The sequence below is a fragment of the Stenotrophomonas sp. AS012628 genome (genome assembly GCF_010608305.1).
Classification (GTDB): domain Bacteria; phylum Pseudomonadota; class Gammaproteobacteria; order Xanthomonadales; family Xanthomonadaceae; genus Stenotrophomonas; species Stenotrophomonas geniculata.
The window spans coordinates 1-45,595 of record NZ_VMBJ01000041.1; the positions used below are offsets into that span (position 1 = coordinate 1).

Annotated in this window: 37 protein-coding genes; 18 read left to right on the forward strand and 19 right to left on the reverse strand. The window is 66.7% G+C overall.

What is annotated here, in order from left to right; genetic code table 11:
* Window positions 1-156 precede the first annotated feature (156 nt).
* The 9 genes from G5A07_RS16415 to G5A07_RS16455 are packed head-to-tail and all read left to right on the forward strand — an operon-like array spanning window position 157 to window position 12,520.
* Entirely contained in the window at window positions 157-1,788 is a 1,632-nt protein-coding gene (locus G5A07_RS16415) for a TldD/PmbA family protein (RefSeq protein WP_053442341.1), read from the forward strand.
* Window positions 1,789-1,818: 30 nt separating this feature from the next.
* The gene (locus tag G5A07_RS16420) at window positions 1,819-3,453 is read left to right on the forward strand and encodes a TldD/PmbA family protein (RefSeq protein ID WP_010487267.1); all 1,635 of its coding nucleotides are present in this window, start codon (window positions 1,819-1,821) and stop codon (window positions 3,451-3,453) included.
* 21 nt (window positions 3,454-3,474) lie between these two features.
* The gene (locus tag G5A07_RS16425) at window positions 3,475-4,809 is read left to right on the forward strand and encodes a TldD/PmbA family protein (protein ID WP_019336350.1); all 1,335 of its coding nucleotides are present in this window, start codon (window positions 3,475-3,477) and stop codon (window positions 4,807-4,809) included.
* On the forward strand, window positions 4,809-5,516 hold the full coding sequence (locus G5A07_RS16430; protein ID WP_012509667.1) for a DUF4159 domain-containing protein: 708 nt from the start codon (window positions 4,809-4,811) through the stop codon (window positions 5,514-5,516). The genes G5A07_RS16425 and G5A07_RS16430 overlap by 1 nt, the downstream gene beginning before the upstream one ends.
* A gap of 16 nt (window positions 5,517-5,532) precedes the next feature.
* Window positions 5,533-6,516, forward strand: coding sequence for a MoxR family ATPase (locus G5A07_RS16435; protein WP_191863623.1), 984 nt, complete (start codon window positions 5,533-5,535; stop codon window positions 6,514-6,516).
* A 7-nt stretch (window positions 6,517-6,523) separates the two neighbouring features.
* Window positions 6,524-7,420 carry a DUF58 domain-containing protein gene (locus G5A07_RS16440; protein WP_191863624.1) on the forward strand — a complete coding sequence of 299 codons (897 nt, stop codon included), beginning with the start codon at window positions 6,524-6,526 and terminating at the stop codon, window positions 7,418-7,420.
* A complete protein-coding gene (locus tag G5A07_RS16445) occupies window positions 7,417-8,538 on the forward strand; it encodes a BatA domain-containing protein (protein WP_191863625.1) in 1,122 nt (373 codons plus the stop codon). Before G5A07_RS16440 ends, G5A07_RS16445 begins: the two co-directional genes overlap by 4 nt.
* Entirely contained in the window at window positions 8,535-10,715 is a 2,181-nt protein-coding gene (locus tag G5A07_RS16450; protein ID WP_191863626.1) for a hypothetical protein, read from the forward strand. The genes G5A07_RS16445 and G5A07_RS16450 overlap by 4 nt, the downstream gene beginning before the upstream one ends.
* Entirely contained in the window at window positions 10,712-12,520 is a 1,809-nt protein-coding gene (locus G5A07_RS16455; RefSeq protein ID WP_191863627.1) for a hypothetical protein, read from the forward strand. The genes G5A07_RS16450 and G5A07_RS16455 overlap by 4 nt, the downstream gene beginning before the upstream one ends.
* A 110-nt stretch (window positions 12,521-12,630) precedes the next feature.
* On the opposite strand, the gene G5A07_RS16460 is transcribed toward G5A07_RS16455, so the two are convergent.
* On the reverse strand, window positions 12,631-13,305 hold the full coding sequence (locus G5A07_RS16460) for a hypothetical protein (protein WP_191863628.1): 675 nt from the start codon (window positions 13,303-13,305) through the stop codon (window positions 12,631-12,633).
* A 39-nt stretch (window positions 13,306-13,344) separates the two neighbouring features.
* Window positions 13,345-13,863, reverse strand: coding sequence for a hypothetical protein (locus G5A07_RS16465; RefSeq protein WP_191863629.1), 519 nt, complete (start codon window positions 13,861-13,863; stop codon window positions 13,345-13,347).
* A gap of 240 nt (window positions 13,864-14,103) precedes the next feature.
* Here G5A07_RS16465 and G5A07_RS16470 point away from each other — a divergent pair, with 240 nt between their 5' ends.
* From G5A07_RS16470 to G5A07_RS16485, 4 genes are all read left to right on the forward strand, one after another.
* Window positions 14,104-15,207: a hypothetical protein gene (locus G5A07_RS16470; protein ID WP_049408926.1), complete on the forward strand. Its 1,104-nt coding sequence runs from the start codon at window positions 14,104-14,106 to the stop codon at window positions 15,205-15,207.
* 93 nt (window positions 15,208-15,300) lie between these two features.
* Window positions 15,301-17,790 (forward strand): DEAD/DEAH box helicase, encoded by a 2,490-nt coding sequence (locus G5A07_RS16475; RefSeq protein ID WP_191863630.1) that lies wholly within the window; start codon window positions 15,301-15,303, stop codon window positions 17,788-17,790.
* Window positions 17,787-18,809: a ribonuclease H-like domain-containing protein gene (locus G5A07_RS16480; protein ID WP_191863631.1), complete on the forward strand. Its 1,023-nt coding sequence runs from the start codon at window positions 17,787-17,789 to the stop codon at window positions 18,807-18,809. The genes G5A07_RS16475 and G5A07_RS16480 overlap by 4 nt, the downstream gene beginning before the upstream one ends.
* A gap of 66 nt (window positions 18,810-18,875) precedes the next feature.
* Window positions 18,876-19,190 (forward strand): I78 family peptidase inhibitor, encoded by a 315-nt coding sequence (locus tag G5A07_RS16485; RefSeq protein ID WP_043400842.1) that lies wholly within the window; start codon window positions 18,876-18,878, stop codon window positions 19,188-19,190.
* Between the two features lie 94 nt (window positions 19,191-19,284).
* On the opposite strand, the gene G5A07_RS16490 is transcribed toward G5A07_RS16485, so the two are convergent.
* From G5A07_RS16490 to G5A07_RS16560, 15 genes are all read right to left on the reverse strand, one after another.
* On the reverse strand, window positions 19,285-21,276 hold the full coding sequence (locus tag G5A07_RS16490) for a M56 family metallopeptidase (RefSeq protein ID WP_191863632.1): 1,992 nt from the start codon (window positions 21,274-21,276) through the stop codon (window positions 19,285-19,287).
* A 3-nt stretch (window positions 21,277-21,279) separates the two neighbouring features.
* The gene (locus tag G5A07_RS16495) at window positions 21,280-21,666 is read right to left on the reverse strand and encodes a BlaI/MecI/CopY family transcriptional regulator (RefSeq protein WP_019661969.1); all 387 of its coding nucleotides are present in this window, start codon (window positions 21,664-21,666) and stop codon (window positions 21,280-21,282) included.
* Between the two features lie 154 nt (window positions 21,667-21,820).
* A complete protein-coding gene (locus G5A07_RS16500) occupies window positions 21,821-23,947 on the reverse strand; it encodes a peptidase domain-containing ABC transporter (RefSeq protein WP_191863633.1) in 2,127 nt (708 codons plus the stop codon).
* Between the two features lie 54 nt (window positions 23,948-24,001).
* Entirely contained in the window at window positions 24,002-24,985 is a 984-nt protein-coding gene (locus G5A07_RS16505; RefSeq protein ID WP_141401632.1) for a hypothetical protein, read from the reverse strand.
* Window positions 24,986-25,166: 181 nt separating this feature from the next.
* Window positions 25,167-26,162 carry a 2OG-Fe(II) oxygenase gene (locus tag G5A07_RS16510; RefSeq protein WP_053448419.1) on the reverse strand — a complete coding sequence of 332 codons (996 nt, stop codon included), beginning with the start codon at window positions 26,160-26,162 and terminating at the stop codon, window positions 25,167-25,169.
* Between the two features lie 83 nt (window positions 26,163-26,245).
* A complete protein-coding gene (locus G5A07_RS16515) occupies window positions 26,246-26,419 on the reverse strand; it encodes a hypothetical protein (protein ID WP_154582884.1) in 174 nt (57 codons plus the stop codon).
* 92 nt (window positions 26,420-26,511) lie between these two features.
* The gene (locus tag G5A07_RS16520; RefSeq protein WP_053448418.1) at window positions 26,512-27,555 is read right to left on the reverse strand and encodes an MvdC/MvdD family ATP grasp protein; all 1,044 of its coding nucleotides are present in this window, start codon (window positions 27,553-27,555) and stop codon (window positions 26,512-26,514) included.
* Complete coding sequence (locus tag G5A07_RS16525) at window positions 27,552-28,139, reverse strand: hypothetical protein (RefSeq protein WP_191863634.1); 588 nt, start codon at window positions 28,137-28,139, stop codon at window positions 27,552-27,554. The genes G5A07_RS16520 and G5A07_RS16525 overlap by 4 nt, the downstream gene beginning before the upstream one ends.
* Window positions 28,136-28,735 carry a DUF6817 domain-containing protein gene (locus G5A07_RS16530; protein WP_191863635.1) on the reverse strand — a complete coding sequence of 200 codons (600 nt, stop codon included), beginning with the start codon at window positions 28,733-28,735 and terminating at the stop codon, window positions 28,136-28,138. The genes G5A07_RS16525 and G5A07_RS16530 overlap by 4 nt, the downstream gene beginning before the upstream one ends.
* Window positions 28,732-29,340 carry a 2OG-Fe(II) oxygenase gene (locus G5A07_RS16535; RefSeq protein WP_141401631.1) on the reverse strand — a complete coding sequence of 203 codons (609 nt, stop codon included), beginning with the start codon at window positions 29,338-29,340 and terminating at the stop codon, window positions 28,732-28,734. The genes G5A07_RS16530 and G5A07_RS16535 overlap by 4 nt, the downstream gene beginning before the upstream one ends.
* A 69-nt stretch (window positions 29,341-29,409) precedes the next feature.
* Window positions 29,410-30,672, reverse strand: coding sequence for an HlyD family efflux transporter periplasmic adaptor subunit (locus G5A07_RS16540; protein ID WP_053448414.1), 1,263 nt, complete (start codon window positions 30,670-30,672; stop codon window positions 29,410-29,412).
* 383 nt (window positions 30,673-31,055) lie between these two features.
* Complete coding sequence (locus G5A07_RS16545) at window positions 31,056-31,250, reverse strand: hypothetical protein (protein ID WP_049398575.1); 195 nt, start codon at window positions 31,248-31,250, stop codon at window positions 31,056-31,058.
* 178 nt (window positions 31,251-31,428) lie between these two features.
* Window positions 31,429-32,217 carry a DUF6624 domain-containing protein gene (locus G5A07_RS16550; protein ID WP_191863636.1) on the reverse strand — a complete coding sequence of 263 codons (789 nt, stop codon included), beginning with the start codon at window positions 32,215-32,217 and terminating at the stop codon, window positions 31,429-31,431.
* A 79-nt stretch (window positions 32,218-32,296) separates the two neighbouring features.
* Window positions 32,297-32,710 (reverse strand): hypothetical protein, encoded by a 414-nt coding sequence (locus G5A07_RS16555; RefSeq protein ID WP_097048126.1) that lies wholly within the window; start codon window positions 32,708-32,710, stop codon window positions 32,297-32,299.
* Between the two features lie 68 nt (window positions 32,711-32,778).
* On the reverse strand, window positions 32,779-33,882 hold the full coding sequence (locus G5A07_RS16560) for an SDR family oxidoreductase (RefSeq protein ID WP_191863637.1): 1,104 nt from the start codon (window positions 33,880-33,882) through the stop codon (window positions 32,779-32,781).
* 195 nt (window positions 33,883-34,077) lie between these two features.
* Here G5A07_RS16560 and G5A07_RS16565 point away from each other — a divergent pair, with 195 nt between their 5' ends.
* On the forward strand, window positions 34,078-34,386 hold the full coding sequence (locus tag G5A07_RS16565; protein WP_057504376.1) for a hypothetical protein: 309 nt from the start codon (window positions 34,078-34,080) through the stop codon (window positions 34,384-34,386).
* Here the strand turns inward: G5A07_RS16565 and G5A07_RS16570 are convergent.
* A complete protein-coding gene (locus G5A07_RS16570) occupies window positions 34,364-35,419 on the reverse strand; it encodes a DNA topoisomerase IB (protein ID WP_191863638.1) in 1,056 nt (351 codons plus the stop codon). The two genes, G5A07_RS16565 and G5A07_RS16570, sit on opposite strands and share 23 nt — an antisense overlap.
* A 111-nt stretch (window positions 35,420-35,530) precedes the next feature.
* Here G5A07_RS16570 and G5A07_RS16575 point away from each other — a divergent pair, with 111 nt between their 5' ends.
* The 3 genes from G5A07_RS16575 (at window position 35,531) to G5A07_RS16585 (ending at window position 42,056) form a co-directional block, all read left to right on the forward strand.
* Window positions 35,531-35,920 carry an I78 family peptidase inhibitor gene (locus G5A07_RS16575; protein WP_029380146.1) on the forward strand — a complete coding sequence of 130 codons (390 nt, stop codon included), beginning with the start codon at window positions 35,531-35,533 and terminating at the stop codon, window positions 35,918-35,920.
* A gap of 174 nt (window positions 35,921-36,094) precedes the next feature.
* A complete protein-coding gene (gltB, locus tag G5A07_RS16580) occupies window positions 36,095-40,549 on the forward strand; it encodes a glutamate synthase large subunit (RefSeq protein ID WP_049480401.1) in 4,455 nt (1,484 codons plus the stop codon).
* Window positions 40,550-40,610: 61 nt separating this feature from the next.
* Window positions 40,611-42,056, forward strand: a complete 1,446-nt coding sequence (locus G5A07_RS16585; protein WP_010487309.1) for an FAD-dependent oxidoreductase — start codon at window positions 40,611-40,613, stop codon at window positions 42,054-42,056.
* Here G5A07_RS16585 and G5A07_RS16590 read toward each other — a convergent pair.
* A complete protein-coding gene (locus G5A07_RS16590) occupies window positions 42,042-44,450 on the reverse strand; it encodes an ATP-binding protein (protein ID WP_043397826.1) in 2,409 nt (802 codons plus the stop codon). The genes G5A07_RS16585 and G5A07_RS16590 overlap by 15 nt on opposite strands.
* Before the next feature lie 167 nt (window positions 44,451-44,617).
* On the opposite strand from G5A07_RS16590, the gene G5A07_RS16595 reads away from it, so the two are divergent.
* Window positions 44,618-45,484 (forward strand): methylglyoxal synthase, encoded by an 867-nt coding sequence (locus tag G5A07_RS16595; RefSeq protein WP_010487313.1) that lies wholly within the window; start codon window positions 44,618-44,620, stop codon window positions 45,482-45,484.
* Window positions 45,485-45,595 lie beyond the last annotated feature (111 nt).

Consider the following 45,595-nt stretch of genomic DNA (forward strand, 5'->3'; position numbering starts at 1 on the left):
GCTTGAAGCAGGTGCAGGGCTGCAAGCCCTGCCGAAACCCCCACCAACCATGACTGCAGTCACTTGCCCGGACGCGCCGCGCTGGCGAAAGTCGAGGAGTTGACGTGATCGGTCCGGCCCGTTGCCAACCGCACGCAAGCGAGAGAGAGAAACGCTGTGCAACGACGTGAGTTCCTGGCTTTTTCCGGTCTGGGCCTGGCGGGCCTGCTGCTGCCGCATTCCCGTGCCATCGCCGCCGAGCAGCTGCTCGCACCGGTCGATACCGCCCAACGCCGGCGCCTGGCGGACGTGGCGCTCGCCGCCGCGCGCACCGCCAAGGCCAGCTACTGCGATGTCCGCATCGGCCGCTATCTCAACCAGTCGGTCATCACCCGCGAACACCAGGTCGGCAACGTGACCAACCGCGAATCGTCCGGCGTGGGCGTGCGGGTGATCGTCAACGGCGCGTGGGGCTTCGCTGCAACCCATCAGCAGACCGAGGCCGCCGTGCGCGCTGCGGTCGAGCAGGCGGCGGCGATCGCCCGCGCCAACGCCGGCATCCAGACCCGGCCGGTGCAGCTGGCGCCGACGCCGTCGGTGGGTGAGGTCCGCTGGCAGACGCCGGTCCGCAGGAACGCGATGGCGGTGCCGATCCAGGACAAGGTCGAGCTGCTGCTGGCGCTCAACGCCGCCGCGCTGAATGCGGGCGCCGACTACATCAATTCCACCCTGTTCCTGGTCAACGAACAGAAGTACTTCGCCTCCAGCGACGGTTCTTTCATCGACCAGGATATCCATCGCATCTGGCTGCCATTCACCGCCACTGCCATCGACAAGGCCAGCGGCAGGTTCCGTACCCGCGCCGGCCTCTCCTCGCCGATGGGCGTGGGCTACGAGTTCCTGGATGGCGATGCGAGTGGCAAGGTCCAGCTGCCCGGCGGCATCACCGCCTACCGCGATTCCTACGACCCGGTCGAAGACGCCATCGCCGCCGCCCGCCACGCGCGCGAGAAACTGAAGGCGCCGTCGGTGAAGCCCGGCAAGTACGACCTGGTGCTGGACCCGTCCAACCTGTTCCTGACCATCCACGAGAACGTCGGCCACCCGTTGGAGCTGGACCGCGTGCTCGGCTACGAAGCCAACTACGCCGGCACCAGCTTCGCCACGCTGGACAAGCGCGATGCCGGCTTCCGCTGGGGCAGCGACATTGTCACCTTCTTCGCCGACAAGACCCAACCGGGCAGCCTCGGTGCGGTCGGCTACGACGATGAAGGGGTGAAGACCCAGCGCTGGGACCTGGTGCGCGACGGCATCCTGGTCGACTACCAGGCCACCCGCGATGAAGCCCATATCCTCGGCCGCGATGCGTCGCACGGCTGCAGCTATGCCGATTCCTGGTCCAGCGTGCAGTTCCAGCGCATGGCCAATGTCTCGCTGGCGCCGGGCAAACAGCCACTCAGCGTCGAGGACATGATCAAGGACGTGGAGAACGGCATCTACATCCATGGCCGCGGGTCGTATTCGATCGACCAGCAGCGCTACAACGCGCAGTTCGGCGGCCAGCTGTACTACCAGATCAAGGACGGGAAGATCGCCGGCATGGTCGAGGACGCGGCCTACCAGATCCGCACGCCGGAATTCTGGAACGCCTGCACCGCCATCTGCGATGAACGCGATTTCCGCCTGGGCGGTTCGTTCTTCGATGGCAAGGGCCAGCCCGGCCAGGTCTCGGCGGTCTCGCACGGTTCGTCCACCACCCGCTTCAACGGCATCAACATCATCAACACCGCGCGCAGTCTCGGCGCTTGAGCCACCCATCCTTCGACATGGAGAGCAGCCTTGCAAAGACGTGACTTCCTGGCCCTGACCGGGCTTACCGCGGGTGGGCTGATCGTGCCCTCCTTCTTCGGCAAGGCGATTGCCGCCGAACAGCTGCAGAGCACGCTGGACCTGGGGCTGAAGAAGCGCCTGGCCGACGCCGCCCTGCAGGCCGCACGCAGCGCTGGCGCCACCTACTGCGACGTGCGCATCGGCCGCTACCTGCGGCAGTTCGTGATCACCCGCGAGGACAAGGTGCAGAACGTGGTGAACACCGAGTCCACCGGCGTGGGCATCCGCGTGATCGTCAACGGTGCCTGGGGCTTCGCGGCTACCAATGCGCTGGGTACGGCCGACGTGGCCAGGGCCGCGCAGCAGGCCGCGGCGATCGCCAAGGCCAATGCCGGCGTGCAGACCGCACCGGTGCAGCTGGCCAAGGCGCCGGGCGTCGGTGAGGTGAGCTGGCGCACGCCGATCCGCAAGAATGCGATGGAGGTGCCGATCAAGGACAAGGTCGGCCTGCTGCTGGACGTCAACGCTGCGGCGATGGGCGCCGGTGCCAGCTTCGTCAACTCGATGCTGTTCCTGGTCAACGAGCAGAAGTACTTCGCCTCCACTGATGGTTCCTACATCGACCAGGATGTGCATCGCATCTGGGCACCGATGACAATCACCGCCATCGACAAGTCCAGCGGCAAGTTCCGTACCCGCGAAGGCCTGTCCTCGCCGATGGGCCTGGGCTACGAGTACCTGGACGGCGCCGCCAGCGGCAAGGTGCTCACGCCCAACGGCGTGGTGAACTACGGTTCGTCCTACGACATGAAGGAAGACGCCATCGCGGCGGCCAAGCAGGCGCAGGAGAAGCTGAAGGCGCCGTCGGTGAAGCCCGGCAAGTACGACCTGGTACTCGATCCGTCGCATACCTGGCTGACCATCCATGAGTCGATCGGCCATCCGCTGGAGCTGGACCGCGTGCTCGGCTACGAGGCCAACTACGCCGGCACCAGCTTCGCCACCCTGGACAAGCGCGAGCAGCGCTTCCAGTACGGCAGCGAGCTGGTCAACATCTTCGCCGACAAGACCCAGCCGGGCAGCCTGGGCGCGGTCGCGTATGACGACGAAGGCGTGAAGTGCAAGCGCTGGGACCTGATCAGCGACGGCAAGCTGGTGGATTACCAGACCATCCGCGACCAGGCCCACATCCTCGGCAAGACCGAGTCCGATGGCTGCTGCTACGCCGATTCGTGGTCCAGCGTGCAGTTCCAGCGCATGGCCAATGTGTCGATGGCACCGGGCAAGAAGCCGCTGAGCGTGCCGGACCTGATCAAGGACGTGGAGAACGGCATCTACATCATCGGTGATGGTTCATTCTCGATCGACCAGCAGCGCTACAACGCGCAGTTCGGCGGCCAGCTGTTCTACGAGATCAAGAACGGCCAGATCACCCGCATGCTGGAAGACGTGGCCTACCAGATCCGCACGCCGGAGTTCTGGAATGCCTGCACCGCCGTGGCCGACGAGCGTGACTACCGCCTGGGCGGTTCGTTCTTCGACGGCAAGGGCCAGCCGGGCCAGGTCTCGGCGGTCTCGCACGGTTCGTCCACCGCGCGCTTCAACGGCATCAACGTCATCAACACCGCACGCAGCCTCGGCTGATCGGTCAGGAGCCCTTACACCATGAGTATCTTCACCGAAGCCCAGGCCAAGGCCATCCTCGACAAGGTCATCGCCCTGTCCAAGGCCGACGAGTGCACCGCCGTGCTGGCCGGCGCGATCAGCGGCAACATCCGTTTCGCGCTGAACAATGTCTCCACCAGCGGCATCGTCGACAACACCGAGCTGGCAGTCACCGTCGCCTTCGGCAAGCGCGTCGGCACGGCCTCGATCAACGAGTTCGACGATGCCGCGCTGGAACGCGTGGTGCGTCGTGCCGAGGATCTGGCCCGGCTGGCGCCGGAGAATCCGGAGTTCATGCCGGCCATCGGCAAGCAGAGCTACCGCGCCAGCCCGACCTTCAGCGAATCCACCGCTGCCATCGATCCGGCCTTCCGCGCCAAGGTCGCCGCCGATTCGATCGCTCCTTGCCGTGGCCACGGCCTGATCGCCGCCGGCTTCCTCGAAGACGGCCAGGGCTTCCAGGCCACCGCCAACAGCAACGGCAACTTCGCCTACCAGCGCACGACCAACTTCGACTACACCTGCACCGTGCGTACCGAAGATGGCCGTGGTTCGGGCTGGGTTGGCCGCAACCTGAAGGATGCCGCCGACTTCAAGGCCGACCAGGACATCCGCATCGCCATGCGCAAGGCCACCGAATCGGCCGAAGCCAAGGCGCTGGAACCGGGCAAGTACACGGTGATCCTGGAGCCCGCCGCGGCCGCGGGCCTGATCAGCTTCATGATGAACTTCTTCAGCGCACGCTCGGCCGATGAAGGTCGCAGCTTCCTGTCGAAGAAGGGCGGTGGCAACAAGCTGGGCGAGCAGGTCTACGACCCGCGCGTGACCATGATTGCCGACCCGTGGCATCCGGACGCACCGGTGCTGCCGTGGGACGGCGAGGGCATGCCGCGCGAGCGCATGGCCATCATCGAGAACGGCAAGATCGCCAACCTGGACTACTCGCGCTTCTGGGCACAGAAGCAGGGCAAGACCGCCAAGGCCACGCCGGGCAACCTGCTGATGAGCGGTGGCGACAAGAGCACCGCCGAACTGGTGCGCGGCACCCAGAAGGGCATCCTGGTCACCCGTACCTGGTACATCCGCATGGTCGATCCGCAGACCGTGCTGCTGACCGGCCTCACCCGCGACGGCACCTTCTACATCGAGAACGGCCAGATCAAGCACCCGGTGAAGAACTTCCGCTTCAACGAATCGCCGGTGATCATGCTCAACAACATCGAAGAGCTGGGCAAGCCGGTGCGCGTGGCCGGTGATGAATCCAGCTACGTGATGATGATCCCGCCGATGAAGCTGCGCGATTTCACCTTCACCTCGCTGTCCGACGCGGTCTGATGGATCGCCGGGCCTGCCTGCGCTGGTTGGCCGCTGCCGCTTCGGCGGCGGCGCTGCCGGCCTTCGCGCAGGCGGGCCCGCGCAGTTCGCGCTACGACTTCTGGTTCACCCGCCTGCAGTACGACTCCGGTGACTGGGACGTGGACGCGCGCATGCCGTCCAACCTGATCACCTCACTGATCGACTACACCTCGCTGCGCGTGGACCCGCAGGAACACGTGGTGGCGCTGGCCGACCCGCGCATGCTGGAGGCGCCGTTCTGCTACCTGGCGGGGCACACGCTGGTGGAGTTCAACGCCGCCGAACGGCAGAACTTCGTGCGCTATGTTCGCAATGGCGGCTTCGTCTTCGTCGACGACTGCAACCATGACATCGACGGCCTGTTCGCCACCTCATTCGAGGCGCAGATGGGTCGCCTGTTTGGTCCGAAGGCACTGCAGAAGCTGCCCAACAGCCACGCGCTGTACCGTAGCTTCTTCCGCTTCCCCGATGGCCCGCCCGCCACCAGCTTCGAACTCAACGGCTGGGGCGACGACCTGGTGCACGACTACCTGAAGGGCATCGAGGTCGACGGCCGCCTGGGCCTGCTCTACAGCAACAAGGACTATGGCTGCGAGTGGGACTACGACTGGCGCAACAAGCGCTTCCTGGCCGAGGACAACACCCGCTTCGGCGTCAACATCGTGATGTACGCGTTGAACAATTGATAGGACCTGCACGCCCATGACCTCCCCCGACCTCGATTCCCTGCTGCCGCGCCTGCACGATCTGCGCGCTGCGCTCGCACGCGCCGTGGTGGGCCAGAACACCGTGGTCGAGCAGCTGCTGATCGGCCTGCTGGCCGGCGGCCACTGCCTGCTGGAAGGTGCGCCCGGGCTCGGCAAGACCCTGCTGGTGCGCTCGCTCGGCCAGGCACTGGAGCTGCAGTTCCGGCGCGTGCAGTTCACCCCGGATCTGATGCCCAGCGACATCCTCGGCACCGAGCTGCTGGAGGAAGACCACGGTACGGGCCATCGCCATTTCCGCTTCCAGCAGGGCCCCATCTTCACCAACCTGCTACTGGCCGACGAGCTCAACCGTACCCCGCCCAAGACCCAGGCCGCACTACTGGAAGCCATGCAGGAACGCACGGTCAGCTACGCCGGCACCACCTACGCATTGCCCGCGCCGTTCTTCGTGCTGGCCACGCAGAACCCGATCGAGCAGGCCGGCACCTACCCGCTGCCGGAAGCACAGCTGGATCGTTTTCTGCTGCACGTTCTGGTGGATTACCCCAGCGAAGACGAGGAACGGCAGATCCTGGAACAAACCACCGGCGGCACCACCGACGCGGTACCGACGGTGATGGACGCCGAGGCGGTGATCGCGCTGCAGGCTGCGGTACGCCAGGTGCATGTCAGCCCTGATGTGCTGGCCTGGATCACCCGCCTGGTGCGCGCCAGCCGCCCCGGCGACGGCGCACCGGCGGCCATCAACCAATGGGTGAAGTGGGGCGCCGGCCCGCGCGCCGGGCAATCGCTGGTGCTGGCGGCGAAAGCACGCGCACTGCTGCAGGGCCGGTTCGCCGCCACCCGCGAGGATGTGCAGGCGCTTGCCGCACCGGTGATGCGCCATCGCCTGCTGCTGTCGTTCGCCGCCGAGGCCGAGCAGAAGCGTGCCGACGACGTGGTCGCTGCGCTGCTGCAGGCCGTGCCGTTCCCGGGTTGATCCTCGCGTGAACGCCGGTACCCCGCTGACGTTGCCACCGGAACTGCGTGCGCGCCTGCGCATGCTGCGGTTGCGGCCGCGCCTGGCCAGCGGGGCGAGCGGCATTGGCCAGCACGCCAGCCGCAGCCGCGGTGCCGGTCTCGAATTCGCCCAGTACCGTGCCTATGAGCCCGGCGACGAACTGCGCCAGATCGACTGGAAGCTGTATGCGCGCTCGGACCGCTTCTTCGTGCGCGAATCCGAACGCGAAAGCCCGATCACGGTCTGGCTGCTGCTCGACGCCACCGCTTCGGCCAACCAGGTGGATCGCGCGGCACCGCGGCGCACGCGCCTGGACCACATGCGCGGGGTGGCCGCCTGCGCGGTTGAACTGGCCCTGCAACAGGGCGACCGCTTTGGCCTGCTGGCAATCAATGGCGATGGACTGCAACTTGTGCCCGCGGAGAACGGCGCACGCCAGCGGGATCGCGTGCACCTGCAGCTGCATGCCCTGCAGGCGCGCGGCGCCTGGCCTGCTGCTGATCGCCTTCGGCCGCTGTGGGAGCGCGTTCGCCCGGGGGATCTGCTGCTGACGATCGGCGACGGCTTCGACGACGCCGGCATCGTGTTGCTGGAACAGCTGGCCGGCGCACGCCGCGAAGTGGCACTGTTGCAGATCCTCACCGCCGACGAGCGCGACTTCCCGTTCGATGCCGGCCATCGCTTCCGCGACCCGGAAACCGGCGAGGAACTGCTGGGCGATGGTGCGGCGATCCGCGCTGACTACCTGCAGCGCTTCGCCGACGCACGCAGCGCATTACGTGCGCGCCTGCAGGCCAGCGGCATCGCCAGTGCCACCGGCTGGCTCGACCAACCGTTGGACCAGCCGCTGCAGGCGCTGTTCGGCCGTGGGGGCGCTGCATGATCCTGCTGTTCCCGTTGGGCCTGGCCGCGCTCGCCGCAGGGCTGTTGCCGTTGTTGATTCATCTGGCCCGGCGCCATCCGTATACGCCGCTGGATTTCGCCGCGCTGCGCTGGCTGCGTGCACAGATCCGGCCGCGCCAGCGCATCCGCTTCGATGACTGGCCGTTGCTGCTGGTGCGGCTGTTACTACTGGTAGCCTTGGCGCTGTTGCTGGCGCGGCCCGCGCTGACCGGCCCGGTGGCGCCCCCCGCTGCATGGACCGTGGTAGCGCCGGAACTGGATGCCATGGCACTGCGTGGAACGGCCAAGGATGGCAACTGGCACTGGCTGGCACCTGGCTTCCCCGCCATCGATCAGGCACCACCGGCATCCAGCGCATCCCTGCCCAGCCTGTTGCGCGAACTGGACGCACAGCTGCCCGCGGGCACCGCGTTGACCGTGCACGTTCCCGATCCCCTGCCCGGCCTGGATGGCGCCCGCCTGCAGCTGTCGCGCGACGTGCAATGGCACACGCAGCCGATGCCGGTCACACCGCCGCAGACTGCAGCGGCATTGCCGCAGCTGCGCGCGCACGGCGAGGCATCCGCCACTGCCCAGCACTGGTTGAACGCACTGCAGCGCGCATGGGGCGTGCAGGCACCGCTCGCTCCGCTGTCGGTGGATGCCCTGCCCGAACGCGGCGAGATCGGCGTGTGGAGCCGCAGCGATGCACTGCCGGCGAACTGGCAGGCGTGGCTGCGCGACGGCGGTCGTGTCATCACCGCCGGCAAGCCCGCTGCCGACGCCCGCATCCTGCTGCGCGACGCGGAGGGCGCACCGCTGCTGTGGCAACAACACGTCGGCCACGGCTATCTGCTGGCGCTGCCGGGCGACTGGAATACCACGAGCAACGCCGCGCTGCGCGATCCGAAGTTGCCGCGTGCCCTGCTGCTGGCGCTGCAGCCACCCACGGCTCCGCGCCTGGGCGATGCACGTGACCAGGCACCGCAGCGGGCCGCATTGCCTGCTGCAACACCACCGCTGCGTGAGCCGACGCCTTGGCTGTTGCTGGCTATCGTGCTGCTGTTCGCGCTGGAACGCTGGATGGCCAGCAGCGCCCGCCGCAGGGTGGCCGCATGAATACCTGGCAGCACGCCTGGCAACGTGCGCGCCGGCGCCGTGCGCTCATCACCCTGCTGCTGGGCCTGCCATGGGCGCTGGCTGCGGCGGTGCTGGCCCTGCGTCTGGCAGGTTTCGATATCGCCTGCGTCGTCGGTACGATCAGCCTGCTCGCGTGTGCGGGCTTCGCCACTGCGCATGCCCGCCAACTGGACCGGCAGTGGCTGCAACGCCACCTTGATGGCAGCGGTGCCAGCGAGGACAGTGCCGATCTGCTGTTCGCCGATGCCGCCACGCTCAATCCGCTGCAGCAGCGCCAGCGTGCGCATGTGCTGGCCACGCTGGAACACGCGATGCCGGAGCTGCGTCCACACTGGCCGCCCGGGGCATTGGCGCTGTGCTGGATCGCGGGCCTGGCCATTGTTGTGCTGGCAGTCGGCTGGCCACGTTCGAACCCCGGTTCCGCGCCAGTCCGCACGTCGGCGCCAGGCAGCACGGCCGCCGCAGGCCCGCTACGCCTGCAGTCCACCCGCCTGCGCATCGACGCACCGGTCTATACCGGCCAGGCCACGCTCACCCAGAATGCGCTGGACGCCAAGGTCGCCGCCGACAGCCGGCTGTCCTGGTCGCTACGCTTCGACCGTGCACCGGACAAGGCATGGCTGCAGTTCCACGATGGTCGCAGGTTGCCGCTGAGCGAGCACGAAGGACAGTGGCAGGCGCAGGATGTGGCACGCGCGCCGGTGCTGTACCGCGTGGTGAGCGAACCGGCACTGGCAGAGACCCGCCTGCATCGGCTGGATGTGGTGGCCGACCGTGCACCCCGCGTGCGCGTACTGGAGCCCACGGCCAGCCTGGTGCTGGGCACGCCGGGGCAGCGACAGTGGGCACTGCGCTTCGAAGCCAACGACGATTACGGTGTCGCGGCGCAGGCAACGCTGTCGATCACCACCACCCAGGGCAGCGGTGAGAACATCACCTTCGTGAAGCGCAGCGTCACGCTTGCCGGCAGCGGCGAAGCCACCGCGCGGCGTTTCGCCCACACCCTGGATCTGGCGTCACTGGGCGCGCAGCCCGGCAACGATGTGATCGCCCAGCTGGAGGTGCGCGATAATCATGCACCCACGCCGCAGACCGGGCGCAGCAGCAGCGTGATCCTGCGCCTGCCCAGCGCCGAAGTTGCGCTCGGTGCAGAGCTCGAGGGCCGCATCAAGAAGACCCTGCCTGCGTACTTCCGCAGCCAGCGGCAGATCATCATCGATGCCGAAGCCCTGATCCGGCAGCGACGCAGCCTGGCCGCCGAGGACTTCGTGAAGCGCAGCGATGCGATCGGTGTCGACCAGCGCATCCTGCGCCTGCGCTACGGCCAGTTCCTGGGCGAGGAAAGCGAAGGTGCACCGAAGCCACCGCCGACCAGCGACCTGCCCACCAGCGATACGCCGGCCGCAGACGACCACGACCACGACCATGACGACGAGCACGATCACGACCATGGCGCCGATGCAGGCGCGCACGACGCGCATGGCCACGACCACGGCGGCAAGCCGGCCAATGCCGATACGCCACCGGTGTTCGGCAGCGACACCGACGTGCTCTCCGAGTATGGCCACACCCATGACCACGCCGAGGCGGCGACTCTGCTCGATCCGCAGACCCGCGCCACGTTGAAGGCCGCGCTGGACCAGATGTGGTCGGCCGAAGGCGAGCTGCGCCAGGGCCGTCCGGAACAGGCATTGCCCTTCGCGTACAAGGCGCTGGGCTTCATCAAGCAGGTGCAGCAGGCCGAACGCATTTATCTGGCCCGGGTCGGGCCGGAGCTGCCACCGATTGATGAAGGCCGTCGACTCGGCGGTGATCGCGCCGGACTGGCCAGTCGTGAACTGCCGTTGGCCGCGCGCACGCCGCCGGACCCGGCCATTGTTGAAGCCTGGCAACGCCTCGGCGATGACAACGGCGCACCGGATCTCGATGCGCTCGCGACCTGGCAGCAGCGCAACGCCGCCTACCTGCCCGATGCACTGGATCTGGCCGCCGCCATCGAGCAGCTGCGCATCGAGCCCGGTTGCCACGACTGCCGCCTGCGCCTGCGCGCACAGCTGTGGCGGGCACTGCAACGTCCACTGCCGCAGGCGATGCGGCGCAGTGCGGCCGATGCGATGGGCCAGCGCTACCTCGACGCGCTGGAGGCGCAGCCATGACCCCCTCCAGCCCGAACCTGTGGATTGCGCTGGCACTTGCTGTGGTCGTGGTCATCGCCAGCGTGCGCCTGTTGCGTGGAAGCACAACGCACCCAGGCCGCCGCTGGATCGGCATTGCGCTGCAGATCGCCGCTGCCATGCTGCTGTATTTCTGCCTCGTACCCCCCAATCGCCAGCAGCCCGCAGGCGGGTTGGTCGTGCTGGGAATCGATGCCGACCGGGCTGGCGCACTCCCGGCCAGCGAAGGCCCACTGCTGCTGTTACCCGAAGCTGCCGATGTGCCCGGCGCACAGCGCGTACCCGACCTGGCCACCGCGCTGCGCCAGCATCCAGCCTCCACGCTGACGCTGGTCGGTGCGGGCCTGGCCGCACGGGACCGCGACGCGCTGCTGCCACCGGATGTACGTTGGCAGGCTGCACCGGAGCCGCGCGGCTGGATCGCGCTGCAACCACCGGCCGATGTGGCTCCCGGTGCACGCTTCGAAGTAGTGGCCCAGGCGCGTGGCGCGGCAAAGGCGAAAGCAGAACTGCTCGACCCGGCCGACAGCGTGGTCGATCGCACGGACGTTGCCGACGACGGCCGCGTGCAGCTGAGCGGCATCGCCCGAGCCGAAGGCCGCAGCGTGTTCAAGCTGCGCCTGCTCGATGCCGACGGCCATGTGGTGGACAGCGTACCGGTGCCGCAGCAGACCCTGCCGGCCGCACCGCTGCGCCTGCTGGTGCGCGCCAGTGCGCCGGGCCCAGAGCTGAAGTACCTGCGCCGCTGGGCGGCCGATGCCGGCATCCGTGTGCAGGTGCAGGCGGATACCGGGGCCGGACTCAGCGTTGGCGATGGCCCGGTGTTGATCGATGCAGCATCGCTGACGCGCAGCGATCTGCTGCTGCTGGACGAACGCAGCCTGGCGGCATTGAGTGCGGGCCAGCTGGCCGCCGTGCGCCAGGCCCTGCGCGATGGATTGGGCGTGCTGGTCCGCAGCGCGGGCGCACCTTCGGCCAGTGCGCGCCAGCGTCTCCGCGATCTGGGCCTGCCCGTGCAGGGCGATGGCAGCAGCCGCACCCTCGAGCTTCCCGGCGATGGCGAAAGCGCGATCCTCGCCGCACGACGTGGCCCGCTTGCCGCCGGCACGTTGCCGACCGGCTACGGCGAAGAGGCCGATCGCAGCTCGCACAGTGCCGCGCTGCCTTCGCTGGAAGCACTGGCGTTGCAGCCGCCGGGCAGCAACGCGCTGCTGCACGATCGTGCCGGCAATGCCATCGGTGGCTGGCGCGCGGTTGGCAGGGGCCGCATCGGCCTGCTGCCGCTGACCGACAGCTGGCGCTGGGTGCTGGCCGGGCGCGATGACCGCCATGGCGAACTCTGGAGCAGCGTGGTGGCCACGCTGGCGCGCGCACAGAGCCGCGATGATGCGCTGTGGTCACCGCAGCCGATCAGCTGGGCAGGCGAACGGCAGGCGCTGTGTGGCGTGCAAGCGCCGCTGCAGGTCTTCAACAAACGTGGTGACGCCGTACCCCTGATTGTCGATGGCGCGACATCGGCGCTGCGCTGCGCCGGCTGGTGGCCCCGTGAGGCAGGCTGGCAGCGCCTGCAGCGTGGCGACAGCGTTGTCTGGCGCTATGTGTTCGACCCGAAGGATGCACCGACGCTGCATCGGCAGGCGATGATCGATGCGACCACGCAGGCGTTGGCTGCCAGCACGCCTGCAGACGCGTCGGTGATGCAACCCGTGCCGGGCTCGCGCTGGCCGTGGTGGCTGGCGTTCGTGTTGTGCGCATCATTGCTGTGGTGGCTGGAGCGGCGGCGCTGAGCCTGGGGTCGGATCCCTTTCGTTCGCGAAAGGGCTCCGACCCCGCCGTTGGATCGCGCACAGCATCCACGCGTGGCGTGGATCTACCGGCCCCATCCCTCATGCGCCCTTCAACGTTTTCCGGCGCGCCGGTACACACCGTTGAAACGCACGTTCATGCCACCGCATTCGCTGTTATCGGCCACGATCAGCACCTCACCCAGCGAATGCACTCGCACCCTGCAGGTGTCCTCGACGAATTCCACATCAGCACCACGCGGCGTCGCCCGCGCTTCCACCTGGCCCATGTTCGGCCCGTAGGGACGCTGTTCCGGCGTAGGGTTGGCTGAGGGCCAGTAGGCGTCACCCTCCACATGAAGTTGCCCGCCCTGCACGCGGATCTTCAGGCCGTTGTCGCCATCCTTCCACTCGCCCGCCCAATCCTGCAGCGCTGGCACGACCACCGGCAACGCCCGCAGCTTGCTGCGGTCGACCCAACCGGCGCTGCCACCCACCTTGTTCGGGAAGAACGCGCAGCGATAGCGGCCCAGGTCGCGCCCGGTCACCACGGTATCGCCATTGACCACATAGCTGCGCTGGCGGCAGGCCGGCTCGCCCTTGGCCGGGCAGCCGTCCATGTCGCCAAGCAGGTACAGACGTGGTGCATCGACCACCCGCGCCAGGGCGAACCGGTTCTGTTCGGAGGGAAACGCGCCATTGCGGCAGGCGCCATCATCGGCAATGCCATCCGCGAAGGCGGAGACCGGCAGCAATGCGGCCAACAGGCAGATCGAACGCAGGAACATGGCAGCCCTACCGGTGGGGGAGCCAGCAGGATATACGGCCTACTTCACCGGCGGTGCATCACCGGCATCCTGCTCCTGGGAGAACCGCAGCGCACGCTGCTGCTGCTCGGCACTGAGCTCGGGCGGTGGCCGCGCCACGGCGGCCTGGATCTGCGCAGGTCCGCCGGTGAGTTTGTTGATCCCCTTGGCCGCCGCCATCACCCCCTTGACCACGCCCATCATGATGTAGCCGCCGCCCATGCTGACCTGCTCCGGCGAGGGCGGTTCGCTCCAGTCGCGGCTGAAGCGGTTGTCGCCGAACTTCACCGGATTCTTGAAGCGGTACAGGTCCAGCGGCTCGTCTTCCGGCTTGAGCGCACGCACTTCGCCGAGGGTGGTGACATTGTCCTGCGGCAGGGTGGTGGAGATCGGCGCGGCAGGTGCTGCCGGGACATCAGCAGGGGGAGCGGGCACAGGATCGGACACCGCTACCGGCGCTGCCTGCTGCGCCTGCGCGACGCCCGCCAGCAACAGGCTGGCCAGCAGTACTCCCTGCGTTCCACGTTGTGCCACAGCCATCCACCCTGTTGGTTGCGTCCAGTGAACAAGGATACGGATGCGGGCTTCAGATTTCGTTGGCATCGGCGGGGGCATTCAGGGTGTGTCACGCATCATCGCTGCGCGGCCTGGGCGCCGAAGTTTGCAACGAACTTCATTCCCCTCGGGAGGCGGGGACGGCATCCTGCGATTTTCCCGGTAAGGCCCATCCCTGATGACAGCTCCCTCCACACGCCCGCCGCGTCGGCCAGTCGCCTGCTGATGTCGCGCGCGGCAGTACTGGTGGGTCTGGCGGTCGTGTGCCTGATGGTCATCGCGACCGCCGCCGAATGGACATCGCGTGTCCGCGCCGGCATCGCCTCGCTGCGCCGCAGCAGCACGCTGCGGACGCTGGGCGCGGACGAACACATGGCACTGGCACCGGTGCGCGCGTTGACCGGCTGCGACCACGACGACCAGGTAAAGCGGCTGCATGGCGCCTTCACCGGTGGGGCGTGGCGGAACAGCTTCCCGGTCGGTGACGGCTTCCTGGGTGGCATTCCCGTGCTGGTGCCAAGACAGGCATGGCCCTACCTCTCGGAAGACAATGAAGCTGACGTGGTACTGGGTGATCACGTGGCCATGGTGGTGCGTCTCAATGGCTTCACCATCGCTGCTGCACGGCCGGATGCAGCCACCAGCCGCGTCTGTGGCGAGCGCCTGGAGACACCCGAAGAAATCTCGATGCGACGGGGTCCCGGCCTGCGCCCGTCCCCGCTGCTGATTGCCGCACTGGCGCTGTGGGCCGCCACCGGCGTCCCGGGCCTGCTCGCCATGCCGTTGCTCGCCATCGCCGGTCTTGCGGCCTGGCTGGGCTTCCCTCGCCGCAACGGCCCTGCGACAGCGCAGCGCGTGCTGCGGGTACGCGGGCGCCTGCGCGCGTACCAGCGTACTGCCCAGACATCACGGGTGTGGTTGCTGGGCAATGACCGGCGTGTGCAGCTTCCAGAGAATTGGGAGCACGCTGCGGCATTCTCCCGCGGGCGCTCGATGCTGCTGGATGTGCGCGCCTGTGACGGCGCAGTGCTGGGCGCTGGCACGGCGTGGTGCCTGGCCAGCGACCGACGGCGCTATCCGCCCACGGGAGGGTTCTGGCAACTGGCGTGGGTGGGCCTGCTGTTGTGCGTGCTGGTCTTCGGCGCCGCCTGGATGCCGTGGTCGCAGCGCCTGGAGCCGGGCTGGCCGCTTGCGTCTGGCTGGCAGGCGGTGGCATTGCTGGCGTTGGGCTGGCACGCGGTGCGGTTTGTGGTCTGCATGGTGCAATTCCTCCGCCGCAGCGAGGCGCTTGACGCGGACATCGCGCAGCGTCCGGACCCGTGGCACTGAACGGTTCACGCCCTTCGCGCGCGATGTCTCACATCCTGAGACGTGGATGTGGTGCCATGTGACCCCTCGCAATCCGTCCCGGCTCCACTTTCCATGGCCTACGAACTCGCCAAGCGCACCGCCGACGCCGAGCAGAAGCTCGCTACCCGCGACGGCCTGCCCGCCCGCGACGGCGCCCTGCTCAGCGCGCGCCTGCAGCGCCGCTACCAGGACCGCATCACCGGCAGCTTTGCCATTCCTGGCCGCGAAGGGCGCTACGCGCCGATTCCCGCGTCGGTGCCGCCGGCGCTGGCCGCCGCGCTGAAGGCGCGTGGCATCGAACAGCTCTACAGCCACCAGGCCGAGGCGTGGGAGGCCAGCCAGCGCGGCGAACACGTCGCCATCGTCACCCCCACCGCCAGCGGCAAGTCGCTGTGCTACACCCTGCCGGTAGTCAGCGCGGCGATGCAGGACAAGGCCAAGGCGCTGTACCTGTTCCCGACCAAAGCGCTGGCCCAGGACCAGGTGGCCGAGCTGCTGGAACTCAACCGCGCCGGCGATCTGGGGGTGAAGGCCTTCACCTTCGACGGCGACACCCCCGGCGATGCACGCCAGGCCATCCGCCTGCACGGCGACATCGTGGTCTCCAACCCGGACATGCTGCACCAGGCGATCCTGCCGCATCACACCAAGTGGGCGCAGTTCTTCGAGAACCTGCGCTACATCGTCATCGACGAAGTGCACACCTACCGCGGGGTGTTCGGCAGCCATGTCAGCAATGTACTGCGGCGGCTCAAGCGCATCTGCGCGTTCTATGGCGTGCAACCGCAGTTCATCCTGTGCTCGGCCACCATCGGCAACCCGCAGGCACATGCCGAGGCGCTGATCGAAGCGCCGGTCACCGCCATCACCGAATCCGGTGCGCCCAGCGGGCCGAAGCAGGTGCTGCTGTGGAACCCGCCGGTGATCAATCCGGACCTGGGCCTGCGCGCCTCGGCGCGATCGCAGAGTAACCGCATCGCGCGCATCGCGATCAAGTCCGGGCTGAAGACCCTGGTGTTCGCGCAGACACGCCTGATGGTGGAAGTGCTGACCAAGTACCTGAAGGATATTTTCGACCACGACCCGCGCAAGCCGCCGCGCATCCGCGCCTACCGCGGTGGCTACCTGCCCACCGAGCGGCGTGAGACCGAGCGCGCGATGCGTGCCGGCAACATCGACGGCATCGTCAGCACCTCGGCGCTGGAACTGGGCGTGGATATCGGCAGCCTGGACGTGGTCATCCTCAACGGCTACCCCGGCAGCGTGGCCGCCACCTGGCAGCGCTTCGGCCGCGCCGGTCGCCGCCAGCAGCCCGCGCTGGGGGTGATGGTGGCCAGTTCGCAGCCGCTGGACCAGTACGTGGTGCGCCATCCGGACTTCTTCGCCGAAGCCTCGCCCGAGCACGCGCGCATCGCGCCGGACCAGCCGCTGATCCTGTTCGACCACATCCGCTGCGCAGCCTTCGAGCTGCCGTTCCGGGTCGGCGATGGCTTCGGCCCGATCGATCCGGAAGTGTTCCTGGAAGCGCTGGCCGAGACCGAAGTCATCCACCGCGAAGGCGAGCGCTGGGAATGGATCGCCGACAGTTATCCCGCCAATGCGGTCAGCCTGCGCGCGGTGGCCGACGGCAACTTCGTGGTGGTCGACCGCAGCGATGGCCGCCAGCAGATCATCGCCGAGGTCGATTATTCCGCCGCCGCACTCACCCTGTACGAAGGCGCCATCCACATGGTGCAGTCCACTCCGTACCAGGTGGAGACGCTGGACTGGGACGGGCGCAAGGCCTACGTCACCCGCACCCACGTGGACTACTACACCGACAGCATCGACTTCACCAAGCTCAAGGTGCTTGACCGCTTCGATGGCGGCGTGGCCGGTCGTGGCGATTCGCACCACGGCGAAGTGCACGTGGTACGCCGCGTGGCCGGCTACAAGAAGATCCGCTATTACACCCACGAAAACATCGGCTACGGGCCGGTGAACCTGCCCGACCAGGAACTGCACACCACGGCGGTGTGGTGGCAGCTGCCACAGGCGCTGCTGCTGCGCGCCTTCGCCAGCAAGCAGGATGCGCTGGATGGCTTCCTCGGCGCAGCGTATGCGCTGCACATCGTCGCCACCGTGGCGGTGATGGCCGATGCGCGCGACCTGCAGAAGTCGGTCGGCAACGGCGATGGTTCCTGGTTCGCGATCGCCGACCAGAGCGGCCGTGGCCAGCTGCGTGGCAGCGAGGGTGATCCTGGCGTTGTCGAGCTATTGCAGGAGTTCGTGCCCACCGTGTACCTGTACGACAACTTCCCCGGTGGCGTCGGCCTCAGCGAGCCGCTGTGGCAGCGCCAGGCCGAGCTGGTGCAGCGCGCGCGCGAACTGGTGCAGCGCTGCGACTGCAAGGCCGGCTGCCCGGCCTGTGTCGGCCCCGTCCTGGCCGCGCAGGAAGAGGATGAGACTTCGCCGCGCGCGCTGGCACTGCGCGTGCTCGACCTGTTCGATGCCGACGCCTGCCAGGATGTGCCCGACGTGGTGATCACCACGCGCGAGCCGATGGAGTTGCTGGCACCGTGAGCCTGAGCCTGGACAAGCTGCGCCTGCTGCGGAAGCAGGCCGGCGACCCGAAGGCGAGCACACCGGCCGCGCCGGACGTGCCCCCTGCGCCACCGGCATCCGTGGCCGCCAACGATGCGCGGCAACCACCGGCCGAACGTTCGGTGTTCGCCTGGGTCGAACAGGAAATCCGCCACAAGCCGACCGGCGCTGCGGCCTCCGCACCGGCACCCGTACCGCTGCGTCGGCCGGAAGTAGGCAGCCTGCATCGCCTGCTCGGCCTGCGCTCCCGCGGCAGTACCACGCCGGCACGCGCCAGCGCACAGGATCGTCAGCTGCCCGGCGAGGAGATCGCACCGGGCCTGTTCCTGATCGAATCGCTGCAGCCGCAACCAATCCCGACCGCCCCGCTGTCATTGGCCTTCGCCAAGCGCGAGGACCAGCACGTAGCTGCGCGCGACCTGCTGTTCTTCGATACCGAGACCACCGGCCTGGCCGGTGGCACCGGCACGCGTGCCTTCATGATCGGCGCGGCCGACTGGTACGTGTGCCCGCAGCGTGGCGAAGGCCTGCGCACCCGCCAGCTGCTGATGTCGACCATGGCTGCGGAAGAAGCGATGCTGGCCACCTTCGCCAGCTGGCTGCAACCGTCCACCGTGTTCTGCAGCTACAACGGCCGCAGCTATGACGCACCGCTGCTGAAAGCGCGTTACCGGCTGGCCCGGCAACGTTGCCCGATCACCGCACTGGATCACGTCGACCTGCTCTATCCCACGCGCCGCCGCTATCGCGGCACGTGGGAGAACTGCAAGCTGTCCACCATCGAACGCCAGCTGTTGCGCGTGGTGCGCGAGGACGACCTGCCGGGCTCGGAAGCCCCGGGCGCATGGCTGCGCTTCCTGCGCGGCGGCGATGCGGTGAACCTGCGGCGGGTCGCCGACCACAATCACCAGGACGTGGTGACGCTGGCCCTGCTGCTGCAGCGGCTGGTGCGCGAGGAACAACGCGAACGCGAGACGCTGGCGCTGGTCGGGCAGTAGGCGTTGACGCGGCCTGACGGTGGCAGCGGTGACACTGCCGCCACCATCCACGCTTGGAGCCCGACCATGCGCCTCAGTCCCCTCGCCCTGCTCGCCATCCTGCCGCTGGCCGCCTGCAGCCATGCCGGCAGCAGCACCGCACACGAGAGCACACCACCGCCCGCTGCCGAGGGCGGGCACGAGTGCAAGCCGGACACGCTGGACGCTTTCACCGGCAAGACCGCCGACGAAGCCACCGTGAAGCAGCTGGTGAGCGCCAGCGGCGCGCGCAATGCGCGGGTGGTCAAACCGGGCATGGCGGTGACCATGGACTTCCGCCAGGACCGCGTGACCGTGCAGGTGGACGCGCAGAACAGGATCGAGCGCGCCAGCTGCGGTTGATGTTCCGCCGGGCAGCGCCGGGCCATGCCCGGCGCCTTCCCTCTTCAGGTGTGCCGCTGCGCTCGCCGGGCATGGCCCGGCGCTGCCGCCGTTTTCAGAGGCGCTCGGCCTTGCCGCTGGCCAATGCGCGGGCGATCACCAGCTGCGCCTGCTGTGCCGCCCGCGCGTGCACCTGCGCCTGGCGTTCGCCCAGCGCGGCCTGCTGGCTGCCCAGCGCCGCCTGGCGGCTGGCCAGTTCGGCCTGCTGGCTGGCCAAGCGGTTCATGTCGCGGGTGCGGCTGGACTGTGCGGCCTGGCTGCGGGCTTCCTGCATCGCGCGACGTGCCTCGGCGGCCGCCTCACGGGCGGCTTCACGCGCAACTGCGGCGTCGCTGGTCACCCCGCGTGCCGCCTTCGCGGCTTCGGCGGCGGCTTCGCGATTGATGTCGTGCGCGCTCATCGCACTGCGCGCAGCCTCGACCGCCACCAACGCGATACGGCGCGCCTCCTCGCCCTGCAGCCGGCCCATCTCGCCCATCTGCTTGCCGAGTGCGCTCTGCTGGCGACCAAGCGCACTCTGCTGGCGACCCAGTGCGCTCTGCTGCTGCCCCAGGTCGGACGCACCGGCGTAAGCACGCTGCAACGACTGGACCAGCATCGGGTCACGCACGATGTAGCGCTCACTGCCCTGGCGGAACCACAGCGCCGGTCCCTTGCCGAGCTGCTTGCGCGCCAGCGTCACGTCGTCGATGCCGCCGTTGGCGAAGGTTGAATCACCATCGACCAGCACGAACGCCTGCGGCGGCGACGTGCTCAGATCCAGCCGCCCGTAGGTGGTGATGGAGGAACTGCGCGAGGTGCTGCGGCCGGCGTCGATGCCGGGGTCGACGTCGACATCCACGTCAACCGCCACATCCGCATCGTCCGGGCCGGACAGCTCCTCGACGTCGGCGGGCTCGGCGGGCGGCGCAGGGGCCACCGGCACCGCCGGCGCGCGCGCCGACATCGGCGGAGCAGGCGGAACCTTCGGCGCCGGCGGCGGGGGCACCACGGCCTTCGGTGCAGCCGGCGGCGCGGGCGGTGCCGGCGGCACCGGCGCTGCGACCAGCCGCATCGGCGCCACGCCCACCACCACCACCGCGGCAGTCAACGCGATCGCCAGCAGACGCGGACAGGACCGGTGCGACTGCAGCGAGAGCAGGCGACGCTTGAGGCTGGTGGTGCTTGGTGCGGCGCTGGCCACGCCCAGGTGCGGCTGCGGTGCCACGCCCAGCTGCAGCAGCAGGCGGCCATAGGCCTGGCGGCTGGCACCGTGCTGGCCGACCACCGCCGCATCCACCGCTTCCTCGCGGGCCTGGGCGTATTCGCGCACCGACAGCCGCAGCAGCGGGTGGAAGAAGAACAGGTGCTGCGCCAACGCGGGCAGCAGGCCCCACTGCAGGTCACGCCGCTGCAGGTGCTGCAGTTCGTGGGTCAGTGCCAGGTCCAGCGCGTCGCCCTGCAGGGCGTTGTCGCCGGCCGGCAGCAGCAGCACTGGGCGGAACGGCCCGATCAGCTGCGGCGAGTCCACCTGCGCGCTCATCCACAGCCGCGGCGCAGGGCGCACGCCGTGCGCGTCGGAGGCCAGCTGCAGGGCCTGCACCAGCGCCTCGTCCTCGCAGGGATGGGCCGCAGCCAGCAGTGCGCGGCAGCGGCGCCACTCACCGAAGGTGCGCAACGCCATCAGCAGCACGCCGGACAGCCACAGCGCAGCCAGTGCGACCGCCCACCACGCAACCGCCGGCACGTCCGCCGCAGGCATCGGCATCGCGGCCAGCAGCTGCGCCGAGGCTTCCGGCGCCAGTGGGTACACCAGATCAGCGGCAACGTCGGTGGCGGTCATCGCCACCGCCTGCGGTGCCGGCAGCCAGGCCAGCTGCAGCGGCTGGCTCCAGAGCAGGCCGAGCACGGCCTGCAGCGAGACCAGCCACCACAGGCGGCAGCGGGTGGCCGCCGACAGCGACGGCAGCGCGCGGCACAGGCCATACACCAGGGCCACCAGCAGCACGGTCTGCAGGCTGGTCCAGCCCAGCCGTTCCAGCATCGGGATCAGCATCGTGGTGTCCATGGCTCAGCCCTCGTGGCGACGCGATTGGAGTTGGGCAACCAGCGCTTCCAGCTCGGCCAGCTCGTTGTCGCTGACCTGCTGGCGCTGCGACAGGTAGGCCACGAACGGCGACACCGACCCCTGCAGGGTGTTGTCGACGAACTGGGCCACGGCACCCTGCAGCACGCTCTGCGGGCCCCGGGTGGCCTGGTAGCGGTAGACGCCGTCCTGCTGCCGGCGCTGAAGATACCCCTTCGCCCGCAGCCGCTCCATCATCGTCAGCACGGTAGAGCGGGCCAGGCCACGGGCCTCGCCGTAGCCGCTGGCGACCTCGCCCACGCTGGCCGGCGCATGTTCATCGATGTACTGCAGCAGGGCCAGTTCCTGGTCCCCGATGGTCTTGCCACGCATGACACCACTCCCTTGACTACACGTGTCGTCACTGTCAGCTTGACGACAACTGTAGTCAACCCCCCGGAAGTCATGGGCCGACGAACGGTAGCGACGCGACGCTGATGCAAGCCAAATCCAGCATCAAGGGATAACGGGATCCAAAGCCACGTGCTCAGTGGCTCTCCGGTACCTGTCCGGATGATTGCGCAGCCTTCAGCCTGAGATTGCTCGCTCGCACTGGGGTCGCCAGCACGACGTCGGCGTTTTCAACCACCATCACCCGATCTGCCCGCTCTATTGTCTCGGGGCGATGGGCGACAATGATCCGCGTCAGACGAAGTCTATCGACAGCATCATTTACCAGACGCTCATTGGCGACATCAAGATGGCTTGTCGCTTCGTCCAGAAACAGAACGCTGGGCTCACGGTAAAGCGCCCTGGCAAGAATAAGCCGCTGCTTCTGCCCGCCGGACAATGTGCTTCCCATGTCGCCTATCAGGCTGTGATAGCCCATGGGCATGCCCATTACATCGTCATGGATCGCCGCCAGCCGCGCCGCGTGCTCCACACGCTCCTGTTCGGCAGCTCCCTGAAAGAAGGATATGTTCTCTGCAATGCTGCCGGCGAAAAGCTGGTCATCCTGCATTACCGCGCCGATGGCTTCACGCAGGCGCCGAGCGCCAGCGCCGCGCAGCGTCTGTCCACCAATGCGGATACTTCCCTCCGTAGGCTCAAGAAGACCGAGCATGAGCTTCATGAGCGTTGTCTTGCCGCATCCTGATCCACCGATGAGCGCCAACGATTCCCCTGGCTTCACAACAAAACTGCAGTTGCGGAATATCCAGGGCTCACCGTTGCCATAGCGGAAGGAAAGATTCTCAACCTCCACGCCCATCTCACCGGGCAAGGCCGGGGCGATTCCCTCTCCGCAATCCTCGGGCTCGGACAGTACGATGTCCGACAGACGTTCACCATGCAGGCGCAGCATCCGGAACTCAACCCACTTGTCGACGAGATTGCCGACACGCTGCGAAAACTGCTCCCGGTATGCGAGGTAAGCGATCAGCATGCCGACGGTGAACACATTTGACATCGCAAGCAACGCACCGATCCAGATCACGGCGATCCGCTCAATGCCGAACACCAGCTGGTTGATGCTCGTAAAGCCCAGGCCCATCTGGGCCAACCTCAACTCTTCGTTGACGGTGTCAACCATCAGATTCTCGTGGGCAGCACGCCGCTGCGGCTCCTGACCCGCTACCTTCAGGCTCTGTATACCGCGGAGTGACTCGAGCAGATGCGTCTGCTGCCGGGCACCGACCATCAGCTGCTGCTCGGTCCGATTACGGAACTCACGGTAGGACAGAGATCGGGCACCCGCATAGACGGCCACGGCACACAGCGTCACCATCGCCAGTTCCCATGAGTAGATGAGCATCAGCGCGAAGGTCATGATCGCCATGAGACCGTCAATGATGCCCTCCACGAAACTGGTGGTGATGACCGTCCTGATCTCACGGATGGAGCCAAGGCGTGAGGTGATGTCACCAAGGTGACGTTTCTCGAAGAATGCCAACGGCAGACGCATCAGGTGGGCGAAAATATTGTTCGTCCACTGCAATCCGAAATGCGTGGAAAGATAGACCACAGACCAGCCACGCAGCAGGTTGATTGCAACCTGCAGAAGCAGGGCGATGCCAAATCCAATCCCGAGGACGGTGAGCATGTCACGATCCGCCGAGACAAGTGCCTGATCCACCACCCATTGCAGCAGGAATGGCGCCAGCACGACGAAAACCTGCAACGCCAGCGACAGAATCAGAACCTGGGCCAACGAGCGCCACATGCCGCGCACCGCGCCAGTCAATTGCTGCAGGCTGATCGCCGGTGCGCGCTTCACGGGCTTGAGCTCGGCCGTCGGTGTCAGCTCCAGCACAACTCCGGTAAAGTGCTCCGATGCCTCGCGGTAGCTGAGTTTCCGCTCACCGACGGCGGGATCACAAATGACGATCCCTGATGCACGCACCGTTTTCAGAACCACGAAATGGTTCATGTCCCAGTGCAGTATGCACGGAGTCGTCAGCTTCCCCAGTTCTTCGAGTTCGACTCGAATCGCGCGCGCCGAAAAGCCAATCTGCTGGGAGATCTGAACCAGCCGATCCAGACGCAGCCCTTTCAGCGAAAGATTAAACCGCTGGCGCAGCACGGCCAGCCCACCGTGCTGGCCATGGTGGTCAGCCACCATCGCCAATGCGGCCAACCCGCATTCGGCGCTTTCAGACTGCAGGATGACCTTCATGTGCGCAGCCGCTTGGATTGCCGGGAAAGGGGCATGACGGACGACACGATCACGTCAGCTGTCACTGTCGCGGTGCCCAGGGCGCTCAGGCTCCATCGGCGCATCTCCGGAAATCCGGAAGAGCGTCAGTCGTCCCTTGGTCACACCAGCATCGCCGCGCGCCTCGATGTCCGAGAACGAGACCAGGACAGACCCATCCGGCATTCGATGCGCGGAAGGAGCGAATGGATTGTAGGCAAGCCGTTCCGTCAGGAGCTGCTCGGGACCTGCCCTGCCCTGCACATCCACTGCGCGCCTGTACAGATCGAAACTGACGGGAAACCGCGCTGTGGCGCCCTTGTAGGAAGGGTAGACATAGTAGATGTCCACGCCGCCGTCCTGTCGAGGCAGCGCGAACCCGTCGTGGACATCCGGCTTGTTCGGAGACTTTGCTGGCGAAAGCTCCACAGGGCCGGACCAGGTTCTGCAGTCGGGGCTGACGCTGTACAGCGTTGTCATGTAGCCACCTTCGGGCGCCTTCTGATAACTCATGAAGCAGCCATGCTGGCCCAGCGGCACCACGCGCGGATACGCCACGGGTGTCGATGCCGCCCCCTGAAACTCCGATGGTGATCGGGCATTGCGCATCGACATCCAGCGAGGACCGGTTCCCATTCCACGGAATGTCAGATAGAGATCGCCTTCTGCCTGCACCCATCGAGGTGCCTGGACCAGCTGGGTCAGTCCCGGGACATCCGGCAGCCGCTGTGGCGCCCCAAACCCCTGCGGCGTGGCCCGCGCGCGCCAAAGCGTGATATTGCTGAAATCAGCGTCACTGCCTGCAAAGTAGAGCCACGCATCGTTATCGATGTGAACGAGCACCGGAGCATCCTCCAGCACTGAACCAAACGACAGCGGCTCAGGCTGGTCCATGAGGCGACCATCAGAGGACCGGATCTGCATCAGCCGTGATGAGTCCATGTCGCCGCGGAGATACTGCGCATACACCACTTTGAATCCGCCGGCGGGCGCACTCAGTACCGCGATCTGCCGATCCACGCCGTTAGACACTGGAGACCGCCAGGTGCCCGCGGGGCCGACAGGCAGTTCCGTGGCCTTCGGAAGCACCATTGGCTTCGATGACACTGGATGTTGCGCAACCGGAGGCAGGCTTGGAGCAGCATCGGCCAAGGCGGGGGCGACGGCTGCATGGAACAGAAAGAAGACCGCGATCAGGCATCTAATTGGCATCTGAACACCAGATATTGCAGGCATACTTGCTCCCGCGGGTCACCGGTTGGCCCGCATGCAGCGCACCCGGATTGACGCTTCGCTGTTGTCGGCCACGGTTACGGAACATGAGCAGGGCGCCACGAAGAGGGCGCACACTCAGGTCGAAGGCAGGAAAGAGGGTTTCCCCGCCTTCGAACCCATCGTTGAGGTACGCAAGAAGTGTCCATGCGCGCGTGGACTGATCTGGCAGTCCTGCATCCAGGGGAACATCATAGTGTGGGGCGAACTTCTGTCCCATCTCATACCTGACGCACTGGATCGGCTCGAACAACGTGCTCGCACAGCCAAGCAGCTCCGCCGCGCGATCGGTGATGCGGGCACACAGGTCCCCCGAGCAGGCCGCCGATTCACTTGTGCGGCCGCTGGACATGACCTCACTCTGCAAGCTGCCATCCGCACTGACCATGCTCTTGCGGAACGCAGGTGACGCGCTGGCCATGAGTTCCTCGCATTCGTCCACCGTCATGAAATCCTGGATGAGTTGAATCTCAAGATCTGAAAGCAGCGCTGCGTCCCTACCTACGCGGCAAGGCCCACGGACAGCAGCCTCAAGGGTGAGAGCTACGCCTGTCCAGCGCTTGGAAAACGAACTCAGGCCGTCCAACTGCCATCCCAGGCGGCCGCTGTAGTAGACGATCGCATGATCGTCGATGCGGCTCACTACGACGAACTCCTGGCGTGTACCGGACCGCACTTGGGCCAGGGCGGGAAATCGCAGTTGTGCCAATCCGCCGAGGTCGGTGCGAACCGCGACACTGACGATGCCCAGATCACCAAGGATGCCTGCAGCTCGCTGCAGGGAGAAAGTTTCCGTGTACCTGCGGGGTGCGCCCAGCAGCGCGACGTCAGAAGACTGCACTGAGCACCCCGCGAGCCGAGCGGCAACGTCGATGATTGCCAGGTGCGGGCAATGGCCCTTCAGGATGGAATGCTCCAGCTGCATTGCGCTTCAGCTCCGTTCTCCGGAAAAGCGAGGCCGCGACGCCCACCTTGACGGCCAGGCATCGCAGCACTCGCCGTATTCAGTTACTCAAGGACCGGATGCGTGGTTCCGTTGTCACTGGCCGGCGTCGTCTTCACCGGCGGGAGCGTCGGAATTCCATCGCCATCGCCGCCGCCTACCTGCTCCATTTCTTCCTGGGAAAGAATGTGACCAAGCACGCGCGACTCCAGGTCCTTCTTGATATCTTCGTTCTTCATGCCATTTTCTCCTCGATTTTCGACAACAGGAGTGTTGTCGGTGGATCACGCCAGGCGCCTGACGCAATGGGTTGACGTCCCACCTGCCGGGGTCAGGACGTAATCACTGAAGTGCTCTCGATGAATTCCGAATAGGAGATCCGGCGATGCGCATGTCCCATGTCGTATCGCCACTGCAGCGACGGTGCACGGATGAACTCACAGAACATGTCCAGCATCGGCAATCCAGGGCACCACTGTTCGACGAAAAGGAACTGTCCGGCCTGATTGATCTCAAGGAAGATCCAGCGCCCATCGTCCGTAACGAGAAAATCGAACCCCGCCGCCACGAGGCCGAGCGCTTCCATCAGACGATGGCAGCGTTGCTGCAGGTCGAGCGGGACATCCACCACTTCGCAGGTGTCAATCGTGCCCTGGCTGCGCCGCCAGTCGAGACTGCCATCCGTCGGCTGCTCGATACGGATCGCAGCGCACTGGCGGCCGAAAAACTGCGCCCTGACTTCGAAAGCATATTCCACGCGGGCCTGATAGATGCCTGGGGCGGCGCGCAGCAGTGAATCCGCCGGGAGATCTGCTTCGCTGACCTTGGCGGTGTAGGTCGCGCGTCGAGCAGAATCGGACTTCCAGACATGGCCGCGTAGCGGCTTGTAAATGCACTCCGCGTGTTGGGCAAGGAAACCTCGGACATCCTCAGGTGAGCCGCTTATCAACGTGGCCGGAAGCTGGAAGCCAAGCTCGGCCGCGTGCTTCAGCTGATGGATCTTGTTTTCGGCCCGGACAAGGGCATCCAATGGATTCACTGCCGGGACAAGCTCCAGGGATCGATACAACCCCTCGCGCATCAGTTGCGATTCGCCTCGGGCGAACACCTCATCCTCTGGTTGAACGCCAGCGTTCTGCAGCGCCTCAAACGGGCGGCGATGCCACACTGCCGACAGCTGATCAAGGGCTACGGTTTCTCCGTCGATCGCGAGCGTGGCACCACTTTGCGCAGCCCCTACGCGGATGCTGAAGGCCGTTGTCTGGCAGAACCTGTCGCTCGCCAGATGAAACACGGTCGTTCCTTTGCGCCGCAAGCCCCAAACGACGGCCTTGGCGTGTGTATCGTGCGTTCCAGCATTGATGAGAACAGTCATGCTACTGATCGCCTCGTCGGTCCGAGAAATTTCCGTCCATCGAAACGGTTCGCTGCATGCGGCCCGTCTGCATCGACGTAATGCAGGAAGAGCTGGAGCCAGGTTCCCTCTGGCAGGCATTCGCGCCAGTGGGGCAGCTCACGTCCGGAGAACAGGAGCCCATCACCTGGAGCCAGGTCGAACGCCTGCACACCCTCCTGGGTCTCAATCATGATCGGCCAGGGCGCCCGTGTACCTTCGCTGCCAACGGTCAAGGTCAGCGTGTATTCGCAGGATGTGCGGTCAGTGTGTCTGCGCAGCCTCGATTCAGGCGTGTAGAAGCGCAGGAACGAGTAAGTGGCATGCAGCCGCTTTCCTACACAGTCTTCCACCTCAGGCAACAGTTTGGCCAGCAGCACCTCGCCCATGGCGTCGGCATATCGCCCCAGCGACGCGGTTTCTGTTTCCAGCTCATAGTACTTCGGCATGCGCGCATAGCTCTTCGCATACTGGAAGTAGAGATCCATCACTTCTGCCGCCACCAGCTGCTCAAGCCGCGCAAAACGGTCAACTGCAAATTTCCGACGGATGGATGAAGCGTTCAATGGAGTTCCTCCACTGTCGGCCTGCCAGGGGCGGCGGGCGCCTTTCCAGCCGCCGCGTACCCAGCAAGGAGCGAGCGCAGGCCAACGCTCAGCGGAAGGTCTGGATATGCGCTCACCCATGCGGACAGTCGCTTCAGGAACTGCTCGCCGCATCCCTGCTCGATGAGGTTGGCGGATTCGATCTCAAGCAACGCCGCACAGACATCCACGCCCGCACTGAAGCTTTCGCCGCTTGTTCTGTGGCGAATGATGCCGGTACCCAGCGCTTCGAGGAACGCACCGGGCCGATCACTGACGCAGAACAGATACACCAAATGCTCGGCACGTTCGCCCAGCATCCGACCCACCAGCGGCCGATCACTCCACCCAAGACGCTTGAATCCGAACACGTTCGTTCCGTAGATGCTGTGGAACATGCCAGCGATGCATACCGCCTCGTCGCATCCCCACTCCCGCAGAATGCGGCCCGTTCCTTCCAGATGATCCTTCAGCGTTCGCCCCGAGTGCGGCACCTGGTCAGCGCGCAGGAGTGACAGGTACTCCTGCAGCATCTGCAGGGAGGGCCGCTCCGGCATGTTGGCGACGGGCAAGGTCATTGTGCGAGCTGGGTCTTGAACACGACGGTGATGCGCAGCTCGGGACAGTCCCGGCTGGGTGAACGTGCAACGTGTGGCGTGGCGCCCCGGAACACCACCAGGCGCCCAGGTCGCGGGTAGACAGCATGGGTGATGTCACCCGTCTCCGGCACCACGAAAGCTGTCTCGCCCGACCAGTTGGGATGCCAGATTCCGTGGGCGTAGTAGACGACAGTGAAGTAATTTTCCTTGTCTGCATTGTCTGTATGAACATAGCCCTCCACGCCGTAGGTATGGGCATTGGCGTACACACGAAGGGGTTCATGGCCGGCCAGCACCGTCTGCGACAGGCACTCCCACAGCTCGTGGATCGGTCGTGCAGCTTCGTTTGCAGCAAGTTCGGCCAGGCACCCCTGACGGCTTTCCTTGTCGCCTCCGGCAAAATGCGCATGCCAGAAGCTGAAGCGGTCTTCAGACTTGACCGACTTCCATCCATACGCCCAGATGGGTTTACGGACCAGTCGCAGGATGTCGCGCCGAAGTTCGTCTGGTACCAGGTCATCGACAACATCGACATCGCCCAGATCCGGTACGCTCCCAAGCCTTTCCCGCTGCTCTAGTTCCATCGCTGCTTCCTCTGCGTGTCCGCCCGTTCGGTTTCAACGGCAGGACGGGTTGAGTGGAGGTGACCTTCTCTAGAAGATCCGTTTGCTTCGTGCGACCAGTGGCGCAAAGATCCATTCGGCCAAGCTGCTGCGCTCGCCAAGGATGTCAGCTTCAAGTGTCATGCCGGGCTTGAGTCGCTCGATGCGACCGTAAGCGTCCATCTCCTGACTGGAGAGTGCGACGGTGACCCTGTACATCGGTTCGCCTTGGATCGTCGAGCCGGGCATCAGCATTTCCAGCTCTGTCCCAGTAAGCGCGCTGCGGCTGACGCGCTGCACTGTTCCCTCATGGTGACCGAATTTCTGATAGGGGTACGCCTGGTAACGCAGCAGTACGCGATCGCCGGGATCAATGAAGCCGATGACACGACTGGGCACCAGCAGGCCAGCTTCCAGACGGCCGTCTTGCGGCAGGATACTCAGCAGAGGTTGGCCCATGGTCACCGACTGGCCCGGCTTCAGCACCTGCGTGACAACCGTTCCATCCACCGGCGCGGTAAGCACCAGCTCACCTCGTGCGAGCAGCTCGACGTGTTCCTGTTCAAGTTGGGCCAATGCGCCCCGCAGACCGGCTCTGGTGGCTTCACGCTTTTGCGGCAGCGAGCGCATGGCCTCCTGCAACTGCGCTATGAGTCGTTGTGTTGTGATTGCCTGGCGCTGCAGGGCCTGCACACTGGCATGCTGTTCAAGCGCCAGTGTCTGCTGCTGCTTGATCTGCAGTTCGCTTACGTAACTGCCTTCGCGCAGTCTCTCCAGCCGCGAGAGTGTCTCTTCGGCCAGTACGACCTGCCTGCTTCTTGTCTGGATTTCCTCCTTGAACTGCGCCAGCTCGCGTTGCGCCGCAGCCACCTGCGCAATGAGACCGTCACTTTGTGCATCGAGCTGGGATTGATCCGCAGCCTGCACATCCTTCAATCCCTGGACCCGCTCGCGGATGCGCTTCTCCAATGCGGCGGAGGTATCACCTTCGCCAACCGTTGCCCTTGGCACGGTGAGCACGGCAACCACCTGACCTGCACGCACATTCTCTCCCTCACTGACCTTGAGAAGAGAGACGACACCGCTTGCGGGTGCCATGACAGTGGACATGCCTTCGACAGGGACAAGCTGTCCCATGGCCCGGGCACGCTTTGTATAACTGCCAAGTGCAATGAAGAGAATGACGGAAACAGCTGAGCAGGCAGCGAAGGCGGTAAACAGCCAAAGCGGAATCGGCTGCACCATGTTGATGCGGCCCAGCCAACGATTTCCCTTCGCCTGCATCACTTCCCTGCGAAAAAGATGTCGTGACATCGGGGCATCCTTTCCCGTTGCGTTGGGCCTTTTTATCGATCATCGAGCGCATCACGTCAACACTTGAGTGAAGGCAATTGCGACATCGATAACCTCGTCACATTTCGCGTGTTCATGAAAATGATCCAATGCATTCACTCCTTCTGTGTGTGAATTTGCGGATTCCGCGTGTCCGCGCGATCACGTTCTCCACATCAAAAGTGCGCATTGCGCTGCGAGTATTTCGCAACAGCGCCCTGAACATCTGCAAGCAAGCAGGCGCGCCCGGCCGCCACCTCCAGCCACATGTCTGCCAAGGAATCCCCTCGAAACTTCAATTCGATGCTGCAGATCAACTGGATACTTCAACACTGGAAGCCCAGGATGTTGGCGCAACATTTCAATCAAGGACGACTGGCGTTGGCACTATCGAGCATCGCCTGATAAGGGCCAAGCGCCATCTGCGATCGACGCTTGTCCAGACCGTCAAGATCGGACGTAGGCTGCAGCACGTACACGCCGTTCTGAAGGGTCATCTGCGTGCCGTACAGTTGCGGCTCGCCTTCTGCCAGGGGAAACCCGGTCAGCCAGCATTGCATACTGGCGTCGCGACATGCCGCGTGACTCCATCAATGGTTTGGCCAGCTCCAACGCACGCCTCTGGAACGCTGGATCCTCATCCGCGTGCTGGACCAGGAGGAAGGCCCTAGAGACACCATCAATGCCCGCCATGTCCCGCGTCGGAAAGCCTACGCCTTCGAATACCTGCTTGATCCTTCACAGGCCTTCTCGATCGGAGGCAGCGATCTCCTCCTTGAGCAGCTCGACCTTTGCTGAAACGCCCTTGCTGCGGGCAGCGCTTAGCGCTGCCCGCAAGGATTGATCGGGCTGGATCAGCTCACCGAGCAGCGTCCGGATGTCGGGCCAGGTGTACGTCGCCGGTGGCTGTGACAAGGTCACTTCGTAATCGATGCCGCCCGAGGCCAGGTCCTCCTCCAGGCTGGGCAGACCGTAGAAGTCACGGAAGAACAGCAGGGAGCCCAACGAGGCTACTGGCGGATCAACCGTAGCCACATCATCGAGCCGCTGCTGCAGGGTGCCGTACAGTTGGCTGGAATTGTGGGAAGCATGGATACGATCCGCAAGCCGTGCATAGATTGCAGGACGGATGTCATCGCCGACTTGCTGATCAAGAACGCGAAGCATGTACTTCTGGAACTCGCAATCCAGGCCAGAGCGCTCCAGCAGCTTGGCGGCCGCATCAATCAGGGCTGGCCCCGAGGTGCGATAGGTGGGCCAGCCCTGCTCGACCAGCACCGCCTTGAATGCATCCAGTTCATCGCGAAGCAGCATTCGGCCATCAGAGTTTCTCTGGAGCTCCAGTATCTGGTCGCGTGAGTGCTCCGGGTAAGGGCTTTTTCCATCAAGGCCGATGTCAAAAGTGCTTGCTTCCATGCAGAAGGGTGCGAAAGCCAGCAGTAGCGCAAGGACACTGGCCAAGCGACTGAAGGGTCTGCCGAGGCTGATCATCGTGCAGGGAGTGCGAACTCCGTTGTGATCTTCCATGTGGCGTTTCTGCCCGGTGGGCCGAGTATGCAGCTCCCACGCGCCAACCGCAGCGGTTCATTCCGCGCATCGCCGATCTTTACGCATCTGCTGCAACAGCGCCCTGAACACCTGCAAGCACGCGCGCCCGGTCGGCCACCCCAGCAACATGCAACACCCGAGTGTGCGGCAGCTCCAGCGTAGAGTGCTGGGCAATGGCGCAGAACGCCGACACCTCCGCCAGGGTGTCGCGATCATGCCAGGTGGTCATCACGAAGTCGGCGCACTCGACCTCCGGCGATGCCATGTCCACCGCATCATCCCAACCGCTGCACTCGATGCCCCAGGCCATCATGTAGCGGCAACCGCTGCGCACCAGCCAATCGCTCATCGGCGCCTGCCAGTCCGCCTCCACGGCGGCTTCGACAGCAACAATGGCCCGGCAAGGGGAGCAGGCCCGTTCGGGCGGTGTGGCGCCCGGCGGCAGCCACAGGTATTCAGCGGTGCCGTCCATGCCCACCCCATCCTCTGTTCGCATGCGCCGAGGATAGCTGCCGGCCAGCGGCCGGCACCGCCGCCGCGTCAGCCGCGCGGACCGCCCATCACCGGCAGGATCACCCCGCTGATGTAACTGGCACAGACCGGCGAAGCCAGGAACACATAGGCGGGCGACAGTTCTTCGGGTTGTGCGGGCCGCCCCATGTCACTGTCCTTGCCGAACTCCGCAACATCTTCGGCCTGCTTGTCGGCGGGGTTCAACGGCGTCCACACCGGCCCCGGCGCCACGCAGTTGACCCGGATGCCACGTGGCAGCAGCTGGCTGGCCAGCGCCTTGGTGAACGCATGGATCGCGCCCTTGGTGGCCGAGTAGTCGATCAGCGCCTTGCTGCCGAAGATTCCCGTTTCCGATCCTGTGTTGATGATGCTGGCACCCTCGCCCAGGTGCGGCAGCACCGCGCGCGCCATCTGGATGTAACCGCCGATGTTGGTCTGCAGGGTTTCCTGCAGATGCGCGTCTTCCAGGTCTTCCAGCCGCTCGCAATGCTGGAACGCGGCGTTGTTGACCAGGATGTCGATGCCGCCGAACGCCTTGGCCACCTGCTTGACCGCCTTGTTGCAGAAGCGCGGATCGCGCACGTCACCGGCGATCACCACGCAGCGACCGCCTTCGCGCTCCACGTGCTGGCGGGTGATGTCCGCGTCCTCGGCCTCGTCCAAATGCAGTACCGCCACATCGGCGCCTTCGCGTGCGAACAGTACTGCCACCGCACGGCCGATACCAGAATCGCCACCGGTGATGATCGCGCGCATGCCCTGCAGCTTGCCGCTGCCGGCGTAGTCCGGTGCAAGGAAACGCGGCGCCAGCTCCAGTTCGTGTTCATGCCCAGGCTTGGCCAGCTGCTGCGCCGGCATCGCCTCCGGTTGCCGGCGCGCACCGGCCTGGGTCGCGGTCTTCTTCGTTGCTTTTTTTGCCGCGCGCACGTCCTTGGCCTTCTCCTGGTCCTGCAGGCGCCGCTGCCGGGCCGCGACGCGCGCTGCGCGTGGATCGCTGGCGGCCGCCTTACGGGTGGCGGTCTTCACCACGCGCGGGCGATCGGGGGCGGCGACAGTCTTGCTTGCGGTGCTGCCTTTGCGCACCTTGGGCGAGGCTTTGCGACGGACGGGGGCTTTCTTGGTGGTGGCCATGCAGGTCTCCTCGGGAGGGAAAGGGGCTGCCGGCCAGCGGCCGGCACTACCGGGGGCGGCCCTTGCCGCTCCTGCAGTGTCTCCACCCACGCTGTTGGCGGCGGTGAGCGCGCCGTGTCCACGATGTGCACGGCATTCATTCCGCCACCACGTCTGACGTCGCACCCTGCACGCAATCAAACAAGGAACGCCTCCATGAAACTTGCCATCGCCACCGCCGCCGCCTGCTTTGCCCTTGCCGCCTGCAGCAGCACGCCAATGGCGCAGGTGCAGCCGATCGACGGCGTCATTTCCGGGCAGTGCCACAGCGACATGGTGCGCGGCGCACTCGGCCTGGCCGCTTCGGACGCCACCGTGGCCCGCGCACGCGTGGACAGCGACAGCCTGCACGTGCGGGTGCTGCGCCACGACGGCCCGCGGGTGCCACCGGCGCATGAAGGCGGCGACCGCCTGACCATCGAAAAGGGCCGCACCAACAACATCACCGCAATCTACTGCGGCTGAGCCTGCGCGCCCTGCGCAGCACGCGCAGGGTGGCCTGTTCCCACTGGCGCGGCCCGCGCAGGCCGGCCAGCGTGGCCAGTTCACCGCGCTCCCAGCCGGCAAACACGCACGGGTCGATGTAGGCCTTGCGGCACACCGCAGGCGTGTTGCCCAGCAGCGCTGCCACCTCGCACACCACCGCGCGCTGCGCCTGCGCCAGCGCGCGCTGGCTGGCCGGTTCCGGCAGCTCGGTGGCGGCAAACGCCTGCACCGCCGCCACCGTGCCGCCCCAGGTGCGAAAGTCCTTGGCAGTGAAGTCCTCGCCCATCACCTCGCGCAGGTAGTCGTTCACCGCGCCGGAATCCACCGGCTGCAGCGCACCGTCGTCATCGCGGTACTGGAACAGCGCCTGCCCCGGCAACTGCTGCAGGCGCCGCACCAGCAGCCCCAGCCTGCGGTCGCCCACGGTCACCTCCTGCAGCTGCCCGGACTTGCCGCGGAAGCGCATGCGCACCCGGCCCCCCTGCAGCAGCTCCAGATGGCGGTTGCGCAGTGTGGTCAGACCGAACGAACGGTTCTGCTGCGCATAGGTTTCATTGCCGACCCGCGCCAGCGTGTCGGCCAACAGCGCGACCACCATGGCCAGCACTTTTTCCTTCGGGAACCCCGGCCGTTTCAGATCCCGCGACAACCGCCGCCGCAGCGTGGGCAAGGCCTCGCCAAAGGCGATGATGCGGTCGAACTTGCCGGCATCGCGCTCCTTCGCCCAGTCGGGGTGGTAGCGGTACTGCTTGCGCCCGCGTGCATCGCGGCCGGTGGCCTGCAGGTGGCCGTTGGCGTGCGCACAGATCCACACGGCGGTGTAGGCGGGCGGAACCGCCAGCGCACGGATGCGCTGCAGGGTGGTGGCGTCGCGTATCGCGTGGCCATCAGCATCGCGGTAGCTGAAACCCTTGCCGGCGCGGCGCCGGCTGATGCCCGGCTGAGTGTCGTCGACATAGCGCAGGCCGGCCGCGCGCGCGGCCTGTCGTTCGGGGGTGGAGGGGGTTGGCATGCCTGTAGTGTCGCTGTCGCCATGCCGCGATCCTGTCGATAACACAAGACAAACACGTGAGGGCCGGTTCGCCGCTATGCTCGGGTCTTCACAACCCCTTCCGGAGTCATGATGTCGTTCCCGATTCGCGCCCGTTCGCTCTCCGCCCTGTTGCTGCCGGCCGTGCTGGCCCTGACCGCCTGCCAGGCACCGGCGCTGGATGAACAGGATTCGGCCACGGCCCATGCCCAGCAGGCCGCCGAAGCCGCCAAGGCGCCGGCCGACGAAGCTGGCAAGGCCACCGAGGCGCCGCCGGTCGGCACCTGCGATGCCAGCCAGGTGCAGAGCCTGGTCGGCCAGGCCTACACCGATGCACTGGGCAAGCAGGCACAGGAAGATGCAGGTGCCAGCCAGGTGCGCGTACTGAAGCCCAACGACGTGGCCACGATGGAGTTCCTCGGCGACCGCTTGAACATCGAAGTGGACGCCAAGGGCGCCGTCAGCGGCGCGCGCTGTGGCTGAGTCCGGCCCCGCGCCGGCACTGGGTTGCCGGCGCGTTCTGTTGCACCTGCAACCGTGTATTGCGGCGTTGCAGCAACCTGTGATCTAGTCGAGGCATCCGGTGGCCTCACGATGCGCTCCAGGGAATGAGCGGGGACGAGTGTCGCCGCCAACCCTATACGCATCGAGGTAGAGATGGCCCCCCGCAACCGCCAAGGGCTTTACGACCCGCGCTCCGAGCGCGATGCCTGTGGATTTGGCATGGTCGCCCAGCTCGACGATCAACCATCGCGCCTGTTGGTTGATACCGCCATCGCCGCGCTTTCGCGCATGACCCACCGTGGCGGTGTCGCCGCCGATGGCCTGACCGGTGATGGCTGTGGCCTGCTGCTGCGCCGCCCCGATGCCTTCCTGAAACTGCTGGCCAGCGAAGCCGGTATCGCGGTCTCCGCACGCTTCGCCGCCGGCCTGGTCTTCCTGCCGCACGACGCCGACGCGGCGCAGGCCTGCCGCGCGCAGCTGCAGGCGCAGGTGGAAGCGGTGGGCTGCAAGGTTGCCGGCTGGCGCGAGGTACCGACCGACGACAGCGTCTGCGGCCAGCTGGCGCGCGACACGCTGCCGCGCATCGAACAGGTGTTCGTCGACGCCGGCGTCGGCCAGGATGATGCCGGCTTCGCGCTGGCGCTGTTCCTGGCCCGTCGCCGCAGCGAGCAGCTGCTGCGCGAACACACCGACTTCTACGTCACCACCCTCACCCCGGATGCGATCAGCTACAAGGGCATGGTGCTGCCGGACAAGCTCAGCCGCTTCTTCCCCGACCTGCAGCGCCGCGAACTGGCCTCCAGCGCCATCGTGTTCCACCAGCGCTTCTCCACCAACACGCTGCCGCGCTGGCCGCTGGCCCACCCGTTCCGCATGCTCGCCCACAACGGCGAGATCAACACCATCGAAGGCAACCGGCGCTGGGCGCAGGCGCGCAGCAAGGTGTGGAAGACCCCGCGCTTCGACATCGCCGAATTCGATCCGGTCATCTCCATGCACGGTTCGGATTCGCAGAGCCTGGACAACATGCTGGAGCTGATGGTCGCCGGTGGCATGGAGCTGATCCAGGCACTGCGCATCCTGGTGCCGCCGGCCACGCAGTCGCTGGAATTCAAGGATCCGGACCTGGCCGCGTTCTACGAATTCCATGGCCTCAACAGCGAGCCGTGGGACGGCCCGGCCGGCATCGTCGCCTGCGACAGCCGCTACGCCGTGTGTACCCTCGACCGCAACGGCCTGCGTCCGGCGCGCTGGATGCTGACCGCCGACCGCCACTTCCTGGTCGCCTCCGAAGCGGGCGTGTGGGAAGTGCCGACCGAGCGCGTGGTGCGCAAGGGCAAGCTCGGCCCAGGCGAAATGGTGGCCATCGACCTCAAGCGTGGTGACCTGCTCGACTCCGACGCGGTCGACCGCATCAACCGTGGTCGCGCGCCGTACAAGCAGTGGCTGCAGCAGGGCGTGACCTACCTGCAGACCGAACTGATCGACCCCTCGCTGGTGGAAGAACCCTTCGACGAAGGTACCCTGCGCAGCTACCACAAGCTGTACCAGCTCAGCAGCGAGGAAGTGGAGCAGGTGCTGCGGCCGCTGGCCGAGACCGAGCAGGAAGCCACCGGCTCGATGGGCGACGACACACCAATGGCGGTGCTGAGTCAGCGCAGTCGCCCGCTGTACGACTATTTCCGCCAGGCCTTCGCGCAGGTCACCAACCCGCCGATCGATCCGCTGCGCGAAGACTGCGCGATGTCCCTGTCCACCCAGCTCGGCAGGGAGACCAACATCTTCCATGCCGGCCCGGAGACGGTGAACCACGTCATCCTCAACTCGCCGGTGCTGAGCCAGCGCAAGCTGCGCCAGCTGCTGAAGATGGACCAGTACGTGCAGGCCAATCGCCTGCTCGACCTGTCCTACAGCGAAGACGAGGGCCTGCGTGCCGGCATCGAGCGCATCTGCGCCGAAGCCGAGCAGGCCGCACGCGACGGCATGGTGATGCTGCTGCTGTCCGACCGCTACCCGGTGGCCGGGCGGCCGATGGTGCATGCCCTGCTCGCCACCAGCGCCATCCACCACCACCTCTCGCGCCTGGGCCTGCGCTGCGACGTGAACCTGATCGTCGAGACCGGCACCGCGCGCGACCCGCACCACATGGCCTGCCTGCTCGGCTTCGGCGCCACCGCGGTGTATCCGTACCTGGCCTACCAGACCCTGTTCGATCTGGGCCGCCGCGGCATCCTCAAGCTGAGCAAGGGCGGTGAGCAGTCGCAGATCGGCCGCCGTTACCGCAAGGGCGTCTACAAGGGCCTGTCGAAGATCATCTCGAAGATGGGCATCTGCACCGTGGCCAGCTACCGCGGCGCGCAGCTGTTCGAGATCATCGGCCTGGAACCGGACGTGGTGGACCTGTGCTTCCCGGATACCGCCTCGCGCATTGGCGGCGCCGGCTTCGCCCGCCTGGACGCCGACGCGCGTGAGCTGTGCGCGCAGGCCTGGGACGCACAGCAGGACGTGGATGTTGGCGGCCTGCTGAAGTACGTGCACGGCGGCGAGTACCACATGTACAACCCGGACGTGGTGACCACCCTGCAGCGCGCGGCGCGCAGCGGTGACCCGCGTGCGTGGCAGCAGTACTGCGATGCCGTGCATGCACGGCCGCCGTCGGCGCTGCGCGACCTGCTGGAACTGGTTCCAGCGGCCACGCCCGTGCCGCTGGACGAGGTCGCCCCGGCCAGTACCCTGTTCCCGCGCTTCGATACTGCTGCGATCAGCCTGGGCGCACTGTCGCCGGAAGCGCACGAGGCGCTGGCCATTGCCATGAACCGCCTCGGTGGCCGCAGCAATTCCGGCGAAGGCGGTGAGGATCCCGCCCGCTATGGCACCGCAAAGCGCAGCAAGATCAAGCAGGTGGCCTCGGGCCGCTTCGGTGTCACCGCTGAGTACCTGGTCAACGCCGAGGTGCTGCAGATCAAGGTCGCGCAGGGCGCCAAGCCCGGCGAAGGCGGCCAGCTGCCCGGCCACAAGGTCAACGAGCTGATCGCCCGCCTGCGCTATGCCAGGCCGGGCATCGGCCTGATCTCACCGCCGCCGCACCACGACATCTATTCCATCGAAGACCTGGCCCAGCTGATCTACGACCTCAAGCAGGTCAACCCAACCGCGCTGGTCTCGGTGAAGCTGGTCAGCCATGCCGGCGTCGGCACGATTGCCGCGGGCGTGGTCAAGGCCGGCGCGGACCTGATCACCATTTCCGGCCATGACGGCGGCACCGGTGCCTCGCCGGTCAGCTCCATCCGCTATGCCGGCGTGCCGTGGGAACTGGGCGTGGCCGAAGCGCACCAGGCGCTGCTGGCCAACGACCTGCGTGGGCGCACCCTGCTGCAGACCGACGGCGGCCTGAAGACAGGCCTGGACGTGGTCAAGGCCGCACTGCTGGGTGCCGACAGCTTCGGCTTCGGCACTGCGCCGATGATCGTGCTGGGCTGCAAGTACCTGCGCATCTGCCACCTCAACAACTGCGCCACCGGCGTGGCCACCCAGGACGAACGCCTGCGCGAGAACCACTTCACCGGCCAGCCCGAGCGCGTGGAGAACTTCTTCCGCCTGCTGGCCGAAGAAGTGCGCGGCTGGCTGTCGTACCTGGGCGCGCGTTCGCTGGAAGAAGTCGTCGGCCGCACCGACCTGCTGCGGCAGATCGAGGCAGCGCCCCGTGATGGCGTGCGCGTGGACCTGTCACGCCTGCTGGCCGACAGCCGCTACGAGGGCAGCCATTGCGCCGCACAGCGGCTGTACGAATCGCCGGACAGCCTGGCCACGCAGATGGATGGCCTGCTGGCCCCGGCCATCGAGCACAAGCGCGGCGGCGAACACCGCTTCCTGATCCACAACACCGACCGCAGCATCGGCACCCGCCTGGCCGGTGCAGTGGCGCGCGCGCACGGCAACCAGGGCATGGCCGAGGCGCCGCTGGAACTGCGCTTCCGCGGCAGCGCCGGGCAGAGCTTTGGCGCGTTCAACGTCGGTGGCCTGCACCTGGAAGTGGAAGGCGAAGCCAACGACTACGTCGGCAAGGGCATGGCCGGTGGCCGCCTGGTGGTGCGCCCGCCACGTGGCGCCCGCTTCGAGGCACGCAGCACCGCCATCATCGGCAACACCTGCCTGTATGGCGCCACCGGGGGCGAGCTGTTCGCCGCCGGCCGCGCGGGCGAACGCTTCGCGGTGCGCAATTCCGGCGCACTGGCGGTGGTGGAAGGCGCCGGTGACCACTGCTGCGAGTACATGACTGATGGCGTGGTGCTGGTGCTGGGCAAGGTCGGCCTGAACTTCGGCGCCGGCTTCACCGGCGGCCTGGCCTACGTGCTGGACGTGGACCGCGATTTCGTCGATCGCTACAACCACGAGCTGATCGACATCCATCGCGTCTCCGCCGAGGGCTTCGAGAACTACCGCCAGCACCTGCACCGCCTGATCGGCCGCCATCGCGAGCTGACCGGCAGCATTTGGGCGCAGCAGATCCTGGACGAGTTCCGCGATTACATCGGCAAGTTCTGGCTGGTCAAACCGAAGGCCGCCAGCATCGAGTCGCTGACCGAAACCCTGCGACGCGCTGCGTGATGTTTTCCGGTAGTGCCGGCCGCTGGCCGGCAACGTTCCCCCTCGCATTCCAGAGCCCGCCATGAGCCGCAAGCACGCCTTCCAGTTCCTCGACCTGCCCCGCACCATGCCGCAGCGCATTCCGGTGGAACTGCGCACGTCCGGCGACTGGGGCGAGCTGTACGGCAAGTTCGGCAAGGAAGACGCCCAGTACCAGGCCGGCCGCTGCCTGGACTGCGGCAATCCTTACTGCAGCTGGAAGTGCCCGGTGCACAACGCCATTCCGCAGTGGCTGCAGCTGGTGCAGGAAAACCGCATTCACGAGGCGGCCACGCTGTGCCACAGCACCAATCCGCTGCCGGAAGTGTGCGGCCGGGTGTGCCCGCAGGACCGGCTGTGCGAAGGCAGCTGCACGCTGGAAGAATTCGGTGCGGTGACCATTGGCGCGGTGGAGAAGTACATCGTCGATACCGCGCTGGCCAGCGGCTGGCGCCCGGACCTGGGCGCGGTGCAGCCGACCGGCCACAGCGTGGCGGTGATCGGCGCCGGCCCCGCCGGGCTGGCCTGTGCCGACCGCCTGGCACGCGCTGGCATCACCGCCGTGGTCTACGACCGCTACGAACAGATCGGCGGCCTGCTGCAGTTCGGCATTCCCAGCTTCAAGCTGGACAAGGACGTGATCCATCGCCGCCGCGAAGTGCTCGAAGGCATGGGCGTGCAGTTCCGCCTCGGCGTGGAGATCGGCCGCGATGTCAGCGTGCAGCAGCTGCTGGACAGCCACGACGCCGTGTTCGTCGGCACCGGCGCCTACCGCTACACCGATGGCGGCCTCGACGGCCAGGACCTGAAGGGCGTGCTGCCGGCGCTGCCGTTCCTGGTGCAGAACAGCCGCATCGTCAGTGGCGATGACCCTGAGGGCCGGCCGATCGCCGGCTGGGAAGACACCATCGCCCTGCCCGATCTCAACGGCAAGCGCGTGGTGGTGCTCGGTGGCGGCGATACCGGCATGGACTGCGTGCGCAGCGCCGTGCGGCTGGGCGCAGCCAAGGTCACCTGCGCCTACCGCCGTGACGAAGCGAACATGCCGGGCAGCGCGCGCGAAGTGGCCAATGCACGCGAGGAAGGCGTGCGCTTCCTGTTCAACCGCCAGCCGCTGTCGATCGAGGCCGGTGCTGATGACGAAGTGATCGGCGTGACCGTGGTCGAGACCCGGCTGGGCGAACCGGATGCCAACGGCCGCCAGAACGCGGTGCCGATCGAGGGCAGCGAATCGCTGCTGGAAGCGGACGTGGTGATCATCGCCTTCGGCTTCTCGCCGACCTTGCCGGCATGGCTGTCCGAGCATGGCGTGGAAGGCCAGTCCAACGGCCGCATCGTGGCCGGCGGCAAGGACCGCCTGCCGTTCCAGACCGCGCATCCGCGCCTGTTCGCCGGTGGTGACGCAGTGCGCGGTGCCGATCTGGTAGTGACCGCCGTGGCCGAGGGCCGCGATGCCGCCGCCAGCATCGTGCGGCTACTGGCCCACTGAGTCCGGCACCAGCAGTACCGCCAGCAGCGCCCGCAATACGTGCGGCTCCACCGGCTTGGCCAGGAAGTGGTCGATGCCAGCCACACGACAGGCTTCGCGGGTGCTTTCCATCACGCTGGCCGTGAGCGCGATGATCGGCACCTGCGCGCGCGCCGGGCAGGCATCGGCGCGGATCGCCCGCGCCAGTGCAAAGCCGTCCATGCCCGGCATGTGGCAGTCGGTAATCACCAGCTCGAACGGCTGCGCCTGCCATGCTGCAAGCGCCGACCGTCCGTCGGTACAGGCGTGGACCTGCAACCCGAGCGCACACAGGCGTTGCTCCAGCAGATGCAGGTTGGTGGGATGGTCTTCAGCCACCAGCACGCGCGACGCCGGCAATGGACGCTCGTCCGCAACCGCCGCCGAAGGTGCAGCCACGGGTGCCTCGCAGGCATCCAGGTCCAGATCCAGCCAGACCGTGGTGCCTTTCCCGGGTGAGCTGCGCAGCTGCAGCTCCGCGCCCATCGAGGTCGCCAGCTCGCGGCAGATCGCCAGGCCCAGCCCACTGCCGCCAAAGCGCCGTGTGGTCGAGCGCTCCGCCTGGGTATAGGCGGCGAACACCGCCTGCTGGCGTTCCTCGCTGATGCCCACGCCGCTGTCGCTCACCTGCAGGCGCAGCCGCTGGCCGCCGTCACGCTGCTGCAGTACCTGCACCTGCAGTTCCACGTGGCCCTGCCGGGTGAACTTCAATGCGTTGCCGGCCAGGTTGAACAGGATCTGGCGCAGGCGCAGGCCGTCGGCCAGCGATCCCGGCTGCATCTCCGGATCCAGCACCACCTGCAGGTGCAGGCCGCGGCTGGCGGCCACCGGCATCAGCAGTTGCTGCACCGCGCGCACCAGTGCCGCCAGATCGATGGGCCGCAGCTGCAGTGGTGCGCCCTGCAGGCGCTGGCTGTGCAGGACATCGTCGAGGATCTGCCGCAACATCCGCGCGGCATCATCGACCGTGGCCAGCACCTGCTGCTGGCGCGCCTCCAGCCTGCTGCCCGCCAGCCGTTCGAGCATGCCCAGCAAGGTGCTCATCGGGGTGCGGATCTCGTGGCTCATCGTTGCCAGGAAGTGCGCCTTGGCCTGTGCTGCCTGTTCGGCCTGGCGGCGCGCGTCGGCCAGCGCGCGGGTACGTGACTGCACCTCGCTGACGTCGATCCAATAGCCGCTCCACTCGACGTCGCTGTCGTCGCAGGGCAACGGCCGCCCATGCGAACGCACCCATCGCCACCCTTGTGGCGAACGGGTGCGGAAAGTGACGTCGATCGGGCCACGCGCCAATGCAGCCGTCTCGACACAGGCCATCACCTGGCTGCGGTCATCCGGATGGACCGCGGCCAACAACCGCTGGTGATCGATCCGCGCGGTCTCCACGCTGATTCCGAACAGGGCCTGCACGTCACCGGCGATCTGCGGAAAGCTGTAATGGCCGCCCGCCGACCGACGCGCCTGGTAGACCACCGCCGGCAGGTTCGCAGTCACCTCCTGCAGGCGCTGCTCCACTACTCGGCGGCGCACGCTTTCGCGATGCACCCGCCAGTAACCGTAGGCATGTACCAGCGCCAGGGCGAGCAGGATCAACGAGGCCGGCACCAGCCAGCGCAGGGGCGACGATGACGGGGAATTACGCGGCCGGTCCGGCAGCCAGTCCGCGCGGATCTGTTCGCGCTCGGTATCGGTCAGCTGCGACAGCGCGTGCTCGAAGCCGACGATGACATCGGCGCAGGCGGGCGTGGTCGCCAGCACCAGGGCATCATCGAAACCGGCCGGCGCAGCGATCAGCAGTGCATCGCCCTGGTAGCGGCGCAACGCGGCCTCGACGTCGCCGAGGTTGGCGACGACCGCATCGATCAATCCGGTGCCCAGCAGCGGGAGCGCATCGTCCAGCGCTGCCGGTGGCAGCAGCTGTGCACCCGCTGCCTGCTCGGCCAGCAGCCCCTGCAGCGGCATCCGGCTGGGGCTGGCCACGGTGCGTCCACGCAGATCTTCCAGGCCCAGCACCGGCGGCGTACCCTCCCGGCGGACGATCACCTGTGGCAGCTGCAGGTAGGGCGTGCTGGCCACCCACCCGGCGGGCAGCTGCGAGCGTGGCCACCCCAGCAGCGCCTGGGTGCCGGCCGGCAGCTCATCCCGGTCCACGCTGGCGGCCGGCACGGGCAGCAGCTGCAGTGGCCGTTGCCGGCCCAACAGCTCCAGGTACACCGCGCCGAGCCCCCGTGCCTCACCCTGTTCGCTGGACGACAAGGGTGCGCGGTCGGAAGGCCAGGCGATGCGCAGCGGTGTCCTGCAGCCCGTGGCGGAGGCCGTGGCAGGCAGCAGCAGGCTGGCCATGACAGCAATGGCTGCCGGGAAGCCGGCGACATTCACGGTAGGCATCCTCATCTCGCGGGCGGAAGGAACGGCCGCGCTGCGGTACCGCTGCCTGCCACGCTATCGACGTGCGGACCGACGGCAATGAAGAAAGTTGTAAAAGCATCCAGATAGGGGAATGCCGACATACACTGCCGCCTTCCCCCGTAACTGCGGAGCGTTCGATGCGCATCGGCCTGGCTGCCAACCGTCTTCATCACCACGACGCGCGCGCCGCGCTGTTCCGTTGGCTGCGCAGCAGCGAGGCCGGCCTGCGCGAACTGGGCGTGTCGCTGCATGCGGTCGGTCGCACCCATGACGCGATCGAACGACAGGGCTTCCTGGCCGGGTACGCGGGCCTGCACCGTTATCCCTACGGTCGCGAGGGTGGCCTGATGAAGCTGGTCGCCGAAGTCGTTGGCATGGGTCCGGATCGGACACTGGATGGCGCGATCTACCTGATCGACCCGGTCGATCCGTCCTCGGTATTTCCGGAAGCCACGGCGCTGAAGCGCCAGTGCGTGATTCACGGCAAGCCGTTCATTTCGACCGTGGCCACCGCACGCGACTGGGTCGAAGTGGAGCGCGTCCACGCCGGGCTGGCGGCAGACGGCGGCGCCGACGACCTGCATGCGTTCGAAGGCCAGACGCTGGCGCTGATCGCGCACGATGCGATGAAGCCGGCGATGCTGGCCTTCGCCGATGAGCACTTCGATGTGCTGGCCCGGTTCGGTGAGCGGGTGGCGACGGGCACCACCGGCCAGCGTTTGAACGAACTGGCCTGGAGCCGGGGCTGGCCACGTGATACGCCGTGGGTGACGCGCTACCAGAGCGGCCCGATGGGCGGTGATGCGCAGATTGCCGACCGGGTGCTGGAGGGGCGCTGCCAGCGTGCGATTTTCTTCGAGGATCCGCACGTGGCGCGCCAACATGAGGCGGATATCCAGCTGCTGGAGCGCGCGGTGACGACGGTGACCGATCAGGCGGTGTGCATTACGGCGCCGCGGGTGGCGGCGCGGTGGGCGGCGGCGGCGGCGCTGCGGGCGGGGTGAGGGTTTCGGCCAACGGCTGAGCCCTTCGTAGTCGGTGGGGTCTGCACGATCATGAGGTTGGCCGGGATGGGTGGAATTGCGGGGGACGCCGTAAACCCGTCCCTGGGGGCT

Excerpts from the sequence above, each read along its gene's own strand:
- G5A07_RS16540 (WP_053448414.1), bottom strand. The coding sequence starts at position 30,672 with ATGTCACGACATCTTTTTCGCAGGGAAGTGATGCAGGCGAAGGGAAAT.
- G5A07_RS16570 (WP_191863638.1), bottom strand. The coding sequence starts at position 35,419 with ATGCCAACCCCCTCCACCCCCGAACGACAGGCCGCGCGCGCGGCCGGC.
- G5A07_RS16515 (WP_154582884.1), bottom strand. The coding sequence starts at position 26,419 with ATGAAGAACGAAGATATCAAGAAGGACCTGGAGTCGCGCGTGCTTGGT.
- G5A07_RS16565 (WP_057504376.1), top strand. The coding sequence starts at position 34,078 with ATGAAACTTGCCATCGCCACCGCCGCCGCCTGCTTTGCCCTTGCCGCC.
- G5A07_RS16575 (WP_029380146.1), top strand. The coding sequence starts at position 35,531 with ATGTCGTTCCCGATTCGCGCCCGTTCGCTCTCCGCCCTGTTGCTGCCG.
- G5A07_RS16455 (WP_191863627.1), top strand. The coding sequence starts at position 10,712 with ATGACCCCCTCCAGCCCGAACCTGTGGATTGCGCTGGCACTTGCTGTG.
- G5A07_RS16435 (WP_191863623.1), top strand. The coding sequence starts at position 5,533 with ATGACCTCCCCCGACCTCGATTCCCTGCTGCCGCGCCTGCACGATCTG.
- G5A07_RS16450 (WP_191863626.1), top strand. The coding sequence starts at position 8,535 with ATGAATACCTGGCAGCACGCCTGGCAACGTGCGCGCCGGCGCCGTGCG.
- gltB (WP_049480401.1), top strand. The coding sequence starts at position 36,095 with ATGGCCCCCCGCAACCGCCAAGGGCTTTACGACCCGCGCTCCGAGCGC.
- G5A07_RS16585 (WP_010487309.1), top strand. The coding sequence starts at position 40,611 with ATGAGCCGCAAGCACGCCTTCCAGTTCCTCGACCTGCCCCGCACCATG.
- G5A07_RS16470 (WP_049408926.1), top strand. The coding sequence starts at position 14,104 with ATGTCGCGCGCGGCAGTACTGGTGGGTCTGGCGGTCGTGTGCCTGATG.
- G5A07_RS16555 (WP_097048126.1), bottom strand. The coding sequence starts at position 32,710 with ATGGACGGCACCGCTGAATACCTGTGGCTGCCGCCGGGCGCCACACCG.
- G5A07_RS16460 (WP_191863628.1), bottom strand. The coding sequence starts at position 13,305 with ATGTTCCTGCGTTCGATCTGCCTGTTGGCCGCATTGCTGCCGGTCTCC.
- G5A07_RS16490 (WP_191863632.1), bottom strand. The coding sequence starts at position 21,276 with ATGGACACCACGATGCTGATCCCGATGCTGGAACGGCTGGGCTGGACC.
- G5A07_RS16510 (WP_053448419.1), bottom strand. The coding sequence starts at position 26,162 with ATGCAGCTGGAGCATTCCATCCTGAAGGGCCATTGCCCGCACCTGGCA.
- G5A07_RS16500 (WP_191863633.1), bottom strand. The coding sequence starts at position 23,947 with ATGAAGGTCATCCTGCAGTCTGAAAGCGCCGAATGCGGGTTGGCCGCA.
- G5A07_RS16535 (WP_141401631.1), bottom strand. The coding sequence starts at position 29,340 with ATGGAACTAGAGCAGCGGGAAAGGCTTGGGAGCGTACCGGATCTGGGC.
- G5A07_RS16485 (WP_043400842.1), top strand. The coding sequence starts at position 18,876 with ATGCGCCTCAGTCCCCTCGCCCTGCTCGCCATCCTGCCGCTGGCCGCC.
- G5A07_RS16465 (WP_191863629.1), bottom strand. The coding sequence starts at position 13,863 with ATGGCTGTGGCACAACGTGGAACGCAGGGAGTACTGCTGGCCAGCCTG.
- G5A07_RS16560 (WP_191863637.1), bottom strand. The coding sequence starts at position 33,882 with ATGGCCACCACCAAGAAAGCCCCCGTCCGTCGCAAAGCCTCGCCCAAG.
- G5A07_RS16520 (WP_053448418.1), bottom strand. The coding sequence starts at position 27,555 with ATGACTGTTCTCATCAATGCTGGAACGCACGATACACACGCCAAGGCC.
- G5A07_RS16545 (WP_049398575.1), bottom strand. The coding sequence starts at position 31,250 with ATGCAATGCTGGCTGACCGGGTTTCCCCTGGCAGAAGGCGAGCCGCAA.
- G5A07_RS16550 (WP_191863636.1), bottom strand. The coding sequence starts at position 32,217 with ATGGAAGATCACAACGGAGTTCGCACTCCCTGCACGATGATCAGCCTC.
- G5A07_RS16425 (WP_019336350.1), top strand. The coding sequence starts at position 3,475 with ATGAGTATCTTCACCGAAGCCCAGGCCAAGGCCATCCTCGACAAGGTC.
- G5A07_RS16495 (WP_019661969.1), bottom strand. The coding sequence starts at position 21,666 with ATGCGTGGCAAGACCATCGGGGACCAGGAACTGGCCCTGCTGCAGTAC.
- G5A07_RS16530 (WP_191863635.1), bottom strand. The coding sequence starts at position 28,735 with ATGACCTTGCCCGTCGCCAACATGCCGGAGCGGCCCTCCCTGCAGATG.
- G5A07_RS16595 (WP_010487313.1), top strand. The coding sequence starts at position 44,618 with ATGCGCATCGGCCTGGCTGCCAACCGTCTTCATCACCACGACGCGCGC.
- G5A07_RS16445 (WP_191863625.1), top strand. The coding sequence starts at position 7,417 with ATGATCCTGCTGTTCCCGTTGGGCCTGGCCGCGCTCGCCGCAGGGCTG.
- G5A07_RS16475 (WP_191863630.1), top strand. The coding sequence starts at position 15,301 with ATGGCCTACGAACTCGCCAAGCGCACCGCCGACGCCGAGCAGAAGCTC.
- G5A07_RS16430 (WP_012509667.1), top strand. The coding sequence starts at position 4,809 with ATGGATCGCCGGGCCTGCCTGCGCTGGTTGGCCGCTGCCGCTTCGGCG.